This window comes from Rhodococcus sp. IEGM 1379, assembly GCF_030056815.1.
Taxonomy (GTDB): Bacteria; Actinomycetota; Actinomycetes; order Mycobacteriales; family Mycobacteriaceae; genus Rhodococcus_F.
The window spans coordinates 145,685-189,879 of sequence record NZ_JASHKR010000004.1; the positions used below are offsets into that span (position 1 = coordinate 145,685).

Annotated in this window: 40 protein-coding genes and 1 pseudogene (1 of these 41 cut by a window edge); 20 read left to right on the forward strand and 21 right to left on the reverse strand. The window is 60.6% G+C overall.

Annotated features, from left to right (window positions below; translation table 11 throughout):
• Positions 1-1,401, forward strand: partial view of a bifunctional aminoglycoside phosphotransferase/ATP-binding protein gene (locus QM600_RS04300; RefSeq protein WP_283260242.1) — the 3' portion only. It extends 66 nt beyond the left edge of the window; the window shows 1,401 of its 1,467 coding nt (coding positions 67-1,467); its start codon lies beyond the left edge, outside the window; the stop codon is at positions 1,399-1,401.
• Between the two features lie 4 nt (positions 1,402-1,405).
• Here QM600_RS04300 and QM600_RS04305 read toward each other — a convergent pair whose 3' ends face one another.
• From QM600_RS04305 to QM600_RS04320, 4 genes are all read right to left on the reverse strand, one after another.
• Positions 1,406-2,425 carry an Acg family FMN-binding oxidoreductase gene (locus QM600_RS04305; RefSeq protein WP_283260243.1) on the reverse strand — a complete coding sequence of 340 codons (1,020 nt, stop codon included), beginning with the start codon at positions 2,423-2,425 and terminating at the stop codon, positions 1,406-1,408.
• A gap of 196 nt (positions 2,426-2,621) precedes the next feature.
• On the reverse strand, positions 2,622-4,313 hold the full coding sequence (locus QM600_RS04310) for a sensor histidine kinase (protein WP_283260244.1): 1,692 nt from the start codon (positions 4,311-4,313) through the stop codon (positions 2,622-2,624).
• Positions 4,310-4,957 (reverse strand): response regulator transcription factor, encoded by a 648-nt coding sequence (locus QM600_RS04315; protein WP_283260284.1) that lies wholly within the window; start codon positions 4,955-4,957, stop codon positions 4,310-4,312. The genes QM600_RS04310 and QM600_RS04315 overlap by 4 nt, the downstream gene beginning before the upstream one ends.
• Positions 4,958-5,030: 73 nt before the next feature.
• Positions 5,031-6,002 carry an Acg family FMN-binding oxidoreductase gene (locus tag QM600_RS04320; protein WP_283260245.1) on the reverse strand — a complete coding sequence of 324 codons (972 nt, stop codon included), beginning with the start codon at positions 6,000-6,002 and terminating at the stop codon, positions 5,031-5,033.
• Positions 6,003-6,243: 241 nt separating this feature from the next.
• Here QM600_RS04320 and QM600_RS04325 point away from each other — a divergent pair, with 241 nt between their 5' ends.
• Positions 6,244-7,149 (forward strand): universal stress protein, encoded by a 906-nt coding sequence (locus tag QM600_RS04325; RefSeq protein ID WP_283260246.1) that lies wholly within the window; start codon positions 6,244-6,246, stop codon positions 7,147-7,149.
• Between the two features lie 2 nt (positions 7,150-7,151).
• Positions 7,152-7,916, forward strand: coding sequence for an HAD family hydrolase (locus QM600_RS04330; protein ID WP_283260247.1), 765 nt, complete (start codon positions 7,152-7,154; stop codon positions 7,914-7,916).
• Between the two features lie 3 nt (positions 7,917-7,919).
• On the opposite strand, the gene otsB is transcribed toward QM600_RS04330, so the two are convergent.
• From otsB to QM600_RS04345, 3 genes are all read right to left on the reverse strand, one after another.
• A complete protein-coding gene (gene otsB / locus QM600_RS04335; protein WP_283260248.1) occupies positions 7,920-11,162 on the reverse strand; it encodes a trehalose-phosphatase in 3,243 nt (1,080 codons plus the stop codon).
• Positions 11,159-12,067, reverse strand: coding sequence for a universal stress protein (locus tag QM600_RS04340; protein WP_283260249.1), 909 nt, complete (start codon positions 12,065-12,067; stop codon positions 11,159-11,161). Before QM600_RS04340 ends, otsB begins: the two co-directional genes overlap by 4 nt.
• 87 nt (positions 12,068-12,154) lie before the next feature.
• Positions 12,155-12,577, reverse strand: a complete 423-nt coding sequence (locus tag QM600_RS04345) for a hypothetical protein (protein ID WP_283260250.1) — start codon at positions 12,575-12,577, stop codon at positions 12,155-12,157.
• Between the two features lie 208 nt (positions 12,578-12,785).
• Between QM600_RS04345 and QM600_RS04350 the strand changes: the two genes are divergently transcribed.
• From QM600_RS04350 to QM600_RS04370, 5 genes are read left to right on the forward strand one after another with little or no spacing between them, the layout of a single operon-like run.
• Complete coding sequence (locus QM600_RS04350) at positions 12,786-13,304, forward strand: flavodoxin domain-containing protein (RefSeq protein WP_283260251.1); 519 nt, start codon at positions 12,786-12,788, stop codon at positions 13,302-13,304.
• Complete coding sequence (locus QM600_RS04355; protein WP_283260252.1) at positions 13,301-14,239, forward strand: universal stress protein; 939 nt, start codon at positions 13,301-13,303, stop codon at positions 14,237-14,239. Before QM600_RS04350 ends, QM600_RS04355 begins: the two co-directional genes overlap by 4 nt.
• Positions 14,240-14,284: 45 nt before the next feature.
• Positions 14,285-14,536, forward strand: a complete 252-nt coding sequence (locus QM600_RS04360; protein ID WP_283260253.1) for a hypothetical protein — start codon at positions 14,285-14,287, stop codon at positions 14,534-14,536.
• Positions 14,537-14,550: 14 nt separating this feature from the next.
• Entirely contained in the window at positions 14,551-15,300 is a 750-nt protein-coding gene (locus tag QM600_RS04365; protein ID WP_283260254.1) for an SDR family NAD(P)-dependent oxidoreductase, read from the forward strand.
• A gap of 44 nt (positions 15,301-15,344) precedes the next feature.
• Positions 15,345-15,833 (forward strand): DUF2231 domain-containing protein, encoded by a 489-nt coding sequence (locus QM600_RS04370; RefSeq protein ID WP_283260255.1) that lies wholly within the window; start codon positions 15,345-15,347, stop codon positions 15,831-15,833.
• A gap of 11 nt (positions 15,834-15,844) precedes the next feature.
• On the opposite strand, the gene dinB is transcribed toward QM600_RS04370, so the two are convergent.
• Together dinB and QM600_RS04380 are read right to left on the reverse strand one after the other, a co-directional pair.
• A complete protein-coding gene (gene dinB / locus QM600_RS04375; protein ID WP_283260256.1) occupies positions 15,845-17,074 on the reverse strand; it encodes a DNA polymerase IV in 1,230 nt (409 codons plus the stop codon).
• 95 nt (positions 17,075-17,169) lie between these two features.
• Positions 17,170-18,261 carry an FAD-dependent monooxygenase gene (locus QM600_RS04380; protein ID WP_283260257.1) on the reverse strand — a complete coding sequence of 364 codons (1,092 nt, stop codon included), beginning with the start codon at positions 18,259-18,261 and terminating at the stop codon, positions 17,170-17,172.
• 639 nt (positions 18,262-18,900) lie between these two features.
• On the opposite strand from QM600_RS04380, the pseudogene QM600_RS04385 reads away from it, so the two are divergent.
• A pseudogene (locus QM600_RS04385) lies at positions 18,901-19,227 on the forward strand (transglycosylase family protein); the annotation flags it as partial.
• A 741-nt stretch (positions 19,228-19,968) separates the two neighbouring features.
• Here the strand turns inward: QM600_RS04385 and QM600_RS04390 are convergent.
• Together QM600_RS04390 and QM600_RS04395 are read right to left on the reverse strand one after the other, a co-directional pair.
• Positions 19,969-20,634, reverse strand: coding sequence for a response regulator transcription factor (locus tag QM600_RS04390; RefSeq protein WP_283260259.1), 666 nt, complete (start codon positions 20,632-20,634; stop codon positions 19,969-19,971).
• Positions 20,631-21,803, reverse strand: a complete 1,173-nt coding sequence (locus QM600_RS04395) for a sensor histidine kinase (protein WP_283260260.1) — start codon at positions 21,801-21,803, stop codon at positions 20,631-20,633. The genes QM600_RS04390 and QM600_RS04395 overlap by 4 nt, the downstream gene beginning before the upstream one ends.
• A gap of 133 nt (positions 21,804-21,936) precedes the next feature.
• Between QM600_RS04395 and QM600_RS04400 the strand changes: the two genes are divergently transcribed.
• The 6 genes from QM600_RS04400 (at position 21,937) to QM600_RS04425 (ending at position 27,081) form a co-directional block, all read left to right on the forward strand.
• Positions 21,937-22,098 (forward strand): hypothetical protein, encoded by a 162-nt coding sequence (locus tag QM600_RS04400; RefSeq protein WP_283260261.1) that lies wholly within the window; start codon positions 21,937-21,939, stop codon positions 22,096-22,098.
• Positions 22,099-22,131: 33 nt separating this feature from the next.
• A complete protein-coding gene (locus QM600_RS04405) occupies positions 22,132-23,037 on the forward strand; it encodes a polyphosphate polymerase domain-containing protein (RefSeq protein WP_283260262.1) in 906 nt (301 codons plus the stop codon).
• A 17-nt stretch (positions 23,038-23,054) separates the two neighbouring features.
• The gene (locus QM600_RS04410; protein WP_283260263.1) at positions 23,055-23,732 is read left to right on the forward strand and encodes a DUF4956 domain-containing protein; all 678 of its coding nucleotides are present in this window, start codon (positions 23,055-23,057) and stop codon (positions 23,730-23,732) included.
• The gene (locus QM600_RS04415) at positions 23,732-25,384 is read left to right on the forward strand and encodes a CotH kinase family protein (protein ID WP_283260264.1); all 1,653 of its coding nucleotides are present in this window, start codon (positions 23,732-23,734) and stop codon (positions 25,382-25,384) included. The genes QM600_RS04410 and QM600_RS04415 overlap by 1 nt, the downstream gene beginning before the upstream one ends.
• Positions 25,385-25,470: 86 nt before the next feature.
• Entirely contained in the window at positions 25,471-26,088 is a 618-nt protein-coding gene (locus QM600_RS04420; RefSeq protein ID WP_283260265.1) for a DUF47 domain-containing protein, read from the forward strand.
• Between the two features lie 12 nt (positions 26,089-26,100).
• The gene (locus QM600_RS04425; RefSeq protein ID WP_283260285.1) at positions 26,101-27,081 is read left to right on the forward strand and encodes an inorganic phosphate transporter; all 981 of its coding nucleotides are present in this window, start codon (positions 26,101-26,103) and stop codon (positions 27,079-27,081) included.
• Positions 27,082-27,719: 638 nt separating this feature from the next.
• Here the strand turns inward: QM600_RS04425 and QM600_RS04430 are convergent.
• Positions 27,720-27,908, reverse strand: a complete 189-nt coding sequence (locus QM600_RS04430; protein ID WP_283260266.1) for an RNA-binding S4 domain-containing protein — start codon at positions 27,906-27,908, stop codon at positions 27,720-27,722.
• A 180-nt stretch (positions 27,909-28,088) separates the two neighbouring features.
• Here QM600_RS04430 and QM600_RS04435 point away from each other — a divergent pair, with 180 nt between their 5' ends.
• The 3 genes from QM600_RS04435 (at position 28,089) to QM600_RS04445 (ending at position 31,321) form a co-directional block, all read left to right on the forward strand.
• Entirely contained in the window at positions 28,089-29,066 is a 978-nt protein-coding gene (locus QM600_RS04435) for an LpqB family beta-propeller domain-containing protein (RefSeq protein WP_283260267.1), read from the forward strand.
• Between the two features lie 327 nt (positions 29,067-29,393).
• Positions 29,394-30,425, forward strand: a complete 1,032-nt coding sequence (locus tag QM600_RS04440; RefSeq protein ID WP_283260286.1) for a zinc-dependent alcohol dehydrogenase family protein — start codon at positions 29,394-29,396, stop codon at positions 30,423-30,425.
• Positions 30,422-31,321, forward strand: a complete 900-nt coding sequence (locus QM600_RS04445) for a universal stress protein (protein WP_283260268.1) — start codon at positions 30,422-30,424, stop codon at positions 31,319-31,321. Before QM600_RS04440 ends, QM600_RS04445 begins: the two co-directional genes overlap by 4 nt.
• On the opposite strand, the gene QM600_RS04450 is transcribed toward QM600_RS04445, so the two are convergent.
• The 6 genes from QM600_RS04450 to kdpF are packed head-to-tail and all read right to left on the reverse strand — an operon-like array spanning position 31,303 to position 39,046.
• Positions 31,303-31,983: a response regulator gene (locus QM600_RS04450; protein WP_283260269.1), complete on the reverse strand. Its 681-nt coding sequence runs from the start codon at positions 31,981-31,983 to the stop codon at positions 31,303-31,305. The two genes, QM600_RS04445 and QM600_RS04450, sit on opposite strands and share 19 nt — an antisense overlap.
• A complete protein-coding gene (locus QM600_RS04455) occupies positions 31,980-34,505 on the reverse strand; it encodes a sensor histidine kinase (RefSeq protein WP_283260270.1) in 2,526 nt (841 codons plus the stop codon). Before QM600_RS04455 ends, QM600_RS04450 begins: the two co-directional genes overlap by 4 nt.
• A 7-nt stretch (positions 34,506-34,512) precedes the next feature.
• Positions 34,513-35,163 carry a potassium-transporting ATPase subunit C gene (locus tag QM600_RS04460; protein WP_283260271.1) on the reverse strand — a complete coding sequence of 217 codons (651 nt, stop codon included), beginning with the start codon at positions 35,161-35,163 and terminating at the stop codon, positions 34,513-34,515.
• A gap of 6 nt (positions 35,164-35,169) precedes the next feature.
• Positions 35,170-37,266 (reverse strand): potassium-transporting ATPase subunit KdpB, encoded by a 2,097-nt coding sequence (gene kdpB / locus QM600_RS04465; protein WP_283260272.1) that lies wholly within the window; start codon positions 37,264-37,266, stop codon positions 35,170-35,172.
• Complete coding sequence (gene kdpA, locus QM600_RS04470; protein ID WP_283260273.1) at positions 37,263-38,948, reverse strand: potassium-transporting ATPase subunit KdpA; 1,686 nt, start codon at positions 38,946-38,948, stop codon at positions 37,263-37,265. The genes kdpB and kdpA overlap by 4 nt, the downstream gene beginning before the upstream one ends.
• Positions 38,948-39,046 (reverse strand): K(+)-transporting ATPase subunit F, encoded by a 99-nt coding sequence (gene kdpF / locus QM600_RS04475; RefSeq protein ID WP_094273883.1) that lies wholly within the window; start codon positions 39,044-39,046, stop codon positions 38,948-38,950. Before kdpF ends, kdpA begins: the two co-directional genes overlap by 1 nt.
• A gap of 329 nt (positions 39,047-39,375) precedes the next feature.
• On the opposite strand from kdpF, the gene QM600_RS04480 reads away from it, so the two are divergent.
• Positions 39,376-40,800 (forward strand): amidase, encoded by a 1,425-nt coding sequence (locus tag QM600_RS04480; RefSeq protein ID WP_283260274.1) that lies wholly within the window; start codon positions 39,376-39,378, stop codon positions 40,798-40,800.
• Positions 40,801-40,805: 5 nt separating this feature from the next.
• Complete coding sequence (locus QM600_RS04485) at positions 40,806-41,369, forward strand: TetR/AcrR family transcriptional regulator (protein WP_283260275.1); 564 nt, start codon at positions 40,806-40,808, stop codon at positions 41,367-41,369.
• Between the two features lie 49 nt (positions 41,370-41,418).
• Here the strand turns inward: QM600_RS04485 and era are convergent, their stop codons facing one another.
• Genes era through ybeY form a run of 3 tightly spaced genes read right to left on the reverse strand, consistent with a single transcriptional unit; the run spans position 41,419 to position 44,187 of the window.
• The gene (gene era / locus QM600_RS04490) at positions 41,419-42,336 is read right to left on the reverse strand and encodes a GTPase Era (protein WP_283260276.1); all 918 of its coding nucleotides are present in this window, start codon (positions 42,334-42,336) and stop codon (positions 41,419-41,421) included.
• Between the two features lie 30 nt (positions 42,337-42,366).
• Positions 42,367-43,671, reverse strand: coding sequence for a hemolysin family protein (locus QM600_RS04495; protein ID WP_283260278.1), 1,305 nt, complete (start codon positions 43,669-43,671; stop codon positions 42,367-42,369).
• Positions 43,672-43,695: 24 nt separating this feature from the next.
• Positions 43,696-44,187 (reverse strand): rRNA maturation RNase YbeY, encoded by a 492-nt coding sequence (ybeY, locus tag QM600_RS04500; protein WP_283260287.1) that lies wholly within the window; start codon positions 44,185-44,187, stop codon positions 43,696-43,698.
• Positions 44,188-44,195 lie beyond the last annotated feature (8 nt).

Below are 44,195 nucleotides of genomic sequence, written 5' to 3' on the forward strand. Positions count from 1 at the left end.
GACCGCGCCTACAAGATCAAGAAGGCGATATCGACCGCCTACCTGGATTTCGGAAGCCCGGCGCAACGCGAGGCTGCGCTGCTCCGCGAACTCGAATTGAATCGGAGGATGTGCCCGGACGTGTATCTGGGCGTGACGCACCTGAACGATCCGCTCGACGAGTCCATCGAGCCGATTCTGGTGATGGCCCGCATGCCTGACGATCGACGACTGTCGTCGATGATCACGTCAGGTCAGGATGTGACAGACGAATTGCACGACATCGCTTCTGCAGTGTCCGAGTTCCACCGCCGTGCGGCCCGCGGCACTTGGATCGACGAACGTGCAACAGCCGACAGTGTCGGCGCGCGGTGGAAGACCAACCTTGCCGAACTACGAAAGTTATGTGTGGGGACCGTGCCCGGTGACACCGTCGACGAACTCGAAAACCTGGCCGAGTCGTTCATACTCGGCCGAACAGCACTGTTCGACAAGAGAATTGCCGCGGGGCACATCGTCGACGGACACGGCGATCTGCTGTCCGACGACATCTTCGTTCTCCCCGACGGTCCCAGAATCCTCGACTGCCTCGACTTCGACGACCGACTCAGATTCGTCGATACTGTAGACGACGCGAGTTTCCTCGCCATGGATCTGGAATTTCTCGGGCACGAGGACTTGGCAGGCGCATTTCTCACGTCGATGGCGACGATGTCGCAAGACCGGCCACCGCGAGCGCTGATCGACCACTACATCGCCTACCGAGCGACTGTCCGCGCAAAAGTCGACGCATTACGTATGCGTCAAGGCGACAGAGGCAGTGTCGCCCGACTCGAACGTCATCTCGCTCTTGCCTATTCCCACCTTCGACGTGCCGAGGTGCGGTTGTGCCTCGTCGGCGGACTCCCGGGTTCGGGTAAGTCGACTCTGTCGGCAGCACTCGCCGAATATACCGGCGCAGTTGTTGTTTCGAGCGACCGTGTGCGCCGCGAGTTGGTCGACAACGGCACACTCACCGGCAGCGTCCGGGAGTACCGGGAAGGCCTGTACTCTCCCGTTGCCATGGATACGGTCTACTCCGAGATGCTCACCCGCGCTCACGAGCAATTGACCCGGGGACAATCTGTGATTCTGGACGCGACGTGGTCTGATTCCAAGCATCGACAGCAAGCAGAGGCACTGGCGGCGTCCACTTCCTCTAAGTTGATCGAAATCTACTGCAGTGCAGCGCTACCTGTTGCAGTGCAACGAATAGCGATGCGCACGGAATCGCTCTCCGACGCCACCGCAGCAACTGCAACGGCCATCGAGCGAGACCACGATCCGTGGCCGGAAGCCGTCTCGATCGATACCAATGCGACTGTCCACGTAAGCGTCGATGCCGCTCTGGACGTGTGGAACTCGGCTACGAAAGGGCCGTAAGGGTTCAGTGCACGATCGTCAGAACATCCTCGATCGCGCGGCGTCCCGAGGCAATCGGTTCGTTGGCACCTGAGTCCGCGTCCCCCGTGTCCGTCTCCGTACCGTGCGGTTTCAGTCCGATCCGGATCATGACCTGTGGATTCTGAAATGTCTCACCGGACCTCGATGCGACGTCGCGCACGATCTCGCGACTCGCCTCCACCTCTGTCAAATGTGTCAGTGGACAACTCGCCAGGTGCGATGCCGTTGCGTGCAGCAACACCGAGGACAGCGCCTGTCCCGCATTCAACCAGTCGATCGGCGCGTCCGAAGGCGTGCTGAGCAGAACCAGCGCAGCGTGGTCCCGAGCATCACGTTCGATTTTCAGATGCCCGGAAGGGAACGCTCGGGCAGAGGCAGACTCGTGCGACGACAGCACATCCGGCAGTGCATCCCGCGGAATTCCCTCGTCGGATCCGGCTGAACGAATCCACTCCTCGAGCTCATTCCAATAATCGGGATCATTGCGATGCTCTTGCGTAGCGATAGCCGACGCGTGCTCCAGCATGGATCCGTACTGCCGCGCCAGGATGGTCATCGACGCGCCGAATTCCTTCGCGCCGTGTGCGAGTGCCCCCATTGATCCGACCGGAGGCGCATCGAACTGACGCCGGTCGGTCCGTCGGCGCTCCAAGGACGAGAACAGAGCAGCACTGGAGCCTTCCGGATGCGCCCGCCCCCGGAACGTGATCGAGGCCAACAAATCCGGTTCGGAATGGTCCGGAAGTATCGTGACGATCGGTTCGAGGAGATTGTGTTCCAGGGCAATTCTCAAGTGATGGAGCGCGCCGCCGCAACTGATGATCAATTGCCGACCGTCTGGATCCTCGACCGGAATCGAGCGTCGACGATCGACGTACAAGCTGAGTTGACCGCGTTGCAGTCGCCACGACCACGGCTGAACGTTATGAACGGACGGTGCCGCGCATGCGTACTCGACTGCACTGGTGATTGTCTCGGGACATGCGCTTGCATAGTGCGCCATTACAGACCGCTCTCGTCGGAAATCCTCCGCAGGCAAGCCTGCCGCGATATCTCAGGCCGATCTGCCGCAGGTGCCTCTCTCGATTCTGCAATGGCAGCCCGGGTTCTCGCTACGGTCCTTGGTCATCACGGAGCCACCAGCCGACACCATCGGCTCAAGCCGAGTCGGATACTCCACCGTGACATCCGCGTCGTCGTCACTCGGCCCCTTCGGGGAGCGGAACCGACCAGGCCAGGGTGGTGCCTGTTCCGGCAGTAGTTCGCAGTTCAAATGTTCCGCCGAGTTCGGACGCCCGATCGGCCAAATTATTCAACCCGCGACGGCGAATTCCCAGTGGAATACCGACTCCGTCGTCCGCCACTGTGAGCGTCAAATCGTCCTGCACGTCTACGGTGACAGTTACCGCCGATGCCTCCGCATGTCGCACCACGTTACTGAGTGCCTCTCTCAACACAGCCTCGACATGGTCCCCCATCTGCGAATCGACCACGGAGAGTGGTCCTTTCACTTGCAAAGTCACCTTCAGGTCTGTGTCAGCGGTTACTGCTGCGATAACGCTGTGGAGGCGACTACGGAGAGTGGGCACTTCGTCGTCGGAGGCGTGCAGATCGAATATAGTTCGACGGATGTCCTGAATGATGTCCTGCAAGTCGTCGATCGTCCCTTTGAGCCTTCGTTGAACTTCTGGCGAACGCGCGCGTTGCAAAGTCGCTTGCACCGACAGACCTACCGCAAACACCCGCTGGATGACGTGGTCGTGCAGGTCTCGGGCGATCCGATCACGATCCGAGAGTACGTCGAGTTCACGCATCCGTTGTTGATTTCCGGCCAGGCGGAGCGCGACCGCACCTTGATCTGCAAACGCAGACATCAAGGACACTTGATCCGGCCGATAAGGCTGAGCATCTCGAGCTTTCAGAACTGCCAGTACACCCATGACTTGGTGACCGTCGCGCAACGGTAGAACAATTGTGGGACCGTATGTCTGTTCGTCACTGAAGCCCGGATCGAACTCCAGAGAGTCGACAGTAATCGGCTTCTTCAACCGGTAGGCCTGCCCGGATGTCGAACTGTCCACAGGGATTCCACGCCCGACGAGGATCTCGGAATTCAGACCGCTCGCGACGGTGATGACCAACTCGGTCACGTCCGCGGACGTCAGTTCGGGATCCGGCGGCACCGCCAGGAACGCACAGTCCGATTGTGTGAGCGACAAAGATCTGTCCGATATCAACTGCAAAACCTCGAGCGCGTCGACACCCGCCAACAATGCGGTCGCTACCTCACTCGTCGCGCGCTGCCATTCTTGTTTGATCTGAGCCTGCGCGTACAACTGCGAGTTGTCGATCGCGATTCCCGCCGCCGATGCAAGAGCTCGAACAATCATCTCGTCATGCGCGGTGAAGGACCGACCGTTCGACTTCTCGGTCAGATAAAGGTTGCCGAACACCGTGCCTCTGGTTTGAATGGGGACACCGAGGAAGGTATGCATCGGCGGGTGATGCTCCGGGAATCCGACGGACGCCTCGTGCTGCGACAGATCATCCAAGCGAAGCGATTGCGGATCCGAGATCAAGACACCGAGTACACCGCGCCCACGTGGCAGATCCCCGATCAGTTCACGGGTCGCTTCGTCAATTCCCTCGTACACGAATTGTTCCAACCGGTCACCCTCACCACGAACACCCAGCGCACCGAACTTCGCGTCGACCAACGTGATTGCAGATCTTACGATCGTGCGCAGCGTGACATCCAGATCAAGTCCTGCGGACACTGCGAGCAACGCTTTCAGGAGTCCGTCGAGGTGGGCGCCACCGTCCGACGGGATACCCGCTCCGACCTGACTCGGTTCAAAAAGAGCTTCGGAACGTGGTTTTTCGTCAGTCATGTCCGTGGCAAATGCTCATGCATCTTGGTTGCGAGAATCGCAGCTTGTGTACGGCGTTCGACGCCCAACTTGCTCAGTAGTCGAGATACGTAGTTCTTCACGGTCTTCTCCGCCAAGAACATCCTCGCCGCGATCTGTCGGTTGGTCAGCCCCTCCCCCAGCAATCCCAGCAAGACACGCTCTTGGTCGGTCAATTCCTCGAACGGACCATTCTTGTCTGCGGCGTCGGTACGCAATTTCGCCATCAACGCCGCTGCAGCACGGTTGTCGAGCAGAGACTTTCCCGATCCGACGTCACGGACTGCCCGGGTCAGATCCAAGCCCCGGATGTCCTTTACGACGTATCCACTGGCGCCGGCCAGGATCGCGTCCAACATCGCCTGATCGTCTTCGAACGACGTAAGAATCAGGCACCGCAGTCCCGGTAGCTTCGACAGCAGTTCCCGACACAGTTCGATGCCGTTTCCATCGGGTAGTCGAACGTCGAGAACGGCTACGTCTGGTTCGAGAGCCGGAATTCGCGCAATCGCGTGTGCATAGTTCGACGCTTCACCGACAACACGGAGTTCTGGATCGTCGTCGAGTAACTCCGCCAGACCACGGCGCACGACCTCGTGGTCGTCGACCAGAAACACATCGATCATCAAGACGTCCATTCTCCACGCAGGTAGACAAGAATACCCACACTCCACGACTACCCATCGGCGAACGAACCAATCAACTCGTCGAGAAAACGTCGGCCACCGACCTGCGGGCCGTCAATACCGGCGGAGTACCGTTCGGGGCACGTCCGATGCGCACCAGCATCTGCGGAACCCCGATCTCGGGCACAATCCGGTGAATCACCGAACGACTCCTCGGCACCTCGGTCACGTGGGACAGCGGGCAGGTCGCCGCCCCACACACCGTCGCTTCGAGCAAGACAGCGGACAGCGCCCGCCCACAGTGCAGCCAATCGGTTCGGGTGTCAGTCGGCGTTCCGAATGCGAGCACAGTCGACTCGTCAACCGAACCGGATTCTTCCGGCGGCGCATTGTGCCGTGAGGGGAAGGTACGACCGATCGGAACTCCTGCCGCACCCGAAACGAGCGACGTCTCCGGGATACCACCTGATGTCAGGGAATGCCCCGCCCACCAATGCAACTCGGCCTGATACTCCGGATCGTAACGCCGTGCCGACGCTGTCGATTCAGTCGCCTCGAGAAGTCCTTCCCTCTGAACCGGATCCAGTGCGACAACACTGACCCCCAATTCACGGGCCTGACCAACAGCACGCTCGACCAGAGCGTCCATACCTTCGAAGACCCCGAATGCGCGACGATCTGTCCGTCTGCGACGGATAGCTGTGAGCATGTCGAAATCATGTGAGCGCGGACGCGCATCACGCCGAAAGCTGATCGTGGCAAGCAGGTTCGGGGACACCGAACGCTCTTCGTATCGAATGTCGGTGCTCCAGCGCAGTCCCAGGAGTCCCACGCTCAAGTGGTGTAGCGCGGCGCCGCAACTGATATGAAGCTGTCGACCGGTCGGGTCTGTCGCCGGCAAAAGTCTGGTGTGGTCACCGAGAAGCTGCAGCTGACCGTCGACGTACTTCCATCGCCACGGCTGACTGTTGTGCAACGAGGGGGCTCGGCACGCCAGATCAACGGCGAGCTGTAGAACGCTCGAGTCGGGTCGGGTGAGGTCCATTTCTACTCCGGTATCGACTGATGAACGGCCCGGATGCGGCTGTCAGTTGAAGCGTCGCAGCACTCGGCCATCCGCAGAAGTGCCGATTGTCACCGCTTTACCGAAATCTGGAATCGAGAACACCCACGAAAAAGAAGGTGACAACGGAAAGGACCTTTTCCTCTGCTAGTACACCCGCCGCTGTCCGACGATTCAAAGACAGTCCCACTACTCGTGTCTCGAATACCGAAGGAGAACAGTCGTGAGAATCAATCCACCGGTAGTCGTCGGATTCGACGGATCGACGCAATCGTGCGACGCCGTGTGGTGGGGTGCACGTGACGCCGCTCTTCGCGGCGCGCCACTGCTCCTGGTCACGACGATATTCACGCCGACCACCTATGGCGTTCCGATCGGTATGCCCGCAACCTACTTCGACGAGCAGGAAGGGGCGGCGAAGAAGCGACTGACGGAAGCTACCGAACTGGCCAAGGCCGCCATCGGCAAACGCAAACTAGAGATCGAGGTCGAACTCGCCGAGGATCCACCAATTTCTGTACTTCGACAGATCTCCAAGACCGCTCGGACCGTGGTTGTCGGAACCCGCGGGCACGGTGAATACACCGGTGGGTTGGTCGGTTCGGTGAGTTCGTCCCTGGCAGTGCACGCACTGTGTCCGGTCGTCGTCGTTCGTGGTCTCGCAGATGACGGACTTGCTGGTGACGGACTCGACGATGACGCGCGCCCTGTGGTCGTCGGAGTCGACGGAAGTATTCACAGTCAACCTGCCATTGCTGCAGCCTTCGAGGAGGCCTCCTTGCGGGGCGTCGATTTGGTTGCGGTCCATGCCTGGTCGGATGTTGTTCTCGAAGTGGTCTTCTCGAAGTTCGAGAATGTCGATTGGCAAGCGCGGCAGGACACCGAACGCGCGCTGCTGGCGGAAAGCCTGGCCGGATTCGGTGATCGATATCCGGACGTGAGTGTGAACACCGTCGTGGTCAAGGACAAGCCCGGCCAGAATCTGATCGACCATTCCGGACGCGCTCAATTGATCGTTCTCGGTCGGCGCGGACGCGGCGGTTTCAGCGGCATGCTTCTCGGAAGCACATGCCGGGAAGTCCTTCACGGCGCGCAGTGTCCGCTCATGGTCGTCAACAGTCATCGGTGACCATGGTGCAAACAGAAACACCATCTCGGGCGTCGATCATGATCGGCGGCAAGGCCTTTCGTGCCGTTCTGTTCGACATGGACGGCGTGGTCACCGACACCGCGCGTCTCCACCTTGCGGCGTGGCATCGTCTGTTCCAGGACCTGACCGAGCGCGGCGATGTGGGAAACGTGGAGCTCAATGACGACGATTACCGGCAATACATCGACGGAAAGGACCGGGGACGAGGCCTGATGTCCTACCTCGATTCGCGCCGCGTAGTGGTACCGCCCGGAACTCCTGACGACTCCCCGAACGCCATCACGATCCGTAACCTCCTTCGCCGCAAGAACACTTACTTTCTGGACGAACTCGATCGCAATGGCGTCGAGGTGATCGCTCCCACGGTCCGATGGATTCAGCAACTACGCTCGATGGGCGTCCGCACTGCTGTTGTGTCGGCAAGCAAAAATGCGCGGTTCGTGCTCGATCGAGCGGGACTCACCAACTACTTCGATGCTCGCGTTGACGGAATCGATACTGCAACTCTCGGCTTGTCCGGCAAGCCCGACCCCGATACCTACATAGAAGCTGCACGGAGACTGTCAATGTCGCCATCTGAATGCGTTGTCGTCGAAGACGCGACCGCCGGAATCCGCGCCGGCCGTTCCGGGGGCTTCGGACTCTGCGTCGGTTTGGGTCCCACGGAGAATTTTGCAGCCTTGACCGAGAGTGGCGCAGACGTGGCGGTATCCGATGTCAGCCAGATCGATTACCTACAACCATGATCGCTACGTCAGTCGGACTGTGGCACCCGGATGGAGTTGCACAACCTGACCGCGGCACTCGATCTCGATCGACGGCTGGTTTCCCATCCCGGCGCTGACCTGCACTACCTTGCCGTTGATGCGCAGACGCAGACGGTGTCCCCGGTAGAAAATGGGAAACTCCAAGGTCCCGAGCGGTTCTGGCCAGTGCGGGGAGAAGATCAGGCGGTCACCTCGCGTCTCGAGCCCAGTGAAGCACCTTTGCACTAGGTCGACGCTACCGGCCATGGCGGCCAAGTGAATTCCCTCCGAGGTGGTGCCACCCTGTATATCGGCAATGTCAGATTTGAGCGCCAGGTCAAAAAATTCCATGGCCCGGTCGCGATTGGCTCTGGCCAGCACCCAGGAATGGACGACGCCACTCAGCGTCGAACCGTGTGAAGTACGTGCCATGTAATAGTCGATGGTCCTCGGAATGGCGTCACCCGCAAATTCGTAGCCCAAACCGTCGAAGATGCAACGTAACTCGTCAGCGGACAGTAGGTAGAACAGCATCACCACGTCGGCCTGCTTCGACGCCTTGTAGCAGTTGACGTCATCACCCTCTGCTTCGAGGATTCGATCGAGACGTTGAATGTCGCTGTAGCGCAAGCGATATTCTTCCCAATCCAGTTCCGGAAGGTCTGCGTATCCTTCGAACTGGCTAATGACCTGATCGTGAAACGGAACGAACATTCTGCGAGTGATATCCCGCCAACGCTCGATCTCCTCAGCGGGCAGGCCCAGCGTCTGAGTGAGGTCCGACCGGATCTGAAGCGGGACCACGTCGAGCGCCTCGAGTGCCCGCAGAATCACCCATACCGACATGACATTGGTATAGGCGTTGTTGTCGATCCCATCGTAGGGAGCGCTCGGGTATCCGGAATGGAACTCGTCAGGTCCGATGACGCCGCGGATGACGTACCGGCCGCATGCCTGATCGAAGGAGGCAAGACCCGCGTAGAAACGAGCGATCTCCACCAACATCTCAGCACCGCAATCGATCAGGTACTCGAGATCTCCGGTCACCTGGTAGTACTGCCAGACGTTGTACGCGATCGCGATGCCGATGTGGTGCTGGCGCCGGCTCGGATCCGGGTTCCAGCGACCGGATCTCGGATTGAGATGCAGTTGCTGACTCTCCTCCCGTCCGTCGCTACCCGACTGCCACGGGAACATCGCGCCCTGCTGACCGGCTTCTATCGCGGCCCGGCGGGCCTCCCCCAAACGTCCGTACCGGTACCGGAGCAACGACCGGGTCAGCTTAGGTAGGCGCAGGTTCAGCACTGAAAAAACGAACAACTCGTCCCAGAAGATATGACCGCGGTAGGCCTCGCCGTGCAATCCGCGAGCCGGCACGCCCGCGTCACGGTCGGCAGTGTTCGGTGAGACCGTCTGCAACAGATGAAGAAGGTGGAACCGGATGACGCGCAGTGCGTGTCCGTGGCCGTCGAGGTCGATGCCCATGCGGTCCCACAGACCCACCATCGCAAGCACGTGATCTTCGAGCACCACGTCGAAACGGCCCAGACGAGGGAGCCAGCGCTCGGCTTCGTCGGCCGGCTCGGACAACGCGTGATCGCGTCCGGTGAACAGAGTCACCATCTTCTCCAGAGTCACCAAGCAGCCCACTTCGAGGTGCAGAGTGATGTCGTGCCCGATCCGGCCGTCGCCTTCCACCAGTCGGTACTCGCTGGGAAAGGGCTCTCCATTGCGCCACACGGTATTTCGTGCCGCCATCGCAACCGGTATCCGGGAGTTGTTGGTCTGCACCGCGAGCAGCACTGTGTTGTCGGACAGTGCAGTGGTCTGCAGCAATTCGAGGTGGTGACCGCCGAGTTCGTGATAGCGCTCGACCAGCGCGTTGTGGACCGTGCCGTCCAGTTGCGAGCGGATCTCGAGTTTGCCCGACCAGTCTTCGGCCACAACCCTCATCTGGAGGGCACAGGCATGCGCGAGATGCATGGCAACAAATCTTCGCTGGACAACCGAGGTGGTCCGGCCCTCGTTGTCGCGTATTCGGATCCGACGAGTCAGAACGCCCCGGCGAAGATCGACGTACTGGCTGTACTCGAGAACCTCCGCGGCGTCGATATCGAACCACGGCCCGCCCTCGATCCGGAACGTCACCGGCAACCAGTTCGGCAGGTTCACGATGCTCTCGTTGTCGACCGTGATCCCGGATACTTCGTCCTGCAGGCGGTTGAAGATGCCGGCAGCGTACGTACCCGGGTAGTGCACGACCCCAGCGCGGGACTCCGGTGCGCATCCGCGAGTGGCGAAAGCTCCGTTACCTACCGTGCAGAGCGCTTCCCTCAACTTCTCGGTAGTGGGGTCGTACCCGTCGAAGAACACCGTCCAGGGATCGTCGGGCGGCGGCACAGTCTCCGGACCGCTTCCCAGCAAATCTGCCAGCCATTGCAACAATTGGCGGACCTGGTCGGGGCTATCGACCGCAAACCGAGCGGCCGACTGCCGATCACCGTCCTCGAAGTGGCGCACCACGATTCCGACGCCGCGGTCCGCCAGCGCAACGAAGGCGTCCTCATCGGTGAGGTCGTCGCCGATGTAGATCGGCAGCACGTTATCGGTGTGCGCGAGGTGATCGAGAATCCAGTCCAGAGTCCGGCCTTTGTCCCAGTCGACGTCGGGGCGAAGCTCGGTGACCTTGCGTCCGCTGGTGACACGGAACCCGGCTCGATCAGCGACCTCATGGACCGTGGCGACAACCTCGTCGACCCTGTCGACGTCGACGTTCCGATGATGAACGGCAACAGCAAAATGCTTGTGCTCCACCACAACCCCCGGCACACCCGACAAACGGCTCCGAAGCGCTTCTGCGGCACGCTCGAGGTTCGGGACCGAAGCCAGGGCCGCATCATTTCGGTTGTGTTGTCCGTCCGGTCCGACGAGTTCGAAACCATGACTACCCGCGTACCAGATCCCGGTCAGACCGACTCTGCCCTGTACGTCTGCCAGATCGCGGCCACTGATCACACCCACCGGGCAACTACGAGCCAGCGTGGCAAGCTCTTCTGCTACGCCGTCGACCAGAGTGGCAGCGGTCGGGTCGTTCACGATGCGAGAGAGGGTGCCGTCGAAGTCCAGAAAGACTGCGGGTCGCCGGGAACGCACGAGAACGGTCAACTGATCTCGCGACGTCAGAGCTTCCGGTATTTCCGACATTCGGCGGTCGTTACGGCGAGGGTCGATGGCAGTTCTAGTCATGAAATCAACTCCTGTGATGCATGTTCATCGACACTTTCGCCGCCGGGCCGTCTGACAATCACCAGTGGGCACGGAGTTCTATGCAACAGGGCTGAACCTGTTGAGCCGAGAGCCATCCCGGCGAAGCCGCCCCGTCCCCGATTTCCCACCACAACCAGCTGGGCATCACCCGCCAACGCTAGGAGATGGTGCACGGGCCGGTCCCGAACCAGATTCTGCCGCACCCCGACGTCAGGGAACCGCTTCCACCACCGGGACACACTTTCCGCCAGCACCAACCGCCCGGCTTCCTCCACCGCGGCGCGAACCTCAGCCCCCGCATCGACCTGAATCGTTGACAGATCTTGGTCGAAACAAGCATGCAGCACAATCAGTGCCGCTCCGTGAAGCGCACATTCCTCGAAGGCGAGGCCGATAGCCGGTTCGCTGTTCATCGACCCGTCAACACCGACCACGACGGGTCCCGAACTATCCTTGACCCTTGACCAACCGTCGATCACGACCACCGGGCAATGCGCTTGACGAGCCACCGCCGAGCTCACCGAGCCGATAAGCCCGCCGGAGAACTCGCCGAGCCCGCGGCGTCCGAGCACGATCATCACGGCCTCCTCGGAGCGATCGATCAGCACTCCCGGCGCGTACTGGAGCGACACCTCTGTCTGGATTTCGATCGGTTCGCCATCTGTCGCCGCTCTGGCCACTCCGAGGGCCGCAGCAAGCACTCGAGCTGCCCGAGCGTGTAACTCGCGGGCCAGGTGCGGACCATCATCCGTTCGACGATACGTGGTGCAGCACAAGAGAAGTAATGGCACCGCACGCAGAGTTGCCTCGCGTGCGGCCCACCGCAACGCATCCAGCGAATGCTGGGATCCATCGATTCCCACAATGATCGGAGGTCTGACCACGGCGACCTCCACAGCGATAGATGTCGGCGTCCACGGCCAACAAGTGCTTCACCATTGCTCCATCCACGCCCCTTCCCGCGGAGTGGTTCAGGGAGCTGGTCCCACCGCAAAGCCGGCATTCGCAAGATCGGCAAACTCCGGGTCCGCACGTGAACCGTCGGCGTGGACCTCGACGTATCGGGCCGAATAACCCCGAGGATCGGCAACACTTCCGACCACCGGTCGCCGCTCGAGCACAATTGCCCCAGGCCACCGTGCATGTACAGCATTGATCAACAGCGCGCCATCGACATCACCCGTCGAAATGGGGCCACCCTCACCGACTACCGCTACTCGTCGACCGTCCGTCAACATCCACACCCCGACGGGAAAGGATCGGACGTCACCATCTCCGGCGATTGCCACCGTCTCCCCAACCGCGCTCACAAGATGTGCAGACTCCCGAGGTTCCATCGTGCCTCCCTGAGTAGGGTCACCGATACCGTCACCGATGCCCACGGTGAGTGTCACCCTCTACGTTAGACGGACACTCCGCATCTGACCCATGCCTTCGAACACCGGTGAGATGGTCCAAAGACCCTTTTTAATGCACCTGGCGACTCTCACGCCGGGCCCCTCGTCACGGAACAATTCGAACTGAGGCCCGCACTTGAGCCCCGACACACATCTTTGGATTCGGACTCAAGCATCGGGACCAACAACCTGCGTGGAGGAATTGATGAGAGCCCTGGTCACAGCCGCAAGTCGACACGGTTCGACGGATGAGATCGCCGAAGCACTCGCCGGCGTCCTCCGTGACAACGGTGCCGAAGTCGACCTCATCGAACCGGCCGCAGTCCACGAAATCACCGACTACGACACAATCGTCCTCGGCAGCGCGATCTACCTCGGCCACTGGATGAACGACGCAAAGAGCTTCGCGGAACGATTCGCCGACGCACTGCGCCTCCGACAGGTCTGGCTGTTCTCGTCCGGCCCGGTCGGCGACCAGGACCCACCTGTCGGAGATCCGGCCGACATCGCCGCTCTGTTGAAAGCGACAGGTGCAGTGGAACACCGCTTGTTCGCCGGCAAACTTGATCGAAGTGAACTCGGTTTCGGTGAACGAGTGGCCGTAAGGGTCGTGCACGCACCGGAAGGCGACTATCGCGATTGGAACGCGGTGCGCGATTGGGCAGAAACAATTCTCGGTACGCCCCGGTACACACGGCATCTGGAACCCGAAGGAACACCATGACTACGCCTGCACCAATCGTCGTCGGAGTTGACCGTTCCGACAGTGCATTGAATGCCGTTCGGTGGGCCGCCCGCGAAGCGGTACTGCGCCGGCGACCGTTGCACTTGGTTGCCGCAATGCCCGGTTCACCCAACACATTCCGGCACGCAGTCCAATTGGGAGCACCCCACTTTCCGGATCAACGGTACGAGGCTCGCGAGCGGCTGTCGAAAGCACATACGGTGGCGCTGGACTCTGCCGCCGACGCAGCAATTGGCAGCACGGCAGTGGGCAACGCACGACTCTCCGTGGTCGAGCATCTGCGATTCGGGAACACCGTCGAGATCCTTCTCGGTGAATCACGAAACGCGGCAATGCTCGTCGTAGGCTCACGCGGACTTGATCAACTCGCCGACGGAATACTCGGATCCATCAGCGCGGCAGTAGTACTGCATGCAGAGTGCCCGGTGGCGGTCATTCGTTGCCTTCCCGAATCAGAACGGCCACCACTCGACGGTCCCGTCGTGGTCGGTATCGACGGAACGGAAAACAGCGAACCGGCAATCTCGGAAGCGTTCGAAACGGCGTCCCTCCACGGAGTAGATCTTGTTGCCGTCCATGCGTGGAGCGATTCCCGTCTCACAACGGCTTTCCCCTCCGACCCCGACGGCGTTGCCCTGGATTGGAACGCGATTTCCACTGCCGAACATGCCGTGCTCTCCGAAAGGCTTGCCGGTTGGCGGGAAAAGTATCCGGATGTCGCAATCCGGCAGGTTGTCGTGCATGACAGACCCGCCCGGCAATTGATCACCGAATCGAAATCAGCACAACTGGTGGTCGTCGGCAGGCGCGGCCGTGGCGGATTCACCTCGATGCTCCTCGGTTCCACCAGTCGACGCCTCATGCACACTGCGGTGTGCCCGCTACTGATCGTGCACTCACCCCGCACTCCCTGAACAAATACCGAAACCCATTGCACATCATAGTGATCGGCTGAAAAAATGACCATTCACTTCGAGCCGTCCTTTCACACGGATTCGATAACCATCTCCGAACAACATGACCTGACCGTCCAGCGTCTCACAGCAGAGTTCTGCGGCCTCATCTCCTCGGAATCCATCGGCATCGTCGTCGACGGTTGCGTGGCCGACTTGTCGTGGGCGTCAAAACTTGCTCTGCCGGAACTGAGCGAACGCCTTGCGCGACAACGGATCATCGATTATCTCGACTGCAAGGCAAAAGACTTCGAATGAACGGGTGAGACGCCATGAACTCTGTAAGCGGCAGAAGCGCATTGGTGACCGGCGGTGCACACGGGATCGGAGCAGCCATCGCCAAGTCCTTGTCGGAAGCGGGAATTAGAGTCCTCATCGGCGATCTCCTCGACAGCGATTGTGAGGAGCAGGCCGCGAAGTTGGGCAGTCGGGTCGCATTTCAACATCTCGACATCACCCAAACCGAAAGCTGGGAATCCGCGATCGAAACCGCGGAAGAAACATTCGGACCACTCATTGCTCTCGTCAACAATGCCCGATTTCTCGAGTTCGGCAGCATTCAGGATCAACATCCGACCTCGTTCAGACACGTCCTGAACACCAACCTATACGGCGCTTGGCTCGGAATGCACTGTGCAGCTAGGGTACTGATCAAATCTGGGGGCGGTGTCATCGTCAACATCTCCTCGACCGCCGGGTTGACCGGTTACGCCGATATCGGAGCATATTGCGCGAGTCAATGGGGATTACGTGGTCTTACGAAAGCTGCAGCGCTTGATCTGGGCCCACACAACGTCCGTGTGTGCTCCGTCCATCCGGGACAGATCGACTCGGAAATGACTCCGGGTTTCGGTTCCGTGCCCGTCACACAACAGCTGATCCCCCGGATGGGAAGACCGGAAGAGGTAGCCGCGATGGTTCGGTTCATCGTCTGCGAAGCAACGTATTCGACCGGCACCGAGTTCATCGTCGACGGGGGTTGTACGACTGGACTGCGTCTAGCCATCCCTGATGACAAGTGACACTCTCCAACAATCACGCGATACACGAAGTCAGGAGAATGCTCATGGGATTAACCACGGTCAATGGGTTACCCGCGCACCCGATTCTCATTCATTTCGTCGTTGTCCTCGTACTGATCTCTGCACTACTGCTGATGGTTGCGGTGTGTTGGCCCGCTGCCAGAGTTCGATTGGGTTTGGCCCCCACGGTCGTAGCATTGGTCACGCTCGTCTTGGTCCCGATCACAACCGATGCGGGTGAATGGCTCAAGGAACAGTTACCACCCGATCCCCTGATCGACGTGCATGCCGAACTGGGTGAACAGATGCTGTTCTGGTCCATCGGGGTATTCGCTCTTGCCGCCATCTGGTGGATCATTCATTCCAAACGATTCACAGAATGGCGAGCTGATCACCCGTCAGCGCAAGTGTGGAAGGTGATCGTGATTGCCGTTGCCATCGTGTCGGTTCTGGTCGGTGCAGGGTCGATGGTTCAGGTCTATCGAATCGGAGAAAGCGGCGCGAAAGCCGTGTGGAGTGATCAGATCGGATAGGAAGATTCTCTCTAGTCCGGGAGCAACGGCACCGCGATGTCCGGGTCGCGGCCCAGCAACACTCCGCGGGTGAGGGCGGCCGAGCCGAACTTCTTCCGAACGCTGTCCATCGCTGAGTCGAGCGCGGCAGTATCGGGACCACCGTCGAAGGGCAATTCGAGCTGCTGCGCGCCGTCCTTATCCAAATTCGATACGGCAACACCGATCAGCGTGATGCCTTTCTCTGCGATCATCGGTGCCGCGTCCGTAAGCAGAACCATCGCAGCCTTCAGTAGTTCGGCTGTGTCGGCGGTAGATCGACGCAGTGTCTGAGAACGCGTAGCCCGCGTGAAATCGGCGAAGCGAAGCCGGAGCGTGATCGTGCGTCCGGTCCGCTCCGATGAGCGCATACGCCTGCTCACCCGATCTGTCAGGGACATCAGCGATGCCTCGAGATCGGATCGCGAGTGCGCACCTCGACCCAACGCGTGCTGCGCGCCCATCGAACTGCGGCCTCCGTACGCTCGGACCGGCCGCGGATCTTGATTGTGCGACAGCGCATAAAGGTGGCGTCCGGCGCCGCGGCCCAGAATCGAGACGATCGAGGACTCGTCGTGCCGAGCAATATCTCCCACCGTCACGATGTCGAAATCGCGGAGCTTCTGCGCGGTAACCTTTCCGACGCCCCACAGTTTCCCGACGGACAACGGGTGGAGAAACGCGGCCTCTCCGTCCGGTGGCACCAGCAGTAGGCCGTCGGGCTTGGCGAACGCACTTGCGACCTTTGCCAAGAACTTGGTGCGAGCAATTCCCACGGTGATCGGCAGACCGACCTGCTCAGCGACATCACGTCGAAGGTTCGCACCGATCTGCAGCGGTGTTCCGACGATCCGAGCCAGTCCCCCGACTTCCAGGAACGCCTCGTCGATCGAAATTCCTTCGACCAGCGGCGAGGTGTCGTGAAAGACCTCGAATACGTCCTTGCTCGCCTGCGAGTAGGCCTCCATCCGCGGTGGCACGACAATCGCTTGTGGGCACAGCGCACGAGCCTGGCCGCCGCTCATTGCGGTCCTGATACCGAAGGCCTTGGCCTCATAGCTCGCGGCCAGGACAACCCCGCCGCCCACGATCACCGGTCGACCGGCCAACCCTGGATCGTCCCGCTGCTCGACGGAAGCGTAAAACGAATCGAGATCGGCGTGCAGGATCGTGGCATCACCGGACCGGTGACTGCCGCGGGTTCCTGACAACAACTGGGCCACGGACATAGGGTCCCACGAGGGTCCGACAGCAATGATGTTCCTCGACGAGGCTTGACTGCGATACGGGAGCGTCGAGGACGACCCCAATTCGAGTTTTACATCATGTTCCGAGTGCTGAAGTTCGATCCCACACCGCGAAGAAACAACTCGGCTGGAAGGGCCCGCAGCACGAGGTCTCGAACAACGGTAGAGCCAGTGCCGCGAGTGAGGATTACTCGGGCAGATTGGCGCGAGCGCACTTGAAGGCGATGCGTTCTCCTGGTGCGGAGGTAGTCGTAGGTCGCCACATCATCAGCATGAGCGCCGAGCGCGACAGCATCCTCGAGAGCCTGGCATGCGCCTTGACCGAGATGCGGTCCCATCGCATGCGCCGCATCACCGACGAGCACAACACTTTTCCGAACGAAGGACGGTAGCGCCGGAAGATCCCTGATGTCATGCCGAAGAATCCGCTCCGGCGCGACTGCAGAGATAAGTTGAGGAATCGGAGCCTGCCAGTCAAGAAAATCGTCCAATGACGGGTCCGGCGCTTCCTTCGACAATCGGGTGGCAGCGAAGATGTACAACCGCCCGTTCCCCAGAGGCACGATTCCGAATTCGGTTCCGACTCCGAGGATTCCACCAACATCGACAGTCTCGAAGTCATCAACGATCCACCTCCACGCGCGAATGCCCAGCGACTGCGGCACTGGATACTGCGGGAAAATCGTTCGTCGCGTGAGGCTATCGATTCCGTCGGCGCCGACGATCAGATCGAAATCTTCTGTGCGATCACCACATCGAATCGCACCACTCACCTCAATCCCGGTGACTGCGCCGCCGAACCGTACAGCTACCGACTCTGGAAGTGCTGTGCTGAGAATATCCACCAGGTCAGCGCGATGCATGGCGACGAAGTTGCCGTGCATCGCGCGGAATCTCTCCTCACTGGTCTGCATCAACCACCGACCCTGGCGATTGCGTATTCCGCCTACCCAGCCTGGGGCGGCCCTCCTTCGGATTTCATCGCCTACTCCAAGGTGGTCGAGTGCGGCGAGTGCGTTCGGCCACAAAGTGATTCCGGCGCCCACCTCGGTAAGTGCCGGAGCTTGCTCGAACACTGTGACCGACCAGCCTGCGTTCGTAAGCGCTAGCGCCGTTGCCAGGCCCCCGATACCGCTTCCGATGATTCCCGCTGTTCGCATCATCGGCCCCCTCTCATTCGATTGCCACAAATGTAGATGTGGGATGGCATGTCCGACATTGTTCTCCCCATCGGCGAGTTCACCGTGCCCTGTTCGCATTGTGGAGAATTTGGGGTTCCTCCTCGTGCAGCGACGACTCCATCCGGCTCTACGCCCCAAGACAGCCATTGGGAGCATCATGTTCGCTCGGTTCCGGCCCTAGACAGAATCGATCGGATTTGAATTCTCTTGGCCTGCAGGGAAAATCTGGTCGGTCGGTTAACAAGTCATTGTCTCGACACGGTCGATTCACCGTCAGAATTCGCTCGAAATCAGCCCGTACCAGGCCAATCACGACGGCAAATAACGTGATCTACATCACATTTAGCCTCAATTCCGTAACGCTCTCCGCACCCGCACGACAGCAATTGACCTGCAAAAATACCAACCGATGCACATCCGTTGCACAAAACCGCGCAAACACGCCGAACCGTGACCAATCCGTGATCGTTCTCTATCGTTGTTCTCAACCCGAGCAACCGGGCAGCACCGAATCGCCGGCGCCAAATCCCACCCCGCGATTTCGGACAACAACATTCCTTGTGGTGGGAATTGAGACGGTCACCGTCTTCCAATGGCGGGACCCGAAAGGATTCACCCTCAATGACCAAGAACACCGTTACCCGCACCATCGCCGCCGTCGCCGCAGCCGGAGCCCTCGCGGCCGGAGCCCTCGGACTCAGCGCCGGCACCGCATCCGCCGCCACCCACGACTGGTCCGGCGTCGCAGAATGCGAATCATCGGGCAACTGGGCTGCAAACACCGGCAACGGCTTCTACGGCGGACTGCAGTTCACCCAGAGCACCTGGAACGCCTTCGGCGGATCCGGCAGTGCCCACAATGCCAGCCAGGCCGAGCAGGAACGCGTCGCCGAAAACGTCCTCGCCGGCCAGGGCGCCGGTGCCTGGCCCGCCTGCGGTCAGTACCTGCGCTGATCCCCACCCCCCATATTTACGTCACTGCCCGGTGACCGTCGACTCAGACGGTCACCGGGCAGTTTTCATTTCGATCTGCATCTCGCCTCGAAAGAATGCATCATTTGAGGTCAATATCCATGAACCACAACGGGTTCGAATCACCATTGTCAAAACCACCGCGACTCTGGCCCTTCCGGCACGCCGAGCCGAATCCAACCCGCGCAGTTCAAAGACCCTTCCCCCCAAAGATATTCGGCACCACACCACCAATCTGCAAGAGCCATTCGACGGGCGACACCTACCGCACACGTCCCGGTAGACAAGGAATCCCCGATATCACCTGGCAACTTCGCTCAGCGCTTCACTGTGCGGATAATTCATCCATCCTTCACGGGTAGTTCGAGATCTATTCCTACAGATCAGTACACATACTGAATCGCCGGGAACCCAGGTCATGATGGTCAAGGCTTCGGGAAGCGGCCGGACGGTTCGCCGATCCGCACAGGGGCTAGAACCGGGAGCGGAAGGCGCGGGGTCAGGGTGGGTAGCCATCAGCACTCTGTGGGTTGGAGATGCGGTGCACGTTCCATGCCCGCGGGCTCCCCTCGGCGTTTCTCCAGCTGGGCTGCCGCCGGTGATGCGTTCGCCAATCAGGTTGTTCGGCATACGTCCAGCGTCCCTGTTCGGGGCACGCACGTCGTCCCGCCGCTGCAGCCTCTTCATGTACCGTCACTGCGGGCCGCGGCGGCAGCGTCAGTTGAGGTGCGGACGGATCAGACCATTCTCGTAGGCGGCGATGACGAGTTGTGCCCGGTCGTGGGCGTGCAACTTCGTCATGATGCGGTTGACGTGGGTCTTGGCGGTGTGCGGTGAGATCACCAGGTCGATTGCGATTTCGTCATTAGACCGGCCCGCGCCGACGAGAGTAAGGACCTCGACCTCCCGCTCGGTAAGGTGCTCGAGCGCCGGCGGGACCCGTTCACTATCGGCGGCCGGGTGAACGTAGCGGTTGATCAGGCTGCGCGTCGCGACCGGCGAGAGGAGCGCGTCACCGCGGTGGATGGCGTGGATCGCGGCGATGATCTGGTCGGGTTCGGCTCCTTTACCGATAAATCCGCTCGCGCCGGCGCGCAGCGCTCCGACGATGTACTGATCCTCCTCGAATGTGGTGAGTATCAGTACCCGCACCGACTCGAGGTTCGGGTCGGAGCAGATGGTCCGTGTGGCCGTGATCCCGTCGATGCCGGGCATCCGGATATCCATGAGCACCACGTCCGGTCGCCAACGGCGAGCGAGTTCGATTGCGCGCTCACCGTTGCCGGCCTCGCCGACGACGGTGAGGCCGGCACTGTGGGTGATGATCGTGGTGATAGCAGACCGGATAAGAGTTTGGTCGTCGACGACGAGAACGGTAATCATTGCGTGTCCTCCTGTGTGGCCAGGTCGTCGTGGGCGGGTTCGGTGGGTAGATCAGCAACAAGCAGCCACATCCCTGTTCCGTCGACCCCGTAGCTGAGGGTGCCGCGCACCGAGTCGACCCGTTCCCCCATACCGATCAGCCCCTGGTTCATCCCGAGGTGTCGCGCTCCTGCTCCGTCGGGAGCAGTCAGGTTGCTGACCGTGATGCGGAGCGCACGAGGCAGGTACTCGATCAGCACGGGAGCTCGGCGTCCGGTGCCGTGCTTGTGGGCGTTGGTGAGCGCTTCCTGGACGATGCGCAGCGCGGTGACGTCGATCGACGCAGGCAGCTCGTACGGATCACCATCGATGCTGACCGCGACTTCCATTCCATGACTGGCGAATTCGCGCACCACGTCGTCGAGTTGGGACAGACCGAACGGGCCGATCGCGGTGGTGGGGTCTCGTAAGGTGGCCATCAGGTCGCCGATCTCGGTCAGCGCGGTGCGCGACGCGCGGCGAATGATCGCCAGCGACTTCTCGGCGTCGGCCGGTCGGTCGCGCAACGAAGACGCAGCGACCCCGGCATGGAGGTTGATCACCGAGATTTGGTGCGCGACGACGTCGTGCAGGTCGCGGGCAATCGCCAGCCTTGTCTCGGCGACCCGCTGCCCGGCCACCGCGTCGCGGGTGCGTTCGGCACGCTCAGCACGTTCGGTGACCGACGCGACGTAGTCGCGTTGCGTGCGAACCGCATCGCCGATCGCACCACCAAGCAGCACGGTCAGGACGTTCTGGAGCCCGCTGTATCCGTCGATGAAAACGAAGGCGAGCATGACGACGGCAACGAGAGCGGTGAGTACGAAACCGCGGCGCCGGGTCGAGTACAGCATCGTCGTATAGACGGCGACTCCCGAGGCCAAGACGAGACCCGGATTGAACAACCCGAGTGGCACACTCACGGCGACGATGCCGATCACCGCGGCCAGGACCGCGAACGGCCGCTGGTGTCGGGCCAGCAGGATCGCGGCGGCGACCGCATTGAGGACCAGGACATCGGGTGACCATACGAAACCCGCACCGGGGTGGGGCGGGACCACGCCGGGGATAATCACGAGGACCACCGTGGCGGCCGAAACAATCCGCCCTCTCGCGCCGCGATGCCGGGCCGGGACGCTGCGCGCGACCATGTCTGTCTCCTTTTCGGTCGCCGGATCACCCACCCGCGTGGCGGCTATCTCATCATTTCAGAGGCGCGGGGTGTTCACGTCCCACGAGGAGGTGAATCCGTGTACCGCGACTGCGGTACGACAGTGTCCACGCATGGGGGATTCTTCCAGTTGCGAAGCCGAGGAAGGTCTATTCGACGCCGACGCGACCTCTATGAAGGACAACCACGATGACGACGCCCTTGATTTCCGTGCGGGATCTGCACAAGACCTACGGATCCGGCGGCACCACATTTCCGAGCACTCCATCACGTAGATACCCGACTTTCAATCTAGGAGCACCTGGGGCATGAGCTTTTTCGACCGGTTCCGAGATCCACCCTCGAAGCAGGACGGACCCGAGGCGGACAGTCCGACTACTGCCCCCTCCACGGGTTTTCAGCAGACCGCCAGCAATCTGCACTCGTTCAATCGCTACGAGATCAAATATTTCGTGGACGAGTTGAAGGTGCCGGAGCTGCGTCGAGAGCTAGTGGCACGAATGGAGACCGACCCATACTCGCCGAAGGGCGGGTATCCGGTGACATCCCTCTACTACGACACACCCGATCTGCTGTTCTACTGGGAAAAGATCGAGGGCCTGAAGTTTCGACGCAAGGTCCGCCTCCGCCTCTATGGAGAGCCTGCAGACTGTAACGACGACACACCGGTCCAGATCGAGATCAAACAACGTGTCAACCGGGTCACGCAGAAACGCCGGATTGCGCTCCCGTACGGGGTCGCGCAGCGATGGCTCAACGGTCGAGAAGAAATCGACGTCGACCCTTCGCAGCGTCCGTTCGTCAACGAAGTGACAACACTAATCGGCAACCTCGACCTTCGCCCGATAGTGACCACCGGATATCTGCGAGAAGCGTACGTCGGTACGGAAGCAGATCTGGGTCTGCGGGTGACGATCGACCACAAGGTGCACGGGCGGGACCGGGATTTCGACTTCGCTTCCGGTGCGGAGAACAGATTCATCATCCCCCCGAAACTGGCGATCGTGGAACTCAAAGCCAATGAGCGAGTGCCTTACTGGGCTACGGACATGACAGCGCGAATGAACATGTCCATCATTCGAGTGTCCAAATACTGTCAATCGATCGAGGCCTTCGGAATGGCGCCCCGATCACGCAGTGGCGCACCGGAACTCGTACTCCCCACAGGATTCGACAATCGTGCTCCGGACAAAATTCTGAGTACTCACTACTAACACCGAAACAGGACACCATGAACTTCGACATTCAGGACCTGAGCGGAACGTTCTCCACCTTCGACATCATAGTGTCGTTGTCGTTGGCGTTCGTTCTCTCCGCCATCATCGGCTGGGTCTACCGTTACACACACAAGAACGTCTCGTATAGCCAATCGTATGTGCAGACGCTGGTCATGGTGGGCATGATCGTCTCACTGATCATGCTTGTCGTCGGGTCCAATGTCGCCCGGGCATTTGCTTTGGTCGGCGCGCTGTCGGTAATCCGATTCCGCAATGCGATCAAGGAAACCCGCGACGTCGGGTTCATATTCCTGGCGATGGCCATCGGTATGACAACGGGAACCCGTTTCTATATTCTGGCCATCGCAGCCACCGTCGCGGTATGCCTTGTCATGCTGATCATGTACAAGTTCAACTGGTTCAAACTCGACGTCCAGCGTCAGGTGGTCAAGGTTCAGGTTCCGCCCGGACAAGAGTATGTCGCGCACGTCGAGGACGTCCTCATCAAATACTGCGCAGAATTCGAACTGGTCTCTACCGACTCGGCGCGATCTGGTGCGTTGAACGAACTCTATTACACCGCGCAACTGAAAAAGGGCAATAAATCCGCGGAGCTCATATCTGCACTGAGCGCCGTCAACGCAGGTCAACGCGTGACCGTCCTGACCGGATACGACCAGACGGATATCTGATGAATGTGACGAACACCGGTGAACCGCCGCCGCGGAGCAAGTTCAAACATCGGATACCGAAGTCGCTGCGTCAGCACTGGAAGCTGCTGGTGGTGTTCGTCGCCTTCGTAACCGTCATGGCTTCCGTATTCGGGGAAACACGAATTCGTCCCTATATAACTGGTGACACCTCTGTCATCGCCTCTGAGATCACCGACAACATCACTGGCACCGTGGACTTGTTCGACACATCCGTTTCCCATCAATTGTCAATCGACATAACCGATGTCGAGTACAACGACATGATCTCCTCGTTTCAAAAAAGTGGCGACAAGAAATGGATAACCGCGGACATCACCATCGATGGAACTTTCATCAACGATGCGTCGGTGCGCCTGAAGGGAAACTCCACACTCATGGGTGTCCGGGGAGCAGGAGCCATGCCAGGAGGAGAAGGGTTCAAACCGCCTGAAGGACTCGAGATGCCTGAAGGTATGGAACTGCCCGCAGATTTCGACCCTCAAGACATGATGGCGGGAATGGGGTCGACTGCCTCGGCCGACGATCCGACGTCACTGCCACTGCTCATCAGTTTCGACGAGAACGCCGAAGGTCGGGCTTACCAGGGGATGACCGAACTCTCGGTCCGACCCGGATCGCCTGTCGTCAACGAAGCGATGGCATTGTCGTTGACTGCCGATACGGAACAACCGACACAGCGTTACGCCTACACGGTCTACTCGATCAACGACAGTGCGACATCGACTCGTCTGTTGCTCGAACATCCGGATGATGCCTATGCGAACTCACTCTTCGACTCGGACGGCTACCTCTACAAGGCGGATGCGAACTCACGATTTACTTATGCCGGCGATGACCAGACTGCCTATTCGGACCAGTTCAAACAAATCAATGCCGTCGACAGCGGAAATCTGCAACCGGTCATCAGTTTTCTGAAGTGGATGGATTCAGCCAGTTCGGAGGAATTCGACGCGCATCTCTCCGATTGGGTCGATGTCGAATCCTTCGCTCGGTACATTGCCACTCAAAACCTCATCGTCAACGGCGACGACATGAGTGGTCCCGGCCAAAATTACTACCTCTGGTACGACCTGGACAGCAAGAAGATCACCGTGGTGTCCTGGGATCTCAATCTGGCCATGCAAGGTAATGCCGCCACCGGCCCGCAGGACAGCGTTTCGATCGCAACGGGTCCAGCAGGCGGTGCAGGTCCAGCGGGTATGCCGGAGGGCGGAGCCCCCACGGGCATGCCGGGCAGCGAAGGCACAGCCCCGACTGGAGCAGGCCCTCAACCAGGTGCAATGACCCCACCGGCAGGCGGCGTGTTTACCAAAGGTGCGCCTCGACAGGGCGGGGATGCGGCAGCACCTGCTCAGCAGGGATTTCCTGGTGGTCCAATCGGTACTACCAACGCCTTGAAGACGCGTTTCCTCGAATCGTCCGCTTTCACCGAGTTATACGAGAGGACGTATTGGGATCTGTTCGAGCAGATGTACGGAAACGGCCGTGCTACCGAAATCCTCGATGTGCTCGCGACGTCAATCCCCACCAGCGACGACATGACCGCAGAGTCGCTGCAATCGAGCATCGACGAGATGCGCACCTGGATCGACCAGCGCACATCAGCGCTGAACGATCTACGAACCCCCTGAACTGACCAGGGCAGTGGCACCGTGACCTCATCCAAGCCGCCACTGTCCTGGACTATCCCCTGCAGCGACGGCGAAAGACTTATTTCATGTTCTCCGGCTTCAAACCCAAGTCCGAACTGTTCTACGCTCTGTTCACCTCCGCATCACAATATCTGGAATTCGGGGCCAAGACGCTGACCGAACTGACCAGGCCGCTCGCCGATACCGCCAGCATTGCCGAACGTATGGTCGAGTTCGAACACGAATGTGATCGAGTCACTCACGAGTTGTTCCGAACCGTGAATTCGACTTTCGTCACTCCTTTCGACCGCTCGGATATCTACATGCTGGGATCAACCCTCGACGACGTGATGGACCACATGGAAGCGGCTTCACATCTGGTCGTGCTGTACGGAGTGCACGAACTGCCGCACCATCTCTGTGAAGTGATCGACACTCTTGACGCGTGTGCACAGATAACAGCGGAAGCGATGCCTAACCTGGCGTCGATGAAGGGACTCGAAAGCTACTGGATCAAAATCAACGAACTCGAGAATAAAGCCGATCACCTGTACCGAACGTGTCTCGCCTATCTATTCGACGGACATCTCGATGCTCTGACGGTGATGAAACTCAAGGACATCGCCGACGAACTCGAGGATGCGGCAGACGCCTTCGAAAAGGTGTCGCATGTGATCGAAACCATCGTGCTCAAGGAATCGTGACCAGCTGTGCTGATGCTGCTCTTCGTCATAGCGCTAGCTATGGCATTTACTTTCACCAACGGTTTCCATGATTCGGCAAATGCTATCGCTACCTCCGTGTCCACTCGTGCGTTGACGCTGCGTACGGCACTAGCGATGGCAGCAATCGGCAATCTCCTCGGATCCTTCTTCGGCGCCAAAGTCGCAGCCACAGTAGGAGAGGGAATAATCGAGCTCGATGTCAGCTCTCATGCCCTGCTGATACTCGGGTGCGCCTTAGTCGGTGCGATCTGCTGGAATCTCATCACGTGGTGGTACGGATTACCGTCCTCGTCTTCGCATGCTCTTGTCGGTGGAATGGTCGGGGCAGCATTGGCCGGCGGGATGACCGTGCTGTGGGGTGGGGTGATCGAGAAAGTACTGATCCCGATGGTTGTCTCGCCGATCGCCGGCTTCGTCCTGGGTTATATGGCCATGTCCGCCATCATGTGGCTGTTTCGACATGCATCTCCGGCATCGACCGGTCGTGGGTTTCGAAAGGCCCAAACATGTTCTGCAGCGGCAATGGCGTTCGGGCACGGGATGCAAGACGCAGCCAAAACCATGGGCATCGTGGTCCTGGCTCTTGTCGTCTCGGGTCAGCAGGACGACTACTCGATTCCTTGGTGGTGTTTTTTTCTGACGGCAGTTGTTCTTGCCCTCGGCACTGCGACAGGAGGTATGCGCATCATGCGTACCCTCGGGCGCAAGATCATCGAATTGGATCCTCCCCAGGGGTTTGCCGCGGAGTTGACTGCGTCCTCGGTGCTCTACATCGCTTCTGCCGGTATGGGGGCGCCGGTATCGACGACACATGTGATCTCGTCGGCGATCATGGGTGTCGGTTCCACCAAACGGCTCAGCGCGGTCAGATGGGGTGTAGCAGGGAACATGCTCATCGCCTGGGTCACCACTTTTCCTGCAGCAGCAGCGATTTCGGCCGTCGCACTCTACAGTGTCACGGCGATTCTGTGACGAGGACGTACATGGGCAGCAATGGGAACAGAGTTGCACAGGCAAATGTGCCCAGATAATGCACCTTCCAATGAACGCGCGCGCACGCGTTGATCGCGACGATCGGAACACTGTTCGGGTTCGCCGTCATCGACACTCTCGACGTGCTGCTGATCAGTGTGACGGCCGCGATCGCCTACGACGCGCGGTCCTGTGGCCGGACCCCATAACGAGACGGAAGTGCGTTCCTGCTGGGTTTCTTCACCGCCACGGCCCTCTTCGGTGTCGTTGTGGTTCTGGGATTGCAGGTCTCGACAACTGCGTTCGATGTGACGATCACGCCCGAAATCCGGTATTGGTCCGAACTTCTCGCCGGGCCGGCGGACCCACCGCGATTCCGTATCTCGCACGGCTCACGCTCATCTCCACAGCCGAGCCCGTGAACAATTCCTGGCCCATCCTCGTACTCGTCTACTGCGCGGCGGCACGGCGAATGCACCGGGCGATCACGCGGATAGTAAAAAATAGGGAACCCGTTTTGTCTGCTCGATACTCGGAATCTGCGGAGCGGCGCTGATTGTGGATGCGCTACTTCATTATCGATTCCTTGTATGACCGAGCGGCATTACCGAGCACCAGACAAAGAAGTGATGTCCCAGCTACGCGGAGCGACCCGCGAAATGCATGATTTCAACCTGATCAGATTCGAGAACGAGCTGTCCGGGACGACGAACCGGACACCCGTTGATCGACACGCAATCCTCCATGACCAGCGCTGCAGCCTGCTGCACACTCAGACCCGGATGCTGGGCGATCAATGCATCAAGAACCGACCTCGAGGTAGCCATGAACGGAAGTCTCGGCTATCGGAGTGGATCGAAAACCTCGGTGAACCAAGCGCCTGTAGAACTTTGGGTGAACAACACCGAATCCCGGCACGCACCCGTCGCAGACGACAGGGCGCAACGGCGCGGCAGCCTTGTCGAGGAGCCTCCAACGCCGTGCCTCGAAACTTCAGGAGAAGAAAATTGAACGGAGCACACGTTTGCAGTCTCGCACTGGTCCTTGCCTTTGCGCCGATCGCGAGTCCTGGTGCGGCTTCGGCCAACTCGGAAAACCTGGGCGCCGAGAAATTTTCCGTCCGATGTACGCCCACTGATACCGGGTTGGAAGAGCTGTCCGGACTCCTCTGGACGGAAAATAGCGGCTACGCCGTCGGAGACCACGGTAGTGACGACCGTATTGCGCTATTGGACTCCCAATGCCAGGTAAGCCAATGGATCGACATCGGGGTTGAAACGATCGACGTCGAAGACCTCGCCCAAGATGACACCGGCGTGCTGTGGCTCGCCGACACCGGCGATAACAACATGAACAGGGAACTCGTCACGCTGATCGGATTGAATCCGGAAACGGGACAAACGACCACCGTGCCGCTACGCCTGCCCGATGCTCCCCACGACATCGAAGCATTCGCTTTGACCCCCAGTGGGACACCCGTTCTCGTCACCAAGACCAAAGACGGCTCTGCCCAGATATTCACCACACCGCACGCTACCGTGCACACACTCTCCCGAGACGAACCCACCACGCTTGCCTCGGCAGGTGCAGTCTCGGTGCCTGGCGATGACGCCCGACCCATTACCGGTGCCGCGGTCTCCGCCGACGGAACATCTGCGGCACTACGCACTAAGAAGGAAGTTTACATCTACCGCATCGAGGACCGAGATGTCGCCGCCGCATTCTCCTCCCCACCTGCATCGACAATCACAGTTCCGGAGCAACCGCAGGGAGAGGCTGTCGCTTTTACCCATTCCGGGGATCTGCTTGTGGCCTCCGAAGCAGACGGAGGAGCGCTCCCGTCCATTCATCAGCTCGATGCTGAGATGCTTCCAGCGCGACCGGCCGAAAGCGACCGATCCTTTGAGACAATCGTTGCAATATTCATCCTGGTTCTCATTGTCGCCGGAGTGTTCGTTTATCGGACGTTCAAGGCTCGGAATTGATTCTGCGACAACGACGTCTACGATATTCCGAACATCGACGTTACTGGCACTGAACCGTCGACTTTCACTAGGGCACTGTCACGTTGTTGAACGCGGCAAACTGGAAGAATGTGGCATGACCATCCCAACGATGTGGCATGACCACCCCAATGCTCTCGTACAAAGGTCACCGCCACCCGGTCAGTGGTAGGGGCGCGCAATGCGACCCCCTTCCCCATCCCACCGCGGCGAGGCACGATTGAGGTAGCCCGACGGCTGGACCCCAGCGATCGACGATCGGAGGCAACCGTGACCGCCATGCCTACCCGCCCCCGAACTCCTGCGTCGATGACCGCGTGGCAGGTCCACAAGCCTGGTCCTGTCAAAACACATCCACTGATCGAAGCCCACCAGTCGATACCCGTCCCCACTGCCGGACAGCTGCTGGTTCGCGTCCTGGCTTGCGGGGTGTGTCGCACTGACCTGCATGTGGCCGAAGGCGACCTCCCAGTGCACCGGGTCAACGTGGTCCCCGGACACGAAATTGTCGGACTGGTCGAGGAGGTCGGAGATGCAGTCGAAGGTTTTGTGCCTGGTAATCGCGTCGGAATTCCTTGGCTGCACTATACGTGCGGTCAATGCGAGTTCTGCCTTCATGATCGTGAGAACTTGTGCCCGAACTCCACGTACACGGGCTGGGATGTAGACGGCGGGTATTCCGAATACGCTTTGGCAACAGCAGCATTCGCACTAAAATTACCCACCCGGTACACCGATGCAGAATTGGCACCACTCCTGTGCGCCGGCATCATCGGATTTCGTGCACTCCAGCGGGCCGATGTCCCAGCGGGTGGTCGATTGGGAATCTACGGCTTCGGTGGAAGCGCACATCTGGCCGCGCAGGTAGCGATCGCACGCGGCGCGGAAGTCCACGTCATGACGCGCAGTGAATCGGCTCGCGCATTGGCCACCGAGTTGGGTGCCACCTCAGTGCAGGGTGCAGACCAACGTCCGCCCATCGCGCTCGACTCGGCCATTCTGTTTGCACCTGTGGGCGACCTCGTTCAGCCTGCGCTCGAAGCTTTGAATCGGGGTGGAATACTGTCGATCGCCGGAATCCATCTCTCGGATATCCCGCGATTGAACTATCAGAAACACCTGTTCTACGAACGCGAAATACGTTCGGTCACAGCGAATACACGGGAGGACGCTCGGGAGTTCCTCGAGTTTGCCGCCGAGCACCACCTCGACGTCACCACCACTGAGTATCCGCTTGCCAACGCCAATTCTGCCTTGGTCGATCTGGCCGAGGACCGAGTCACCGGCGCTGCCGTCTTGATCCCTGACAGCGACAACTTCAATTCGGGAGGACGAACATGAACGCACCGATTGTCGTCGGAGTCGACGGATCCGATCGAGCACTGGACGCGGTTCGATGGGCCGCGCGTGAGGCACTGCTCCGTGACCTGCCGCTGCACCTGGTTGCCGTGATGCACGACGAGTCGAACACCTTCGGAAGTGCCTTCACTCTTGGCACACCAAAGTTTCCGGATCAGAGAAACGAAGGAAGAGAACGACTGTCCGAGGCGAACTCGGTTGCCGCAGAGGTTAAGAACGACCGCCTGACCATTACCGACCACTTGACCCGCGGGCACCCGGTAGAAGCTCTCCTGGAGCAGTCGACGGACGCCGCGATGCTGGTCGTGGGATCGCGTGGCCAGGGCCGCTGGGCCGACGGCGTGCTCGGTTCCGTCAGCACCGCGACCGCGATGCACGCACGTTGCCCCGTAGCCGTCATTCGAGGAGTCGCGCCACACCCAGAACCACCACGAGGCGGTCCCGTGGTGGTCGGCGTCGATGGCACGGAGAACAGCGAACCCGCCATTGCCGAAGCATTCGAGACTGCCTCCCTGCACGGAGTTGATGTTGTTGCGGTTCATGCTTGGGACGACTCGCATCACGCAACAGCTTTCCGCACCGCCCCAGACGGATCCGCCCTCGAACTACCCGCGATCGAGACTGCCGAACTGGTGGTACTCGCCGAAAGGCTTGCCGGATGGAAGCAAAAGTATCCGGATGTCGAGGTTCGGCGAGTTGTCGTGCGCGACAGTCCAGCGCACCAACTCATCGCCGAATCGAAGGCCGCGCAACTGGTGATCGTCGGCCGGCGAGGGCGTGGCGGTTTCACCTCGATGCTCCTCGGATCCACGAGTCGGAATCTTCTACATCGAGCAGAGTGCCCGCTGTTGATCGTCTCTCAGATCACAAACCGGTAGCCCATCCCGGCTTCGGTGATGAGGTGCTTGGGGTGGGCCGGGTCGTCTTCGAGTTTGCGCCGGAGTTGAGCCAGGTACACACGCAGGTAGTGGGTTTCGGTGTCGTAAGCCGGACCCCACACCTCGCGCAGTAGTTCCTTCTGCCCCACAAGTTTTCCCCGATTGCGGACCAGCATTTCGAGCATTCCCCACTCGGTGGGTGTCAGGTGGACCTGTTCGCCGCCGCGACTGACGGTCTTGGCTGCAAGATCCACGGTGAACGACGCCGTCGCCACCGAAGGCTCCGATGTATCGGTCGCGGATGTCCCCCGCCGCGCCGCCGCACGTACGCGCGCCAGAAACTCGTCCATCCCGAAAGGCTTGGTCACGTAATCGTCTGCGCCCGCGTCGAGTGCCTCGACCTTGTCAGCCGAGTCGGTTCGCGCCGACAGCACGATGACCGGCGCCGTGCACCAGCCACGCAGTCCGGCAAGAACTTCGGTGCCGTCCATATCGGGCAGCCCAAGATCGAGTACCACGACGTCCGGTGGCCGCTCCGCAGCGGCACGCAATGCGCCGGCACCCGTCGACGCCGTCACTACGTCGTATCCCCGCACCGACAAATTGATGCGTAGCGCCCGCAAGATCTGCGGTTCGTCATCGACTACCAGTATTCGGCTCATGACTCGCTTCCATTCGTACCTGCCGCGGCCAATTCCACGATCATCGTCAACCCGCCACCCGGAGTATCGGTGGCACTGACCGTTCCGCCCATAGCCTCCACGAACCCCCGGACCACAGAGAGGCCAAGTCCAACGCCACCGGTGTTGTCGCGGTCCCCCATCCGTTGGAACGGTTGAAACATTGCTTCGGCTTCACCGCGCGGCACCCCGGGGCCGGTGTCGGCGACGCTGATCACCGCCTGATTACCGATCCGCGCAGCGCCCACCCGCACCGGTGTGCCTCCGCCGTAGCGCAGAGCGTTGTCCACGATGTTTGCGATCACGCGCTCGAGCAGCCCTTGATCGGCTTGCACGGCAACCGTTCCGACATCCACGATCACACTCCGAGCCCGGGAGTCGGATCGGCCGCCGATACCGAGTCCGAGAAGCGCACGGTGCACAACTTCTTCCAGATACACCGGACGCAAGGTCGGTTTCACCACTCCGGCAGCCAATCTCGACGAATCGAGGAGGTTACCCACCAACGCGGTCAGCTGATCAGCGGATTCTTCAATCGTTGCCAACAGTTCCGCAGTGTCTTCCGGGGAGAATTCGATGTCGTCGCTGCGAAGGCTCGAGACCGCGGCCTTCACGCCGGCGAGCGGTGTCCGAAGGTCATGGCTCACAGCCGAAAGCAGTGCTCGGCGCAGTTGATCGGCCTCGGTCAACGCCGCTGCTTTACTCGCTTCGACAGTCAGCACTTCTTGACGAATCATTCCGACAGCCTGATGTGCGACTACGGTCAGCACGCGGCGGTCACGGGCGCTCAACTCCGGTCCGGAGAGCAGCAGCAAGTACTCGCCGTCGTTGACCTCGCACACCGTATCGGCTTCCGACTCCGTCGTCGGCGGCTCAGTTCCCACGGCCTCGATGACCCCATCGTCGAGATGAACAACGGAAACCCCACGTTGACGGTAGATTTCGCGTGCCTTCTCCAACAGGGTCGACAAATCAGCGCCTCGCAGCACGGAACCTGCGAACAGTGCGAGAAGTTCCGCTTCCTCTGACGCCCGCTTGGCCTCCCGTGCCCGTTTGGCTGCAGCATCGACCAGAACTGCCACTGCCACAGCAACTATCAGCAGCACCACCGTGGTGATGAAATTGTCGGGCTCGGCGATCGTGAAACTGTATTTCGGGTCGGTGAAGAAGTAGTTGAGTAGCAGGCCAGAGATAAGTGAAGAAAGGATGGCCGGTCCGACACCGCCAAGTAGTGCGACCAGAACGACCACGACGAAGAACAACGCATTCTCGCCGTTTACCCCCGAGAACCGATCTACCAAGCCCATGAGGCCCGCCGCGACCGTCGGAACCACCACTGCCGCAATCCACGACAACACGCGACGCTCCGAGCGTCCCAGAACCGAGATCCGGCGTCGGGTAGTCGCCTCCTCGTGCGTGACCATGTGAACGTCGATACCGCCGGACTGCTGGACGACGGCGGCGCCGATGCCCTCGTCGAGAATGCGAGCCAACCGCGAGCGCCGCGACGTACCCAGAACCAGCTGAGTGGCATTCTCCTCGCGAGCGAACTCGAGAAGCGTCGACGGCACGTCATCGCCCACCACTGTGTGAAGGGTGGCACCCACACCGTTTGCCAGCGCCCGCACCTTCCCCATCTCCGGCGCTGAGACACCGGTGAGGCCGTCGCCGCGAACGACGTGGACCACCATCAGTTCTGCACTGGATTTCGAGGCGATTCGGGATGCGCGTCGTACGAGGGTTTCCGACTCCGGTCCCCCGGTCACTGCGACAACGACGCGTTCGCGAGCTTCCCAGGTATCGGTGATCTTGTTCTCGGCGCGGTATTTCGCGAGTGCCGCGTCGACCTGATCGGCGACCCACAGGAGTGCGAGTTCTCGTAATGCCGTGAGGTTTCCGCGGCGAAAGTAATTTCCGAGAGCTGCGTCGACCCTCTCGGGCGAATACACGTTTCCATGAGACAGTCTGCGCCGCAGCGCTTCCGGAGTGATATCCACCAGCTCCACCTGAGCTGCACTGCGCACTACGTCATCGGGAACAGTCTCTTGCTGTACCACACCGGTGATGTGGGCGACGACGTCGTTGAGACTTTCGAGGTGTTGCACATTGACAGTCGACAGGACGTCGATTCCGGCGTCGAGCAGTTCCTGCACGTCCTGCCACCGCTTGTGGTTCTTGCTCCCCGGAGTGTTGGTGTGCGCCAACTCGTCGACCAACACCAACGACGGGCGGCGTGCCAGGACTGCTTCGACGTCGAGTTCCGGCATCCGAGTCCCGCGATACTCCACCAACTTGGGCGCGATGATCTCCAAGTCACCGATCTGCGCCGCCGTGCGGGCGCGACCGTGTGTTTCCACAACGGCCGCAACCACGTCACAGCCACGATCCCGACGGCGATGAGCTTCGCCGAGCATCGCGAAGGTCTTTCCGACGCCAGGTGCAGCGCCGAGGTAGATGCGCAGCTCACCTCGCTTGCGCTTACCGACCTTCTCAGAAGAACTCACGTGACAATCATCCACCAACTGGAGGTGCGGCACACGCAGGTGCCGTCAATCCGAGCGCCAAATTCAGTTCGAGAACGTTGACGCGTTCCATACCCAGGAACCCGAGTTGGCGGCCATCGGTGTGCTCGGCAACCAACGCACGCACCTGGTCTTCGGACATCCCGTTGTTTGCAGCGACCCGGGGAACCTGCAGCAGCGCATATTCCGGGCTGATGTGCGGATCGATGCCCGAGCCTGAACCTGTGACCGCGTCAACGGGAACCGACGCCGGGTCGACGCCTTCGCGGGCTGCAATAGCTGCTCGACGCTCGATGATGAAGCCGGCCAAGATCTCACTGCTGGGCCCCTGATTGGACGGCAGCGCAGCGGCGGGATCACCGGTAGCAAAAGGATCCTCATCGGATACCGAACCCACAACTCGGTTGTGGAAGAACGGATCCTGCTGACCTTCGGCAACCTGCGGATCAACACCCACCCAAGCGCTTCCGACAACGCAACCCGACGCATCGGTGACCGGAGAACCTTCGGCCGAGCCGGAACTGATCCGGCCCACTCCCCACACCGCGGCGGGGTAGATCACGCCGAGAATCGCGGTGAGGGCGAGCAAGACGAGTAATCCCGCCCACGCCTGCTTGGCAAAACCGATAGTGAAACGCATGTCAGGTCACCCAATTCCGGGAATCAAACGAACAACGAGATCGATCAGCCAGATACCGATGAACGGCGTGATCACACCACCGAGCCCGTAGACGAGCAGGTTCCGTCCGAGCAGCTTCGACGCCGTCGTCGGACGGTATCGAACACCCTTGAGAGACAGCGGGATCAGCGCGATGATCACCAGCGCATTGAAGACAACGGCGGAGACGATTGCCGACTCGGGTGTCGCCAAACGCATGATGTTCAGCGCGTCCAACTGTGGGTAGATGCCGCTGAACAGTGCCGGCAGGATCGCAAAATACTTCGCGAGGTCGTTTGCCAGCGAAAACGTGGTCAGAGCGCCACGGGTAATCAGCAACTGCTTGCCGATCTCCACGATCTCGATCAGCTTGGTCGGGTCGGAATCGAGATCGACCATGTTGCCGGCTTCTTTTGCCGCCGACGTACCCGTGTTCATCGCGACGCCGACATCCGATTGCGCCAGTGCGGGAGCATCATTGGTGCCGTCGCCCGTCATTGCGACCAGGCGACCGCCTTCCTGCTCCTTGCGGATCAGTGCGAGCTTGTCCTCGGGCGTTGCCTCCGCCATGAAGTCGTCGACACCCGCTTGATCGGCAATAGCCTTGGCGGTCAACGGATTGTCACCGGTGATCATGATGGTGCGAATGCCCATGGCGCGCAGTTCTGCAAACCGCTCGGCCATCCCGGGCTTGACGACGTCCGACAGTGCGATGACGCCCAGAACCGAAGCTCTGCCACCTTCGTCGACCGCCACGACGAGCGGCGTTCCACCGGCCTGCGCGATCTCGCTCACCGTATCGGTGACCGCGACATCAACTGCTCCTCCGCCGAGAGCCACCCAACTCAGTACTGCATCGGATGCACCCTTGCGGATTTCGCGGCCGGGTAGGTCGAGTCCACTCATCCGCGTCTGCGCCGTGAAGGGCACGAACTCTGCCCGTTTTTCGTCCTCAGTGGGTTCCGTACCAAGAGCGAACTGCTCGCCGCACAAATCGACGATACTGCGGCCTTCGGGGGTTCCGTCAGCGAGGCTCGACAACCGTGCTGCGGCAGCAAGATCGGCGGCCGAGACGCCCGGAGCCGGATGAAGAGCCGTCGCTCGACGATTTCCGAACGTGATGGTGCCGGTCTTGTCCATCAACAATGTGTCGATGTCGCCGGCAGCCTCCACTGCGCGACCGGACATCGCCAGCACGTTGCGCTGCACCAATCGGTCCATACCCGCGATACCGATCGCAGAGAGAAGCGCACCGATCGTGGTCGGAATGAGGCAGACCAGAAGTGCGATCAGCTTGACCGGATCCTGCTCGTGCCCGGCGTACAGACCCATCGGACCGATGGCCACGACGGCCAGAAGGAAGATCAGGGTCAACGACGCGAGCAGAATGTTGAGCGCAATCTCGTTGGGTGTCTTCTGACGAGAAGCACCTTCGACAAGTGCGATCATCCGGTCGACAAACGACTGACCCGGTGCCGCAGTAATTTCCACGACGATGCGGTCGGAGAGGACCGTCGTACCGCCGGTAACGGCGCAACGGTCACCACCGGATTCCCGCACGACGGGAGCGGATTCACCGGTGATGGCGGACTCGTCCACCGACGCAATGCCTTCGACAACGTCGCCGTCGCCGGGGATGACCTCACCGGCCACCACGATCACGCGGTCACCGACCACCAAATCGGTACCGGATACCGACTCGATTGCACCGCTCTGCGTAATGCGGTGGGCAGTGGTGTCCTGCTTCACCTTTCGTAGGCTGGCGGCTTGCGCCTTACCACGTCCCTCGGCCACGGATTCGGCGAGGTTGGCAAAGATCACCGTGAACCAGAGCCACAGTGTGATCACCCAGGAGAACACCGACGGATCGGCGACAGCCATGATCGTCGTGATGACCGAGCCGACGAACACCACGAACATCACGGGGTTCCGCGCCAAATGCCTCGGGTCGAGCTTGCGTACAGCGCCGGGCAAGGCCGTAATCATCTGCCGAGGATTGAAGGCGCCGGCCTTGACCTGATGGGGATGGCCCGAACTTTCGGCAGCGTCCACGGCTACATGTTTCTCTTCGGTATGCACAGTCATTGGAGAGCCTCCGCGATTGGGCCCAGTGCGAGGGCAGGGAAGAACGTCAGTGCGGCAACAAGAACGACGGTTCCGGTGAGAAGTCCAGTGAACATCGGTCCCGTGGTGGGCAGAGTGCCTGCCGTCGCGGCCACCTTCTTCTGCGAGGCCAACGCTCCGGCCAGGGCAAGCACAAAGATGATGGGCAGGAATCGGCCCAGCAGCATGCAGATACCGAGAGCAGACTGGAACCAGTCACTCGTGACGGTGAGTCCACCGAAGGCACTGCCGTTGTTGTTCGACGCCGATGCAAACGCATAGAGCACTTCACTGAATCCGTGGATCGACCCCGGAGTTCCCGGATCTCCCCCGTTACCTTGGTATCCCAGCGTCGATCCGAGGATCACCGTGATGCCGGTGCCGACGAGGACCAGAGCTGGCATGACCAGTATCGACAGAGCGGCCAAGGTAATTTCGCGTCGGCCGAGCTTCTTGCCCAGGTACTCGGGGGTACGACCCACTAGGAGTCCGCCGACAAACACCGCGATCAGTGCCATCACCAGAATGCCGTAGAGGCCGGTGCCGACGCCGCCGGGAGCGATCTCACCGAGCAGCATGTTCAGCAGAACCGCACCGCCGCCCAGGGGCGACATGCTGTCGTGTGCTGAATTGACTGCGCCGGTGGATGTTCCGGTTGTCGCGACGGCAAACAGCGCAGACCCCGGAATTCCGAAGCGAACTTCCTTGCCTTCCATCATCGATCCAGCGGCAGTGGCGGCAACACCACGAGCGCCCGATTCGGCGGCCAGCGTGACTGCGAGCAGTCCGCTCCACAGAATTCCCATCACTGCGAGCAAGGTCAGGCCTTGACGACGGTCCGCGACCATCGTTCCGAAAGTCCTTGTCAGGCAGACAGGAATCAGCAGGATGGCCAAGATTTCGACGATATTGCTCAGCGGCGTCGGGTTCTCGAAGGGATGCGCCGAGTTGGCGGCGAGGATGCCGCCACCGTTGGTGCCGAGTTCCTTGATCGCTTCCTGAGACGCAACCGGTGCCAGTGCATTGGTGACGGAATTACCGTCGAGCCCGGTGGATGCAAATCCACTGTGGAAGGACTGGATAACGCCCTGGCTCAACAGGATCAAGGCGATCACGAAGGCGAACGGCAGCAGGATACGTAGACATCCGCGGGTGAGGTCCACCCAGAAGTTTCCGATCTCACCTCCCCGGGCCACACGAATGAAGCCGCGCACCAAGGCAATCGCCACAGCCATACCAACAGCCGCGGAGACAAAGTTCTGCACAGCCAAACCGACGGGCTGAACAAGATTGCTCATCGTGGTTTCCGGTGTGTACGACTGCCAGTTCGTATTGGCCACAAAGGAAATCGCGGTATTGAAGGCGACGGCCGGGCTGACCCCGGACAACCCGTCACTCAGGGGCAGCACACCCTGAATCCGCTGGAGGAAGTAGAGGAACAACGCGCTTGCCAGCGAGAATCCCAACACACTGGCGGCGTATCCGTACCACGTCTGCTCAGCGCGCGAGTCGATCCGACCGAAGCGGTAGATCACGCTCTCCGCCCGCAGGTCACGAGTGGAGGTGTAGACGCGTGCCATGTAGTCGCCGACGGGAACGTAGGCGGCCGCCAGGACTACAAGCACAAAAGCAATCTGCAGGCCGGCTGCAAGAGCGGGCGACATCAGAACCTCTCAGGATCTATGAGTGCAACAAGAAGGTAGATGACCAGTGCCGCGGCTACGGCAATCAGCAGGGCGCTGACAACGCCGGCGACGGTCATTTGGGAGCACTCGACTGCAGGGCGCGCAGAACCAGCGCACACACGAGAAAACCACCGAGAATCAGAGCAACGTAGGCCAGATCGGCCATGAGCTTCCCTCTTCGACATCGAAATCCGTGCTGCAGTACATCGCAGCCATGACGCACGGTCCGAGAAGACCGCGGGCGCTCCCCCAGCTTTGACCTCAAAAACCTGGCATTGGCGCTCTCTGACGATCCGTTTACGCGGCGACAAGGCGTCTTGATGAGATCTTGACGCGTAAAGATACGTCGTCAATACTGAAATTCGTTATTGTTCGTTCGAACGAACAGCCCACGAAAGGGAATGCGATGACGTCAGGACCGCACACGGAACCGAGCTATGCCCCATCTCTGGTCGATCAGGTGGCAAGTCTGGCGTCCGGCGCGATCACGTCCGTCGCCGCTACTTCCGCGACGCTCGACCGCATCGACGCGTCGCAGTCCACCTTGAACGCATTCAAGATCGTCCGCCGGGAAAAGGCCCTCGAAGAAGCCGCCGATGCCGATCGTCGTCTAGCGCTGGGCGAACGCCTTCCCCTGCTCGGTGTGCCTATCGCAGTCAAGGACGACGTCGACATCGTCGGCGAGCCCACCGCATTCGGCTGCCCCGGCGAATTCCCTGCCAAGACAGAAGATTCCGAGATGGTTCGACGCCTCCGCGCCGCCGGCGCCGTGATCGTCGGCAAGACCAACAGCCCCGAACTGGGCCAGTGGCCGGTCACCAGTGGCAGCGCCTTCGGATACACCCGAAATCCGTGGTCACAGCAGCACACTCCCGGCGGCTCGTCCGGTGGCACCGCAGCCGCCGTTGCGGCCGGATTGGTCAGTGCCGGAATCGGTTCCGACGGTGCCGGCTCGATCCGCATCCCGGCTGCCTGGACCCATCTGGTGGGCATCAAACCGCAACGAGGCCGCATTTCCACCTGGCCCGACGCCGAAGCGTTCTACGGACTGACCGTCAACGGACCTCTCGCCCGATCCGTTGCCGACGCGGCACTGCTCCTCGACGTTGCAGCCGGGAGCCACGAGGGCGATCTGCACACACCGGCGCCCGTGACCGTCAGCGATGCCGTCGGACGCGACCCGGGCAAGCTGAACATCGCACTGTCCCTGCGTAATCCGTTCACCGCCACTCCGGTCTCCCTCGACCCTGAGGTCCGCCGAGCGGTGTACTCCCTGGCCGACACTCTGCGCAGCCTCGGACATCGCGTCGTGGTGGACGATCCCGCGTACGGCCTGGTATTCGGATTGAACTTTCTCCCGCGCTCACTCGCCGGCGTGTACGACTGGCTCCAACGCCTCCCGGATCCGTCGCTGGCAGATCCCAGAACTCGCGGAAATGCACAGAACGGCAAGCTACTTCGCGGTGCGCCACTTCGTGCGGCACGCGCAACCGAACCTCGGATGCGCCGACGCATCGGAGCCATATTCGAGAAGTACGACGTAATCCTGGCACCCACCACGGCAACGCCGCCGATCAAGGCAACTGCTATCGACGACATCGGCGGTTGGGAAACCGACAAGGTGATGACCGGAGCCTGCCCCTACGCCTGGCCATGGAATGTTCTCGGGTGGCCGTCGATCAGCATTCCCGCCGGGTTCAGCAATGCCGGCCTGCCGATCGGCGCTCAGTTGATGGGCAACGAGAACACCGAACCGCTATTGGTCTCCCTCGCAGCACAATTGGAGTCGGTGCTGCGCTGGGATCAGGTTCGCCCCGAACCGTGGTGGTGAACCACATGAGCACACTCGATGTTCGCACTCGAATCCTCGATGCCGTTCTCCACATCGTCATCACCGACGGAATTGCCGGCGTCAGCAACAGGCGTATCGCCGCCCAGGCCGGGGTGTCACTGGGATCGATCACGTACCATTTCCCGGCCCAGTCGGACATGCTGCGCGCCACCTTGTTCCGGTTCGTGACCGACGAAACCACACGATTGCTGGCACTGGCCGAGAAATACCGGTTCGCCGGACTGAGCATCGAAGACGCTGCTGCCCTGACCGAGAAGGTCGCCCACGATCTTTCGTTCTCCGCCGAGCGGATAGCGCCCTTCGAGATGTATATCGCCGCCGGGCGTGATCACGAACTACACCAGGTGGCGGTGGAATGCTTTGCCGCGTACGACAATCTGGCGGTCACGATCCTGACCGCACTCGGGGTACCCGATCCACAGCCAGTCGCTTCCGCCCTGGTCGCGTTGATTGCCGGCATCCAACTGAGACAGCTGGCAACAGGTATCGACGACCAGGACATCACGTCGTCGATCCTGTTGATCCTCAAAGGTGCTACGCCCCCGTGAGCCTTTTCGGCAGTCCCCGCAACCAGAAAGGCGCACAGGGGCTACGCCCCTAGAAGCCCAGCTTGCCCAGCTGCTTGGGATCGCGCTGCCAGTCCTTGGCAACCTTCACGTGCAGCTCGAGGAAGATCCGCACACCGAGTAGCTTCTCGATCTGCAGGCGGGCGCTGGTTCCGACCTCACGCAGTCGGGCACCGCCCTTACCGATGACGATGCCCTTCTGGCTGGGCCGCTCGACGTAGAGCAGAGCGTGGACGTCGAGCAGTTCGCCCTGCTTCTCCGTGCGGCCTTCACGTGGAATCACTTCTTCGATCACGACAGCGAGCGAGTGCGGCAGTTCTTCGCCGAGTCCCTCGAGTGCAGCCTCACGGATGAGTTCTGCCATGAGTACTTCTTCGGGCTCGTCGGTCAGTTCGCCGTCCGGGTAGAAGGCCGGGCCCTCGTCCATCAGACTTGCCAGCACGTCGACAAGTACCTCGACCTGCTCGCCGGACTGCGCCGACACCGGCACAACCTCGGATTCGGGACCGAGCAGTGTGGACAGTGCCAGCAACTGCTTGCCGACGTCGTCGCGGCTGACCTTGTCGATCTTGGTGACGATGCCGACCAGCTTGGTCTTGGGTGCCATCTGACGGATCTGCTGCAGAATCCAGCGGTCGCCGGGACCGATGGTCTCGTCGGCCGGGATGCACAGGCAGATGACGTCGACCTCGGAGTACGTATCGCGCACCAGGTCGTTGAGTCGCTGACCGAGCAGGGTTCGCGGCTTGTGCAGGCCCGGTGTGTCCACCAGGATCAGCTGGGCATGTTCGCGGTGCACGATTCCACGGATGGTGTGGCGCGTCGTCTGCGGCCGAGACGAGGTGATGGCTACCTTGGCGCCGACCAACGCATTGGTCAGCGTGGACTTACCGGTGTTGGGACGGCCCACGAAACATACGAACCCGGACCGGAATTCCTTTTTACTCATACTCGTACCACTCCTCGTTGAACTTCTCGCTCAGTCATCGTTGTCTTCTTTTTCTTCGTTTTCCGAGCGAGGCGCACGCTGCACAAAAACCGTGCTGATGCGTACCCGTCCACGACCGGTGTTGGTTCCTTCGCCGCGCAATATCAAGCCGTCGTACTCCACCTCGGACCCGGGCAGCGGCACCCGGCCCAGCACGTAGCCGATCAGACCGCCGACGGTTTCGACCTCGTCGTTCTCGAGTTCAAGATCAAACAGTTCGCCGAGATCTTCGATGGGGAGTCTCGCCGAAACCCGGAACATTCCGTCGCCGAGATCTTCGACGGGCGGTGTCTCGTCCTCGTCGTACTCGTCGGCGATTTCACCGACGATTTCTTCGATGACGTCCTCGATGGTGGCAAGTCCCGCGATTCCGCCGTACTCGTCGACGAGAATCGCCATGTGGTTTCGATCGCGCTGCATCTCGGAGAGCAGGCTGTCGAGTGGTTTCGAGTCCGGAACGAAAACCGCCGGACGCATGACGTCGCAGACGTTGACGCTTCGCCCACCGTCGGGCAGGTGGTACGTCTGCTTCACCAAATCCTTGAGGTAGACGACGCCGAGAACGTCGTCGACATTTTCACCGATCACCGGCAACCGCGAATGTCCGCTGCGTACGGCCAATGACGTTGCCTGCCCGGCACTCTTGTCGCTTTCGATCCAGACCATGTCGGTGCGCGGCACCATCACTTCACGGGCCGAGGTATCTCCGAGATCGAAGACCGACTGGATCATCCGACGCTCTTCGTCGTCCACGACGCCTCGTGCCTGGGCCATGTCCACGAGTTCGCGCAATTCGATTTCGGACGCGAACGGGCCGTTCCGAAATCCCTTACCCGGTGTCAACGCGTTACCCAACAGGATCAGGATTCGGGAAACCGGACCGAGCAGAACACCGATCCACAAGAGCGGCAATGACGCGGTCAAAGCAATGGAGTACGCGTGCTGACGACCGAGCGTTCTCGGTCCGACACCGATCACCACGTACGAGACCAACACCATGATGACGGCCGTGGTTGTCAGAGCCCACCCCATCGACATCACATCGATGAGCCCGCCCACCAACACGACCGTCGCGGTGATCTCGCACAGAATACGAAGCAGCACCATCAGATTCACGTACCGCGGACGGTCGGTCAGGATGCGTTGCACGCGCGCGGCGCCGGCTCGCTCTTCCTTGGCCATCTCGTCGATACGCGCCGCCGAAATGGTGTTGAGCGCTGAATCGACGGCGGCAAATATTCCGCCAACGGGGACCAGCGCAACTGCCAGGACAAAGAGCGCGATGGCGCTACTCACTACACAACCCCCGCGAGAATATGATTATCGGTCCGCGCCGTCGACGAACCCGGTCTTGCCGAGCAACTTCTGATCACGTTCGGCCATCGCAGCCTCGCGGTCGATGCGACGCAGGTCTTCGTACCATTCTTCGAGGAGGCTGTTCTGTAGTCCGAACATCTCCTTCTCTTCTTCCGGCTCGGCATGGTCGTAGCCGAGAAGGTGCAGCACGCCGTGAACGGTCAGCAGCGCAAGTTCATGGGCAAGTGAATGCCCCGCCTTGTCTGCCTGATCGGCCGCGAACGACGGGCACAGGACGATATCGCCGAGCATGGACGGACCGGGCTCCGGAGAGTCCGGACGTCCACCGGGCTCGAGTTCGTCCATCGGGAAGGACATGACGTCTGTCGGGCCCGGCAGATCCATCCACCGGACGTGCAGATCCGCCATGGTCGCGGAGTCGACGAGAACCATCGACAGCTCGGCCGCTGGATGGACATCCATCCGAGCGATCACGAAACGGGCAACGCTGATCAACTCCGGTT

Coding starts and splice junctions, on each gene's coding strand:
- QM600_RS04420 (WP_283260265.1), top strand. CDS start 25,471: ATGTTCTCCGGCTTCAAACCCAAGTCCGAACTGTTCTACGCTCTGTTC.
- kdpB (WP_283260272.1), bottom strand. CDS start 37,266: ATGACTGTGCATACCGAAGAGAAACATGTAGCCGTGGACGCTGCCGAA.
- QM600_RS04320 (WP_283260245.1), bottom strand. CDS start 6,002: ATGGACCTCACCCGACCCGACTCGAGCGTTCTACAGCTCGCCGTTGAT.
- kdpF (WP_094273883.1), bottom strand. CDS start 39,046: ATGACCGTCGCCGGCGTTGTCAGCGCCCTGCTGATTGCCGTAGCCGCG.
- QM600_RS04305 (WP_283260243.1), bottom strand. CDS start 2,425: ATGGCGCACTATGCAAGCGCATGTCCCGAGACAATCACCAGTGCAGTC.
- QM600_RS04405 (WP_283260262.1), top strand. CDS start 22,132: ATGAGCTTTTTCGACCGGTTCCGAGATCCACCCTCGAAGCAGGACGGA.
- QM600_RS04450 (WP_283260269.1), bottom strand. CDS start 31,983: ATGAGCCGAATACTGGTAGTCGATGACGAACCGCAGATCTTGCGGGCG.
- QM600_RS04355 (WP_283260252.1), top strand. CDS start 13,301: ATGACTACGCCTGCACCAATCGTCGTCGGAGTTGACCGTTCCGACAGT.
- QM600_RS04330 (WP_283260247.1), top strand. CDS start 7,152: ATGGTGCAAACAGAAACACCATCTCGGGCGTCGATCATGATCGGCGGC.
- QM600_RS04410 (WP_283260263.1), top strand. CDS start 23,055: ATGAACTTCGACATTCAGGACCTGAGCGGAACGTTCTCCACCTTCGAC.
- QM600_RS04480 (WP_283260274.1), top strand. CDS start 39,376: ATGACGTCAGGACCGCACACGGAACCGAGCTATGCCCCATCTCTGGTC.
- QM600_RS04365 (WP_283260254.1), top strand. CDS start 14,551: ATGAACTCTGTAAGCGGCAGAAGCGCATTGGTGACCGGCGGTGCACAC.
- otsB (WP_283260248.1), bottom strand. CDS start 11,162: ATGACTAGAACTGCCATCGACCCTCGCCGTAACGACCGCCGAATGTCG.
- QM600_RS04370 (WP_283260255.1), top strand. CDS start 15,345: ATGGGATTAACCACGGTCAATGGGTTACCCGCGCACCCGATTCTCATT.
- QM600_RS04380 (WP_283260257.1), bottom strand. CDS start 18,261: ATGATGCGAACAGCGGGAATCATCGGAAGCGGTATCGGGGGCCTGGCA.
- QM600_RS04415 (WP_283260264.1), top strand. CDS start 23,732: ATGAATGTGACGAACACCGGTGAACCGCCGCCGCGGAGCAAGTTCAAA.
- QM600_RS04445 (WP_283260268.1), top strand. CDS start 30,422: ATGAACGCACCGATTGTCGTCGGAGTCGACGGATCCGATCGAGCACTG.
- QM600_RS04350 (WP_283260251.1), top strand. CDS start 12,786: ATGAGAGCCCTGGTCACAGCCGCAAGTCGACACGGTTCGACGGATGAG.
- QM600_RS04440 (WP_283260286.1), top strand. CDS start 29,394: ATGACCGCGTGGCAGGTCCACAAGCCTGGTCCTGTCAAAACACATCCA.
- QM600_RS04315 (WP_283260284.1), bottom strand. CDS start 4,957: ATGATCGATGTGTTTCTGGTCGACGACCACGAGGTCGTGCGCCGTGGT.
- QM600_RS04400 (WP_283260261.1), top strand. CDS start 21,937: ATGGGGGATTCTTCCAGTTGCGAAGCCGAGGAAGGTCTATTCGACGCC.
- QM600_RS04395 (WP_283260260.1), bottom strand. CDS start 21,803: ATGGTCGCGCGCAGCGTCCCGGCCCGGCATCGCGGCGCGAGAGGGCGG.
- QM600_RS04430 (WP_283260266.1), bottom strand. CDS start 27,908: ATGGCTACCTCGAGGTCGGTTCTTGATGCATTGATCGCCCAGCATCCG.
- QM600_RS04485 (WP_283260275.1), top strand. CDS start 40,806: ATGAGCACACTCGATGTTCGCACTCGAATCCTCGATGCCGTTCTCCAC.
- QM600_RS04460 (WP_283260271.1), bottom strand. CDS start 35,163: ATGCGTTTCACTATCGGTTTTGCCAAGCAGGCGTGGGCGGGATTACTC.
- kdpA (WP_283260273.1), bottom strand. CDS start 38,948: ATGTCGCCCGCTCTTGCAGCCGGCCTGCAGATTGCTTTTGTGCTTGTA.
- QM600_RS04360 (WP_283260253.1), top strand. CDS start 14,285: ATGACCATTCACTTCGAGCCGTCCTTTCACACGGATTCGATAACCATC.
- era (WP_283260276.1), bottom strand. CDS start 42,336: ATGAGTAAAAAGGAATTCCGGTCCGGGTTCGTATGTTTCGTGGGCCGT.
- QM600_RS04310 (WP_283260244.1), bottom strand. CDS start 4,313: ATGACTGACGAAAAACCACGTTCCGAAGCTCTTTTTGAACCGAGTCAG.
- QM600_RS04390 (WP_283260259.1), bottom strand. CDS start 20,634: ATGATTACCGTTCTCGTCGTCGACGACCAAACTCTTATCCGGTCTGCT.
- QM600_RS04425 (WP_283260285.1), top strand. CDS start 26,101: ATGCTGCTCTTCGTCATAGCGCTAGCTATGGCATTTACTTTCACCAAC.